General features: G+C 35.1%; 52 protein-coding genes and 1 riboswitch. Of the genes, 32 read left to right on the top strand and 20 right to left on the bottom strand.

Annotation, left to right across the window (positions count from 1 at the left end):
• Positions 1–353 precede the first annotated feature (353 nt).
• The gene (locus BAU23_RS15275; protein ID WP_071734767.1) at positions 354–1,922 is read left to right on the top strand and encodes a BCCT family transporter; all 1,569 of its coding nucleotides are present in this window, start codon (positions 354–356) and stop codon (positions 1,920–1,922) included.
• Between the two features lie 160 nt (positions 1,923–2,082).
• Here the strand turns inward: BAU23_RS15275 and BAU23_RS15270 are convergent, their stop codons facing one another.
• Positions 2,083–3,381 carry an MFS transporter gene (locus BAU23_RS15270; protein WP_071734766.1) on the bottom strand — a complete coding sequence of 433 codons (1,299 nt, stop codon included), beginning with the start codon at positions 3,379–3,381 and terminating at the stop codon, positions 2,083–2,085.
• A gap of 328 nt (positions 3,382–3,709) precedes the next feature.
• On the opposite strand from BAU23_RS15270, the gene lytS reads away from it, so the two are divergent.
• From lytS to msrB, 6 genes are all read left to right on the top strand, one after another.
• On the top strand, positions 3,710–5,479 hold the full coding sequence (lytS, locus tag BAU23_RS15265) for a two-component system sensor histidine kinase LytS (RefSeq protein WP_000933597.1): 1,770 nt from the start codon (positions 3,710–3,712) through the stop codon (positions 5,477–5,479).
• Positions 5,457–6,197 carry a LytR/AlgR family response regulator transcription factor gene (locus tag BAU23_RS15260; protein ID WP_000921820.1) on the top strand — a complete coding sequence of 247 codons (741 nt, stop codon included), beginning with the start codon at positions 5,457–5,459 and terminating at the stop codon, positions 6,195–6,197. Before lytS ends, BAU23_RS15260 begins: the two co-directional genes overlap by 23 nt.
• A 133-nt stretch (positions 6,198–6,330) precedes the next feature.
• Positions 6,331–6,762, top strand: a complete 432-nt coding sequence (gene lrgA, locus BAU23_RS15255) for an antiholin-like murein hydrolase modulator LrgA (RefSeq protein ID WP_000104910.1) — start codon at positions 6,331–6,333, stop codon at positions 6,760–6,762.
• A gap of 36 nt (positions 6,763–6,798) precedes the next feature.
• The gene (gene lrgB, locus BAU23_RS15250) at positions 6,799–7,491 is read left to right on the top strand and encodes an antiholin-like protein LrgB (RefSeq protein WP_000204773.1); all 693 of its coding nucleotides are present in this window, start codon (positions 6,799–6,801) and stop codon (positions 7,489–7,491) included.
• A gap of 335 nt (positions 7,492–7,826) precedes the next feature.
• Positions 7,827–8,861: an AI-2E family transporter gene (locus BAU23_RS15245; RefSeq protein ID WP_001166003.1), complete on the top strand. Its 1,035-nt coding sequence runs from the start codon at positions 7,827–7,829 to the stop codon at positions 8,859–8,861.
• Positions 8,862–8,957: 96 nt separating this feature from the next.
• Complete coding sequence (gene msrB, locus BAU23_RS15240) at positions 8,958–9,923, top strand: peptide-methionine (R)-S-oxide reductase MsrB (RefSeq protein WP_071734765.1); 966 nt, start codon at positions 8,958–8,960, stop codon at positions 9,921–9,923.
• Between the two features lie 25 nt (positions 9,924–9,948).
• On the opposite strand, the gene BAU23_RS15235 is transcribed toward msrB, so the two are convergent.
• Positions 9,949–13,065: an efflux RND transporter permease subunit gene (locus tag BAU23_RS15235; protein ID WP_071734764.1), complete on the bottom strand. Its 3,117-nt coding sequence runs from the start codon at positions 13,063–13,065 to the stop codon at positions 9,949–9,951.
• Between the two features lie 245 nt (positions 13,066–13,310).
• On the opposite strand from BAU23_RS15235, the gene BAU23_RS15230 reads away from it, so the two are divergent.
• Positions 13,311–14,183 carry a TetR/AcrR family transcriptional regulator gene (locus tag BAU23_RS15230; RefSeq protein ID WP_016131022.1) on the top strand — a complete coding sequence of 291 codons (873 nt, stop codon included), beginning with the start codon at positions 13,311–13,313 and terminating at the stop codon, positions 14,181–14,183.
• A 55-nt stretch (positions 14,184–14,238) separates the two neighbouring features.
• Here BAU23_RS15230 and BAU23_RS15225 read toward each other — a convergent pair whose 3' ends face one another.
• The 8 genes from BAU23_RS15225 to BAU23_RS15190 all read right to left on the bottom strand — a co-directional run bounded on the left by BAU23_RS15225 (position 14,239) and on the right by BAU23_RS15190 (position 23,302).
• Positions 14,239–15,309 (bottom strand): hypothetical protein, encoded by a 1,071-nt coding sequence (locus BAU23_RS15225; protein ID WP_016079161.1) that lies wholly within the window; start codon positions 15,307–15,309, stop codon positions 14,239–14,241.
• Positions 15,310–15,327: 18 nt separating this feature from the next.
• Entirely contained in the window at positions 15,328–16,812 is a 1,485-nt protein-coding gene (locus BAU23_RS15220; protein WP_071734763.1) for an MBOAT family O-acyltransferase, read from the bottom strand.
• 117 nt (positions 16,813–16,929) lie between these two features.
• A complete protein-coding gene (locus BAU23_RS15215) occupies positions 16,930–18,483 on the bottom strand; it encodes an ABC-F family ATP-binding cassette domain-containing protein (RefSeq protein ID WP_000055401.1) in 1,554 nt (517 codons plus the stop codon).
• Positions 18,484–18,765: 282 nt separating this feature from the next.
• Positions 18,766–20,187 carry an oligosaccharide flippase family protein gene (locus BAU23_RS15210; protein ID WP_000856140.1) on the bottom strand — a complete coding sequence of 474 codons (1,422 nt, stop codon included), beginning with the start codon at positions 20,185–20,187 and terminating at the stop codon, positions 18,766–18,768.
• A 92-nt stretch (positions 20,188–20,279) separates the two neighbouring features.
• Positions 20,280–21,260, bottom strand: a complete 981-nt coding sequence (locus BAU23_RS15205; RefSeq protein WP_000970535.1) for a glycosyltransferase family 2 protein — start codon at positions 21,258–21,260, stop codon at positions 20,280–20,282.
• Between the two features lie 231 nt (positions 21,261–21,491).
• Positions 21,492–21,836, bottom strand: coding sequence for a DUF2304 domain-containing protein (locus BAU23_RS15200; protein ID WP_000547571.1), 345 nt, complete (start codon positions 21,834–21,836; stop codon positions 21,492–21,494).
• 6 nt (positions 21,837–21,842) lie between these two features.
• Positions 21,843–22,571, bottom strand: coding sequence for a glycosyltransferase family 2 protein (locus BAU23_RS15195; RefSeq protein ID WP_000021472.1), 729 nt, complete (start codon positions 22,569–22,571; stop codon positions 21,843–21,845).
• Positions 22,572–22,789: 218 nt separating this feature from the next.
• Positions 22,790–23,302, bottom strand: coding sequence for an acyl-CoA thioesterase (locus tag BAU23_RS15190; RefSeq protein ID WP_000412118.1), 513 nt, complete (start codon positions 23,300–23,302; stop codon positions 22,790–22,792).
• Positions 23,303–23,666: 364 nt separating this feature from the next.
• Here BAU23_RS15190 and BAU23_RS15185 point away from each other — a divergent pair, with 364 nt between their 5' ends.
• Positions 23,667–24,980, top strand: a complete 1,314-nt coding sequence (locus BAU23_RS15185; protein ID WP_071734762.1) for an ArnT family glycosyltransferase — start codon at positions 23,667–23,669, stop codon at positions 24,978–24,980.
• A 213-nt stretch (positions 24,981–25,193) separates the two neighbouring features.
• Here the strand turns inward: BAU23_RS15185 and BAU23_RS15180 are convergent, their stop codons facing one another.
• Complete coding sequence (locus BAU23_RS15180; protein WP_000924379.1) at positions 25,194–25,826, bottom strand: trimeric intracellular cation channel family protein; 633 nt, start codon at positions 25,824–25,826, stop codon at positions 25,194–25,196.
• A 495-nt stretch (positions 25,827–26,321) separates the two neighbouring features.
• On the opposite strand from BAU23_RS15180, the gene BAU23_RS15175 reads away from it, so the two are divergent.
• The 8 genes from BAU23_RS15175 to BAU23_RS15140 all read left to right on the top strand — a co-directional run bounded on the left by BAU23_RS15175 (position 26,322) and on the right by BAU23_RS15140 (position 35,635).
• Entirely contained in the window at positions 26,322–27,794 is a 1,473-nt protein-coding gene (locus BAU23_RS15175) for an O-antigen ligase family protein (protein WP_071734761.1), read from the top strand.
• 95 nt (positions 27,795–27,889) lie between these two features.
• Positions 27,890–28,999, top strand: a complete 1,110-nt coding sequence (locus BAU23_RS15170; RefSeq protein ID WP_071734760.1) for a glycosyltransferase family 4 protein — start codon at positions 27,890–27,892, stop codon at positions 28,997–28,999.
• A 21-nt stretch (positions 29,000–29,020) separates the two neighbouring features.
• Entirely contained in the window at positions 29,021–29,761 is a 741-nt protein-coding gene (locus BAU23_RS15165) for a WecB/TagA/CpsF family glycosyltransferase (RefSeq protein ID WP_016131015.1), read from the top strand.
• 154 nt (positions 29,762–29,915) lie between these two features.
• Positions 29,916–31,115: an MFS transporter gene (locus BAU23_RS15160; protein ID WP_000048800.1), complete on the top strand. Its 1,200-nt coding sequence runs from the start codon at positions 29,916–29,918 to the stop codon at positions 31,113–31,115.
• A gap of 210 nt (positions 31,116–31,325) precedes the next feature.
• The gene (locus BAU23_RS15155; RefSeq protein ID WP_071734759.1) at positions 31,326–32,042 is read left to right on the top strand and encodes a LytR/AlgR family response regulator transcription factor; all 717 of its coding nucleotides are present in this window, start codon (positions 31,326–31,328) and stop codon (positions 32,040–32,042) included.
• Positions 32,043–32,164: 122 nt separating this feature from the next.
• Positions 32,165–34,240, top strand: coding sequence for a carbon starvation protein CstA (gene cstA, locus BAU23_RS15150; protein WP_071734758.1), 2,076 nt, complete (start codon positions 32,165–32,167; stop codon positions 34,238–34,240).
• Positions 34,233–34,436, top strand: coding sequence for a YbdD/YjiX family protein (locus BAU23_RS15145; protein ID WP_000920270.1), 204 nt, complete (start codon positions 34,233–34,235; stop codon positions 34,434–34,436). The genes cstA and BAU23_RS15145 overlap by 8 nt, the downstream gene beginning before the upstream one ends.
• Positions 34,437–34,579: 143 nt before the next feature.
• Positions 34,580–35,635 carry a diguanylate cyclase gene (locus tag BAU23_RS15140; RefSeq protein WP_071734757.1) on the top strand — a complete coding sequence of 352 codons (1,056 nt, stop codon included), beginning with the start codon at positions 34,580–34,582 and terminating at the stop codon, positions 35,633–35,635.
• Positions 35,636–35,732: 97 nt separating this feature from the next.
• On the opposite strand, the gene pdxK is transcribed toward BAU23_RS15140, so the two are convergent.
• A complete protein-coding gene (pdxK, locus tag BAU23_RS15135; RefSeq protein WP_071734756.1) occupies positions 35,733–36,557 on the bottom strand; it encodes a pyridoxine/pyridoxal/pyridoxamine kinase in 825 nt (274 codons plus the stop codon).
• A 134-nt stretch (positions 36,558–36,691) separates the two neighbouring features.
• Here pdxK and BAU23_RS15130 point away from each other — a divergent pair, with 134 nt between their 5' ends.
• The 3 genes from BAU23_RS15130 (at position 36,692) to BAU23_RS15120 (ending at position 39,752) form a co-directional block, all read left to right on the top strand.
• Positions 36,692–38,263, top strand: a complete 1,572-nt coding sequence (locus tag BAU23_RS15130) for a GAF domain-containing sensor histidine kinase (protein WP_071734755.1) — start codon at positions 36,692–36,694, stop codon at positions 38,261–38,263.
• Positions 38,264–38,284: 21 nt separating this feature from the next.
• Positions 38,285–38,932 carry a response regulator gene (locus BAU23_RS15125; RefSeq protein ID WP_000695780.1) on the top strand — a complete coding sequence of 216 codons (648 nt, stop codon included), beginning with the start codon at positions 38,285–38,287 and terminating at the stop codon, positions 38,930–38,932.
• Between the two features lie 193 nt (positions 38,933–39,125).
• Positions 39,126–39,752 (top strand): FMN-dependent NADH-azoreductase, encoded by a 627-nt coding sequence (locus tag BAU23_RS15120; protein WP_000246731.1) that lies wholly within the window; start codon positions 39,126–39,128, stop codon positions 39,750–39,752.
• Between the two features lie 57 nt (positions 39,753–39,809).
• On the opposite strand, the gene BAU23_RS15115 is transcribed toward BAU23_RS15120, so the two are convergent.
• Positions 39,810–40,481: a transcriptional regulator YeiL gene (locus tag BAU23_RS15115; RefSeq protein WP_000703330.1), complete on the bottom strand. Its 672-nt coding sequence runs from the start codon at positions 40,479–40,481 to the stop codon at positions 39,810–39,812.
• A gap of 107 nt (positions 40,482–40,588) precedes the next feature.
• Here BAU23_RS15115 and BAU23_RS15110 point away from each other — a divergent pair, with 107 nt between their 5' ends.
• Positions 40,589–41,284, top strand: coding sequence for a YjjG family noncanonical pyrimidine nucleotidase (locus tag BAU23_RS15110; protein WP_071734754.1), 696 nt, complete (start codon positions 40,589–40,591; stop codon positions 41,282–41,284).
• 40 nt (positions 41,285–41,324) lie between these two features.
• Here BAU23_RS15110 and BAU23_RS15105 read toward each other — a convergent pair whose 3' ends face one another.
• Complete coding sequence (locus tag BAU23_RS15105; protein WP_000182459.1) at positions 41,325–42,557, bottom strand: chloride channel protein; 1,233 nt, start codon at positions 42,555–42,557, stop codon at positions 41,325–41,327.
• A 318-nt stretch (positions 42,558–42,875) separates the two neighbouring features.
• A riboswitch (SAM riboswitch) is annotated at positions 42,876–42,980 on the top strand.
• Between the two features lie 92 nt (positions 42,981–43,072).
• On the opposite strand from BAU23_RS15105, the gene BAU23_RS15100 reads away from it, so the two are divergent.
• From BAU23_RS15100 to BAU23_RS15090, 3 genes are all read left to right on the top strand, one after another.
• Positions 43,073–44,371: a bifunctional O-acetylhomoserine aminocarboxypropyltransferase/cysteine synthase gene (locus BAU23_RS15100; protein ID WP_000504774.1), complete on the top strand. Its 1,299-nt coding sequence runs from the start codon at positions 43,073–43,075 to the stop codon at positions 44,369–44,371.
• A complete protein-coding gene (gene metA, locus BAU23_RS15095; protein ID WP_001121549.1) occupies positions 44,355–45,260 on the top strand; it encodes a homoserine O-acetyltransferase MetA in 906 nt (301 codons plus the stop codon). The genes BAU23_RS15100 and metA overlap by 17 nt, the downstream gene beginning before the upstream one ends.
• 139 nt (positions 45,261–45,399) lie before the next feature.
• The gene (locus BAU23_RS15090; RefSeq protein WP_000659116.1) at positions 45,400–46,695 is read left to right on the top strand and encodes a homoserine dehydrogenase; all 1,296 of its coding nucleotides are present in this window, start codon (positions 45,400–45,402) and stop codon (positions 46,693–46,695) included.
• A gap of 29 nt (positions 46,696–46,724) precedes the next feature.
• On the opposite strand, the gene BAU23_RS15085 is transcribed toward BAU23_RS15090, so the two are convergent.
• On the bottom strand, positions 46,725–47,351 hold the full coding sequence (locus BAU23_RS15085) for a YczE/YyaS/YitT family protein (protein ID WP_071734753.1): 627 nt from the start codon (positions 47,349–47,351) through the stop codon (positions 46,725–46,727).
• Positions 47,352–47,448: 97 nt separating this feature from the next.
• On the opposite strand from BAU23_RS15085, the gene BAU23_RS15080 reads away from it, so the two are divergent.
• From BAU23_RS15080 to BAU23_RS15060, 5 genes are read left to right on the top strand one after another with little or no spacing between them, the layout of a single operon-like run.
• Positions 47,449–48,426, top strand: a complete 978-nt coding sequence (locus tag BAU23_RS15080; RefSeq protein ID WP_071734752.1) for a LacI family DNA-binding transcriptional regulator — start codon at positions 47,449–47,451, stop codon at positions 48,424–48,426.
• A 10-nt stretch (positions 48,427–48,436) separates the two neighbouring features.
• Positions 48,437–49,318 carry an SGNH/GDSL hydrolase family protein gene (locus tag BAU23_RS15075; RefSeq protein WP_116733299.1) on the top strand — a complete coding sequence of 294 codons (882 nt, stop codon included), beginning with the start codon at positions 48,437–48,439 and terminating at the stop codon, positions 49,316–49,318.
• Positions 49,315–50,241: an ABC transporter ATP-binding protein gene (locus BAU23_RS15070; protein WP_071734750.1), complete on the top strand. Its 927-nt coding sequence runs from the start codon at positions 49,315–49,317 to the stop codon at positions 50,239–50,241. Before BAU23_RS15075 ends, BAU23_RS15070 begins: the two co-directional genes overlap by 4 nt.
• Positions 50,234–51,226, top strand: a complete 993-nt coding sequence (locus BAU23_RS15065) for an ABC transporter permease subunit (RefSeq protein WP_071734749.1) — start codon at positions 50,234–50,236, stop codon at positions 51,224–51,226. Before BAU23_RS15070 ends, BAU23_RS15065 begins: the two co-directional genes overlap by 8 nt.
• Positions 51,227–51,245: 19 nt before the next feature.
• Positions 51,246–51,923: a uracil-DNA glycosylase gene (locus BAU23_RS15060; RefSeq protein WP_071734748.1), complete on the top strand. Its 678-nt coding sequence runs from the start codon at positions 51,246–51,248 to the stop codon at positions 51,921–51,923.
• Positions 51,924–51,961: 38 nt separating this feature from the next.
• Here the strand turns inward: BAU23_RS15060 and BAU23_RS15055 are convergent, their stop codons facing one another.
• The 3 genes from BAU23_RS15055 to BAU23_RS15045 all read right to left on the bottom strand — a co-directional run bounded on the left by BAU23_RS15055 (position 51,962) and on the right by BAU23_RS15045 (position 54,779).
• Positions 51,962–52,255: a DUF3817 domain-containing protein gene (locus tag BAU23_RS15055; RefSeq protein ID WP_000953396.1), complete on the bottom strand. Its 294-nt coding sequence runs from the start codon at positions 52,253–52,255 to the stop codon at positions 51,962–51,964.
• Between the two features lie 211 nt (positions 52,256–52,466).
• Positions 52,467–53,288, bottom strand: a complete 822-nt coding sequence (locus BAU23_RS15050; protein ID WP_000221378.1) for a Cof-type HAD-IIB family hydrolase — start codon at positions 53,286–53,288, stop codon at positions 52,467–52,469.
• A gap of 207 nt (positions 53,289–53,495) precedes the next feature.
• Positions 53,496–54,779, bottom strand: coding sequence for a purine/pyrimidine permease (locus tag BAU23_RS15045; RefSeq protein WP_000688893.1), 1,284 nt, complete (start codon positions 54,777–54,779; stop codon positions 53,496–53,498).
• A gap of 95 nt (positions 54,780–54,874) precedes the next feature.
• On the opposite strand from BAU23_RS15045, the gene BAU23_RS15040 reads away from it, so the two are divergent.
• The 3 genes from BAU23_RS15040 to BAU23_RS15030 all read left to right on the top strand — a co-directional run bounded on the left by BAU23_RS15040 (position 54,875) and on the right by BAU23_RS15030 (position 56,593).
• Positions 54,875–55,867 carry a potassium channel family protein gene (locus tag BAU23_RS15040; RefSeq protein WP_071734747.1) on the top strand — a complete coding sequence of 331 codons (993 nt, stop codon included), beginning with the start codon at positions 54,875–54,877 and terminating at the stop codon, positions 55,865–55,867.
• 6 nt (positions 55,868–55,873) lie between these two features.
• Entirely contained in the window at positions 55,874–56,161 is a 288-nt protein-coding gene (locus BAU23_RS15035) for a YwdI family protein (RefSeq protein ID WP_001198367.1), read from the top strand.
• Between the two features lie 63 nt (positions 56,162–56,224).
• Positions 56,225–56,593, top strand: coding sequence for a DUF423 domain-containing protein (locus BAU23_RS15030; protein WP_000688314.1), 369 nt, complete (start codon positions 56,225–56,227; stop codon positions 56,591–56,593).
• A gap of 31 nt (positions 56,594–56,624) precedes the next feature.
• Here the strand turns inward: BAU23_RS15030 and gerQ are convergent, their stop codons facing one another.
• Both gerQ and cwlJ read right to left on the bottom strand, forming a co-directional pair.
• Positions 56,625–57,053 carry a spore coat protein GerQ gene (gerQ, locus tag BAU23_RS15025; protein ID WP_000068640.1) on the bottom strand — a complete coding sequence of 143 codons (429 nt, stop codon included), beginning with the start codon at positions 57,051–57,053 and terminating at the stop codon, positions 56,625–56,627.
• Between the two features lie 27 nt (positions 57,054–57,080).
• Positions 57,081–57,503: a cell wall hydrolase CwlJ gene (gene cwlJ, locus BAU23_RS15020; protein WP_000538152.1), complete on the bottom strand. Its 423-nt coding sequence runs from the start codon at positions 57,501–57,503 to the stop codon at positions 57,081–57,083.
• Between the last annotated feature and the right edge of the window lie 168 nt (positions 57,504–57,671).

Here is a 57,671-nt window from a genome sequence, read left to right as displayed (position 1 = left end):
AGGGTTTTTTTCTGCAAAATATAATTTTTTTTAATTACTGTTACGTAGCAAATGGAAGCCTTTACTCTCGATTATTTTTGGAAGGGGATTTTTGAACCAAGGAGTTCCTTATGTTATAATCAAATTTCTGTTTCGAAGACCTTATGGAAATATAAGGTCTTTTGTTTTGCTTTTTTATGTGATAGGAATAGAAATTTTCTTTTAAATAAAGGATTTAGCATATTTTTAGGGACAACATAAGTGTGTAGAAAATCGATGAATTATTATGCTTATATAATCATTGTGTTTTGGGTGTAAACAATAAAACATAATAAAGTTGTTTTTTTAGATTGCTGAGGAAGGAGGAAGTGTAAATGAGAATGAAGAGTCGAAAAACGGATTGGCCTGTATTTCTTATTAGTGGTGGCTTACTTTTATTATTTGTAATTGCAGTTTTTTTAAATAAAAGTTACGTAGAGGGAGTCATTAATAGCAGTTTTGCAGCTTCAATTAAATATTTTGGTGCCTTTTGGCAGGTTTTATTAATTGGTACATTTGTTGTTGCTATGTGTATGGCGTTCTCGAAATATGGGAGAGTTAAACTTGGGGGGCTAGAAAAACCTGAGATTAGTACGACAAAATGGCTCGCTATTATTATGTCTACATTACTTGCCGGAGGTGGCGTTTTTTGGGCAGCGGCAGAGCCGATGTACCACTTGATAACGGTGCCACCAATACATGAAGGTATATCTGCTGGAACGAAAGAAGCGGTAATGCCGGCTTTAGCACAAAGTTACATGCATTGGGGTTTCTTAGCTTGGACGATTTTAGGGACAATTAGTGCAGTAGTGATGATGTATGGGCATTATCATAAAGGGATGCCGTTAAAACCCCGTACACTTTTATATCCTATTTTTGGGGAGAAATTACGAAAGAGTATACTTGGAACAATGATCGATGCGTTTGCAATTATGGCGGTAGCTGCAGGGACAATTGGTCCAATCGGATTTTTAGGACTACAAGCAAGTTATGGGTTACAAGCATTGTTTAACATTCCTGATGTGTTTACTACTCAATTAGCCATTATTGTTTGTGTAGTAGCTGTTTCTACTATATCTGCGGTAACGGGAATTGATAAAGGGATTCAAATTATAAGTAATTTAAATGTTAGGTTAGCAGTTTTATTAATGGTATTCGTATTACTGTTTGGACCAGGTGGATTTATTATTGATTCATTTGTTTCTTCGTTTGGATTTTATATAAATGAATTTATTCCAATGAGCACATATCGTGGTGATACAGGTTGGTTAGGGTCGTGGACAATCTTTTTCTGGGGATGGTTTATTGGATATGGACCGATGATGGCAATTTTAGTGAGCCGTATTTCAAGAGGAAGAACAATCCGAGAAATCATCGTTGCAATTGGAATTATTGCACCTATTATTACAACGTTTTGGTTTACTATACTAGGGGGATCAGGTGTGTTTTATGAGTTAATGAATCCTGGTTCTATCTCGAACGCATTAAGTGAATCTGGTATGCCAGCAGCTATGATTGCAATTACACAACAATTGCCGCTCTCTAATATTATCGGACCAGCATTTCTTTTATTAACAATTTTATTTGTAGTGACAACAGGAGATTCAATGGCCTATTCAATTTCAATGGCAGTGACTGGAGATGGAGATCCTAGAATTAGTTTGCGAGTTTTTTGGTCGCTTATTATGGGCGCAGTTGCAGCGATTCTTTTATACATGGGTGAGGGAAGTATTAACGCCTTACAATCCTTCATTGTAGTGACAGCTGTTCCGGTATCACTTCTATTATTCCCAATGCCATGGTTAGCTCCTAAAGTTGCAGGGGAATTAGCATTGAAACAAGGTATTGTAAAAGAGCAAGATAAAACTGCTTTCTTATTCCAGAAGGCTAGTAAATCAAAATAAATAATAAACAAAATGGTTGTATGTTTTATTTTATAATAAAGCAGATTATTTTATATAAAAAGAGGAAGCATTTCATTTGAGATGCTTCCTCTTTACTATTTATTTAACTACTTTTCTTGAAGGGGCTAGTACTTGAACAATCATTTTGTACAGTTTCAATCTAGTCTAATACTTTATCTTTCGTCTCTGGGACACATAATAGCATCGTAACTAAACCGATTGGATAGATAATGAAGATGAGAGATAATGCGCTCATTAGATTACCGCCTGCAGCAAGTAATCCGATAATAACAGGTCCAAATCCAGCTAAACCACGTCCTGTACCGAAAATAAAGTTTTCTGCTGTAGAGCGAGCTTCAGCAGGATAGTTTTCAGCTAAAATTGCTCCGAATCCTCCCATCATTCCATTTGCAAAGAATCCAAGCAATGCACTTCCCCATAACAATAATGTTGAGTCTGTGAATAAGAAGAAGTAAATGAGACAGTATATAGTACCACCGACATAATAGATTGTAAAAGTTTTACGGCGACCAATTTTATCGGCTAGAATACCAAAAGTTGCAATTCCGATTAGCATGCCAATCGTAGAGATGAACATCCAACCGCTCGCTTTTGCTAATGTGTAGTTATATTTATTCGCTAAAATAGTTGGCATCCATGTGAAGATTCCATAATATCCTAAGTTCTGGATGAATGACATAATAATAAGACCAATTGTTGTTATTGTTACTTTTTTATTTGCAAATAACTTTCGAAGTGGGAACTTTTTCATTTGCTTTAGCTGTTCTGCCTCAGTAGTTGTTAAATTACCTTCAGCTTCTTTTTGTAACAATACTTTTTTGTATCGTTGTTTTTGTTCCCATATTTTCGGTTCACTTAAACTTTTGCGGACGTAAACAGCTAGTAGGGCTGGAATGAGTCCAAATAAGAAAACAGCTCTCCATCCGAAATGCGGGACGATAAATGCTGGAAGGAGTGAAGCGACTAGTACGCCAAATTGCCATCCAAGTGCAACAACGGATGTCGCCTTAGCGCGCATTTCTTTAGACCATGTTTCAGTTACGATGGCCATTCCAATCCCGAATTCACCACCAACTCCCATTCCAACTAAAAAGCGAAGAATTAATAATTGCCAATAATCCGTTGCGAAATAAATGAGTGCTGTTGCTAGTGAAAATAGTAAGATTGTGAAGGCCATCGTACGGATACGCCCAAATAAATCAGCGATAAATCCAAATAAATAAGACCCGATTAGCATTCCTATTGTGGTGGCTAATGTTAAGTTTCCACCTTCAACAGGGCTTAAATGAAATTCTTTTAAAATGTAGACGAGTACGAAAGATAAGAGCAACATGTCTAAACCTTCTGCTGCATATCCTAGCGCAGAACCAAATAATGTTTTATATCTTTTCTCTTTTGTCTCCTCTGTTGTTGATTGTACATCAGTAGTGACGTTCATCATTACTCCTCCTTATTTTCTTCTACAGTCGCTATGGAAGAATAACAAAAGGCCTTCTCACCTGATATGATGAGAAGGCCAAAAAAGCATACGTATCCCTAAAAAAGACCATACGTATAGTATATTCCGACTTCCTTCTCAACCTCACGGGGTTGGGTTAAAGGACTGTATTATATTACTTTATTTTTAGCACTCTTCTGTTAGATTGTCAAATAAAGAGGGAGTTGTTATGTGTAAAATATTTCAAAAGATATTTCATTCTTCTTGACGCACGCTTCATTATTTTCCCATAATAAAACTAACTAATATAAAAAGGAATGAATCACAGATGCTAAATTTAGTACTTATGATGATTGAACGTGTTGGACTTATTGTTATTTTAGGATTTTTACTTTCTCATATTAAAACGTTCAGGCGTCTTCTCCATAGGCAGGATGGGTATGTAGATAAGCTTAAGCTTATTTGTATTTTTTCAGTGTTTACAATTGTAAGCAATTACACAGGAATTGAAATTGCAGGGAATACAATTATGAAAGAAAATTGGCTACAGGGTGTTTCGTCATCTAGTACAATTGCGAATACACGTATTATGGGTGTTGGAATTAGTGGATTGCTTGGTGGTCCTATCGTCGGAATTGGAGTAGGATCGATTGCTGGTATTCACCGTTATATGCTTGGCGGGACGACAGCGCTAAGTTGTGCAATTTCGTCAATTTTAGCAGGAGTTATAACGGGTTATATTGGATACATTTTCAAAAAATATAATCGTACAATTACACCTAAATTTTCAGCGATTTTAAGTGTTTTTATCGTTTCTTTAGAAATGGTTATGATTCTATTAATTGTAGAGGATGGAATTAGTATTGTGAAAACAATTGCGATACCGATGATCCTTGTGAATAGTTTCGGGAGTTTTATTTTACTTTCTATGATACAAGCCATTTTACGTCAGGAAGAGAATGCAAAAGCTCTGCAAACACATAAAGTATTACGAATTGCCGATAAGACATTACCATATTTCCGCCAAGGCTTAACAGAAGAATCGTGTAAGCATGTGGCACAAATTATTCACCGCTTTACAGGAACAGATGCGGTATCCTTAACAGATACGGAGAAAATATTAGCTCATGTTGGATTAGCATCAGATCACCATATTCCTTCACATAGTTTAATAACTGGTTTATCGAAAGAAGTGTTGAACACAGGAAAAATAATGAAAGCGAAATCGCGTGAGGTTATTAATTGTCAACATGAAGGCTGCCCTTTGCAAGCGGCAGTTGTTATTCCATTAACTTCACATGGGAATACGATAGGAACATTAAAGCTTTATTTTAAAAACTCTAATCAATTAAGTCGTGTTGAAGAAGAGCTAGCGGAAGGGCTGGCGAAAATCTTCTCTACACAGCTTGAGTTAGGTGAAGCTGAGTTACAAAGTAAGTTATTGCAAGATGCTGAGATAAAAGCGCTGCAAGCACAAATCAATCCGCATTTTTTATTTAATGCAATTAATACAGTATCAGCTCTATGCCGAACGGATGTAGAGAAAGCGAGAAAATTATTATTGCAGCTTAGCGTTTATTTTCGCTGTAATTTGCAAGGGGCACGCCAATTACTTATTCCAGTAGAACAAGAGTTGAATCATGTACATGCATATTTATCGTTAGAACAAGCGAGATTTCCGAACAAGTATGAAGTGAAGATATACATTGAAGAAGCACTAAAGGTAACTTTAGTTCCACCATTTGTGCTTCAGCTATTAGTTGAAAATGCACTACGCCATGCTTTTCCAAAAAAGCAGCTAGTGTGCCAGGTTGAGGTACATGTGTTTGAAAAGGAGGGGATGGTTCACTTTGAAGTGAAGGATAATGGACAAGGGATTGAGAGTGAACGTCTAGAGCAATTAGGAAAAATGGTAGTTCCATCAAAGAAAGGGACTGGAACAGCTTTATACAATATTAATGAGCGACTTATCGGGTTGTTTGGGAAAGAGACAATGCTTCAAATTGAAAGTGAATTAGAGCAAGGGACAAAGATCCTCTTTGTAATTCCGAAAAAAGTAGGGGAGGAACAACGGAGTGTTAAAAGTATTAGTAGTTGATGATGAAATGTTAGCGCGCGATGAATTGAAATATTTATTAGAGCAAACGAAAGAAGTAGAGATAATAGGTGAGGCGGATTGTGTAGAGGATGCATTAGAAGAATTAATGAAAAACAAACCAGATATTGTTTTTCTAGATATTCAATTATCTGATGATAACGGATTTGAAATCGCAAATATATTAAAGAAGATGAAAAATCCCCCTGCAATTGTATTTGCTACTGCATACGATCAATACGCGCTGCAAGCGTTTGAGGTAGATGCGTTAGATTACATTTTAAAGCCATTTGATGAAGAACGTATCATACAGACATTAAAGAAATATAAAAAACAAAAGCAAATAAAATTAGAAACAAAGCAAGATGTAAAGAGTGTAGATGTAACGACCGAGATGCATAAATTAGCATTACCAATTGAGGAATCGATTGTACTTATTAATATTGAAGATATTGTTTATGTAGGGCTTGTAGATGGAAAAGTAGCTGTAAAAACAATGAAAGAAACATATGTAACACATGATACACTTGTGATTTTGGAAAAGAAATTACCGCAAACCATTTTTATGCGTGTTCACCGTAGTTTTATTACTAATATTAATCATATTTCTGAGGTACAGCCGTGGTTTAATTCCACTTATAACTTAATTATGAAAGAGGGGTCTAAAGTCCCGGTTAGCCGTACATATGCAAAAGAACTCAAAAAGCTGCTTCGTATTTAAGAAGCAGCTTTTTGTATTTCATCTGCCTATATTTGTAACTAATTTTGTATATTTGACGTTCTGTTATGTAAACGCTTACAGTTTTGTTTGTATCTTATACAATAAAGGTACCAAATCGAAAGAGGTGGCCAAAATGAGTACGAAAAAAGTATATAGTTTCTTATCACAAGCATTCATATTTTCAGCTATTATGTTAGTTTCTAATATTATCGCAACACATTTACCAATTCCGATGCCTTCATCGGTAATCGGGTTAGTTGTTTTATTTAGCCTATTATGTTTAAAAGTTATTAAATTGGAGCAAGTTGAATCACTCGGAACCGCTTTAACGGGGATTATCGGATTTCTTTTCGTCCCATCAGGTATTTCAGTTATTAATTCTCTTGGTGTAATGAGCCAATATTTCGTACAAATCTTAACTGTAATCGTTGTTGCAACAATTATTTTACTTGCTGTAACAGGTTTATTTGCACAATTGATTTTAGGTAAAGATGAAAAAGAAACAAAAGATACAAAAGAGTTGAAAGTTGTAAACAAAGGAAGCAAACACGGAAAAGTTGCGTAACTATTTTAGACCATACATGGTTAGGAGGTAATGAACATGACAAGCACAATGACTCCATATTTCGGAATCGTCGTTTCATTAATTGCATACGGAATCGGAACATTTTTATTCAAACACTCAAAAGGATTCTTCTTATTTACACCACTATTCGTAGCAATGGTATTAGGGATTGTATTTTTAAAGGTAGGTAACTTTACTTTTGAAGAATATAATACTGGTGGGAAGATGATTAGTTTCTTCTTAGAGCCAGCAACCATCGCCTTTGCAATTCCATTATATAAACAAGTTGATAAGTTGAAAAAATATTGGTGGCAAATTTTATCGGCTATCGTGGTTGGATCTATTTGTTCAGTGGTTGTCGTGTTCATTGTCGCAAAAGCAATTGGTTTAGATACAGCTGTTATGAACTCAATGTTACCGCAGGCAACAACAACAGCAATTGCATTACCAATATCTGAAAGTATAGGTGGTATTCCAGCAATTACATCATTTGCAGTTATTTTTAACGCAGTTATTGTATATGCATTAGGAGCTTTATTCTTAAAAACGTTTAGAGTTAAACATCCGATTGCTAAAGGTTTAGCGCTTGGGACAGCAGGGCATGCGTTAGGGGTTGCAGTAGGTATCGAAATGGGTGAAGTAGAAGCAGCTATGGCAAGTATCGCTGTGACAGTAGTTGGTGTCGTAACAGTGGTGGTTATTCCAATATCCATGCCATTTATTGGATGATAAAACTTACTTAAAAAAATATAAAAGCAAGCTATTTGTAGGACGGATTTCTACTGATAGCTTGTTTTTTATGTTACAGTAGTGGTAAGACCTATTGAAGAATAAAAGTTTCCTTAAATCTTCATTAATACTGTGCATAATGCGTTTTGAAATAGGTCATTGTATTGTAAAATAAGAAGTAACATAATATATTAGCACAATTAACGAGCGATTAGGCTGGAAGATAAATTGCTCGCAATGGCTTTAATATTAAAGGATAATTATAAGTAGAGAATAGAGAGAGATCTACTTGTTAACGTTTTACTTTATAGGACAGGAGAGAGTACTCGTCGATTATGCAAATAAAAAACCTGTTTCAAAGCAAAGGATTTCAGAGGTTAATCGTATTAGTATTACTTGCTCTCATATTGTATGGGATGCAAAGTATGTTAAATTTAATTTTAATTACGTTTATGTTGACGTATTTAATGGATCGATTCCAAAAGTTTATTTCTCGTAAATTAGATCATTTCATGCCAATTAATCGGAAAATTATTATAGCGCTTTTATATGTAATGTTAGTGGCGGGAATTGCCATTACGCTATTTAAATATTTACCGGTATTAACAATACAAATTTCACAATTGATTTATCAATTTAATGTATTTTTAAGAAATCCACCTGATAGTGAATTAATTAAGTATGCAGTTAATGCTGTTAATCATATGGAGCTTTCTAAATATGTGGGGCAAGGCGTAGACATTTTGTATAAATCTATTACGAATGTTGGGAAATTTGGCCTTCAAGTTTTACTTTCTGTAATTTTAAGCTTATTTTTCTTACTTGAAAAAGCACGTATCGTTGCTTTTACTTCGAAATTTAAAGAAAGTCGACTTGCAATTTTCTATAGCGAAATAGAGTATTTCGGAAAGAAATTTGCACGTTCATTCGGAAAAGTAATCGAAGCACAATTTTTAATCGCAATTGTTAACTGTGTTTTATCTGTTATCGCATTATGGATATTAGGATTCCCGCAATTACTAGGTTTAGCGTTAATGATTTTCTTGCTTGGTTTAATTCCAGTCGCAGGTGTTATCATTTCGTTATTCCCACTTTGTATGATTGCTTACAATATCGGCGGTATTATGTATGTCGTTTATATTTTAGTTATCGTAACAGTAATTCATGCGCTTGAGAGCTACGTGTTAAACCCGAAATTTATGTCGCAAAAAACAAATTTACCGATTTTCTACACGTTTATGGTACTAATTTTCTCTGAACACTTTTTAGGTGTATGGGGACTAATTATTGGTATTCCGATTTTCATTTTCTTATTAGATGTCTTAGATGTGACAAGTGATGAAAATGAGAAAGATATTTCTAAAAAATAAAGTAAAGAAAAAGCATCGATGTTCGATGCTTTTTCTTTTATAACATTATGTTTCTTATGCCATACTGTAAGGAGAATATAGAATAGGGGTGAAATAATGGCTGTAAATGAAAAGGTAGAGTTAGCTACATTTGCTGGAGGGTGCTTCTGGTGTATGGTTTCGCCATTTGAAGAGATGGAAGGGATTATACAGGTCGTTTCAGGTTATACAGGTGGTCATAAAGAGAATCCAACGTATAAAGAAGTGTGCGCGGAAACAACGGGACATTATGAAGCAGTACAGATTACATTTGATGCAAATAAAATGCCGTATGAGGAATTGTTAAATATATATTGGAAACAAATTGATCCGATCGATATTGGAGGCCAATTCCACGACCGCGGACAGTCTTATGAAACAGTGATTTTTTATCACGATGAAGAACAACATAGAAAAGCAGAAGCTTCAAAAGAAGAGCTCGAGAAGAGTGGGCGTTTTTCGAAGCCGATTGCTACAAAAATATTACCAGCTATTACGTTTTATCTTGCTGAAGAATATCACCAAGGATATCATAAGAAAAACACATTCCGTTATGAGTTATATCGTAAAGGTTCAGGGCGAGATGCCTTTATTAAGCAACATTGGCCAAAGGATAATGCTCATTTACAAGAAAAATTAAACGAGATGCAGTTTTATGTAACACAGGAAAATGGAACTGAACCACCTTTTCAAAATGAATATTGGAATCATAAAGAAGAAGGACTTTATGTAGATATTGTTTCAGGTGAGCCGTTGTTCACCTCTATGGATAAATTCGATAGTGGATGCGGATGGCCAAGTTTTACGAAACCAGTTATGTCAGCTAGTGTGAAAGAAAAAATGGATGTTAGTCATAATATGACGCGTACGGAAGTGAGAAGTAAAGAAGGAGATTCACATCTTGGGCATGTATTTCCAGACGGTCCAGGACCAAATGGTCTTCGTTACTGTATTAATTCAGCGGCGCTACGCTTTATTCAAAAAGAAGAGTTAGAAAAAGAAGGATATGGTGATTTTCTAATCCTTTTCGGAAATAAAAAATAACCTCGCAAGTAGCGAGGTTATTTTTTTATTTTACTTTTTTCTTTTGAAATTTGCTTAGTGCTTCGTAAACGATTGGAACAATAAGAAGTGTTAATAACGTTGAACTTGTTAATCCACCAATTACTGTTACACCAAGTCCTTTAGAAATTAAGCCGCTACCTTCAAATCCTAATGCAAGCGGGATAAGAGCACCGATTGTTGCGATTGCGGTCATTAAAATAGGACGCAGACGTGTTGCACCAGCTTCTAATAAAGCTTCACGCGTTGATAGACCTTCATTTTCCTTATGAATAACGCGGTCGATAAGTACGATAGCATTTGTTACAACGATACCGATTAACATAAGCGCACCAATCATTGCAGAGACACTTAACGTTTCACCAGAGATTAATAAGGCAACAAGAGCTCCGATAATTGTAAATGGTAGCGAGAATAAAATTGCGAATGGTGCAAGAGCACCGCCAAATGTAACGACAAGAACGAAGTATACAATGGCAATCGCAGCTAACATCGCTAAGCCAAGTTGCTTGAATGATTCTTCAATATCTTTTGAAACGCCGCCCATAGAAACATCTACGCCAGAAGGAAGATCCATTTTATCTACTTCTTTTTGAACAGAGGCAGATGCCTTTGAAACGTCATCAGATGTTAATTTCGCACTTACTTCTGCATAAACACGACCGTCGCGGTGTTTCACTGTATTCGAAGTTTCCCCTTCTTTTACAGTCATCACATCTTTTACAGCCACTTCATTACCAAGTGGTGTTGTAAGTTTTCGGTTTGTTAAGTCATCGATTGTTTCATAATTTTGTTTTTCAGCTTCTACATATACATTGACATCTTTACCGTCTTTTTTAATTGTTGTCAGAACAGGACGATCATGTTGATTAGAAAGTCCCATTCCAATTTGCGCAGCCGTTAGACCCATTTTACTTAGTTTTTCCTGGTCTGCGACTAAAGTGTATTCTGCATATGTTTTTGCAATACTAGAGTCTACATCTTTTAAGTCTTTATTTTTCTTCATGATATTTTGAATATCTTTTACGACAGGTTTAATGTCTTCCGAGTTATCTCCGTAAACGTATAGTTTAATTTCATTACTACCGCCACTCGCTCCGAAATCTTGGTTTTTCCATTCACCTTTTTCAGACATCTTTTGTAAATCTTTTACGACTTGTTCTTTCTCTTTTTCGAAGTTTTTCGTGTCGTTATCATATTGCACGAAGAACATTGCTTGATTTGATTGACCAGGACTCATTGGGTTTTCGCCACCTAATGAGAACTGAATTGTTTTGACGTCTTTATTATCTTGGAAGTGCTTCTCAGCTTTCGTTGCAATTTTTTCAACGTCTTCTAACGTTTGCCCGGGTTCAGGATTGTACGTTGTAATGATCATTTTTTCTTCTTCAGATGGTAAGAAACTTACACCGATAATCGGCACAAGTGCAAGACTACCAACTAATAGAAGGACAGCAATACTTGATGTGATGATTTTATGATTTAAAGCCCATTCAAGTATACGTTTATAACCGTTTGCTAATTTACTTGGTTTTTCTTCGTGATGTACTTCTTTTTCCCTCATGCTCTCTTTTTTAAATAAAGAGTGAGCTAGCATCGGTACGATTGTAACTGCTACTAGTAACGATGCTAATAATGCGAAGACGATAGTTAAGGCGAATGGTAAGAACATTTCACCAATCATACCCTTTACTAGTCCAAGAGGTAAGAATACAGCAATTGTTACAATGGTAGAAGACATAATTGGGATAAACATTTCTTTCGTAGCTTCACGAATTAAATCTTTCCCGCGCAGTTTCTCTTCTGATAACGACATACGTCGGTAAATATTTTCAATAACAACAATGGAATCATCGACGACGCGTCCGATAGCGACTGTCATTGCTCCGAGTGTCATAATGTTAAGCGTAATATCCATTTGTTTTATGACTAATACAGCAATCAATAAAGAAAGTGGGATGGAAACGACAGAGATCAATGTTGTTCGGATATTTCGTAAGAACAGCATAATAATAACAATCGCAAAGATAGCACCAAAAATGGCTTTGCTCAGCATTGTTTCTACTGATTTCTCAATAGGTGCACCTTGGTCGAATGTTGAAATAATCTCTAAGTCTTTATATTTTTTCTCAAGGTCTGTTACTTTATCTTTCACTGCATTTACAACATCAACTGTATTCGCATCAGCAGCTTTCACAATTTGAATTCCAATGGCTTCTTTTCCATTTGTTCGAGAAATAGATTCTGCTTTTCCGACTTCTTTAATGTCAGCAATTTCGTCTAATGTAACTGTCGGAATCCCGTTCATAGCGGCTGGATTCATTTGCGGCGTTTGTGCACCAGCTCCAGCATTTTGACTACCTTGACCGCTAGGTGATGAAGGTACAGCTGGGATTTTTAGCTCTTTTAATGTTTTAATTGTTGTAATATTTCCATCTACAACAACTGATTGTTCCGTGTCTTTAAATGTATATAAGCCAAGTGGTAAAGATACATCCGATCCTTTAATCACATTTTTTACCGTATCTTCACTTAAACCTAATTCTTTCATCTTATCTTTCTTGAAGACAAGTTGTACTTCATCTACTTGTTGACCTGAAATTTGAACAGATGCAACACCATCAAGTCCTTTTAATCCTGGAACAACATTTTTTTCTACATTTCCTGTTAACGTAGCTAAAGATTCATTTTTACTTGCTACGCTTAACGAAATAACAGGAAAAGCATTAAAGTTTACTCGAGAAACTTTCGGATCTTTTACGCCTTCCGGAAGTTTCACATTCGCAAGAGATTCTTTAATTTCTGTTTCGGCCTTTTCCATATTTTTATCAAAATCATACTCTACTTGAATAGAAGATGCGTTTTGAAAAGATGATGAACTAACAACGTTTACACCGCTTAAATTTTGCAGTTGCTCTTCCATCGGTTTTGAAACTTTGTCAGCGACCTCTTCTGGTGTAGCACCAGGATAAACCGTAGTTACTGTTACAACAGGTGTTGTAATATCAGGAATTGTTTCCAGCTTCATATTGAGCCCAGAATAAATCCCAGCAATCGTAACAATAATGGTTAGTAGCCAAACCGCGAACTTGTTTTTTAACGAAAAATTGATGACTTTGTTCATGTTTGCGCTCCCTTTTTATTTTATTGACCAACTGGTCAGTCTAATACATAATATAACTGACTGATTGGTCAGTCGTCAATGAAAAGAGATGGTATAATAAAGTGAAATTATAACCAGAGGGCTTTTACGGTCACCTAAAATTCTTTGCTTCCACAGAATTTTGAAGTGGTTGTCTCACCGTCCGTAAATAGCGGGATAAAATTAAATTTATAATATGATGCGAGATTAAATTTAGGAGAGAAGATATGAAAGAAAAAGAGCGTTTAATTATAGAATCGGCTATGAAGTTATTTGCGACTAAGGGTGTGAATGCAACGCCAGTACAGGAAATTGTCACAGCCTGTGGTATATCAAAAGGGGCTTTTTATTTATATTTTAAATCGAAAGATGAGTTGTTATTAGCGACACTTCGATATTATTATGACAAAATCCAAAAGAAAATGCTGGATATTGATAGAGAATCTTTATTGCCACGTGAAAAATTTGAAAAACAATTGTGTTGCCAGTTTACTGATGTACAGAAGCATAAGGAATTTATTATTATGCACGCGAGAGAAAATGCTATTCCATTTAATAAAGAAGTAGAAGAATTTATGATGAGGATGAAATTAGAGTCTCATGCATTTTATCGAAATAGCTTACTGTCCATTTATGGCGAGAAGGTTATTCCGTATTTGCTAGATTTAGTAATTATGGTAGAAGGGATATGCCGTGGGTATTTAGAATTAATTATTTTAAATGCGCCAGAAATTGATTTGTCCTATGTCTCAGCTTTTATTTTAAATAGGATAGACAATTTAGTAGAAGGGCTTCTAGAATCTTCGGAGGAACCTGTTCTGCATGAGGAGGTACTGGGAGAATTTCTTTGTAGTTCCAATCTTATTAAGGAACAGGTAAAGGAACATTTTTTAAGTGAAATTATTGTATTTAAACGAACATTAGCCGATCAATTAGAAAATGATGAGTTACTTGTTACTTTAGATGTTTTAGAGGCTGAAATGCGGTTGCCAAATCCAAGGATTCCAGTCATTAGAGGGATGTTAGCTAATTTAAAAGGTTACGACGAACTAACAGATTTTAGGTTAAGGTTGATTGAGTATTACAATGCGCCAAATTGAAATAGGAATAAATTTGTAAGATGAAAAGGGCACCATTTGTAAGGGGCCCTTTTCATTATTTAGGTCTTTCATCTGAATTTATTAGTTTAGAAGTATCGAAATTCTTTATTTCATTAGAGAAATCAATTAGCCTTTGGTCATAATCTTTTTTATTAGTAATAGGCTCAATTGTCGCTAATTGTTTTACAATCCAATCATTTATATATCTGTAATAGTGCGTTTGATCGGACATATAATTAGAAAGATTATATGTAACTTCTTTTTGATCTTGGAAATCATAAAGTTTTACATTTTTTAGTTCTTTTAATTTATTGTATACTTCTTTTTTAAATAACATATTTTCTTCTGTATGCTTTGGGTCGTTTTTATCCATAACTACGTGATACGTTACTGGATACGGTGCATAGAAAAATGTAAACTGTACTTCCGGGTTTTGTTTTACGAGTTCAATAATATTAGAATCAAAAGATTTAAGCATTTGTTCATGATACCAACCCTCACTGATTGATTGATGAGGTGTTCCATCGACAACCTTTTTAGCTATATCTACTGAGAATTTTGGCTCGTCATCTCCAAATTTATATAGCCAATGAGGATCCTGTGGAGATTTTGTTGGATCTAATTTTAATTTCATGTTCTGTAATGCCATTTTTCGAGAGTATGGACTAAGAAAATATTGGATATCATTCAATTTATTTGTATCATACATGTAAGTTGGGAACGGTGAAGCACCTTCTGATACCCATTCAGGTTTTCCAGAGAATGAATATAAATTAAGCTCCCAAATAATATTTTTAACAGTTTTTGAATGCGTAGCTAACTGAGCTGTCATATTTTGCTCCCTGGCTGTTGAACCTGGAAGAGAGCCGTTAAAGCTTGTAGTATGAAGTAATTTATCAGCATCAGGTTCAAGGAAATTTCTGCCCATAGAAGTCCCTACAAATAAAGTATCATAATCCATATTTTTAACAATTCCAGGCATTTGATAGCGTTCAGTAGCATAAAAATAATCGTTTTTCTTAAATTTATATACGTACAATGGATCAAGCTTATAGACAATAGAGCAAACTATTCCAGATAAAATGAATAGGAATATAATAAACCAACATATAAAACGCTTATACATATTTTTCACCTACGGTTATTAGAAATTAAAGTATAAGAATGAACTTACACGATTTAAATACATTAAAGACAGTATAAACATGCTAGCTAATGCAAGAGCATAAATCGGTTTTGGACGAAAAGATTCTAATTTTTCTATAGAATTCTTCGTAAATAATACAATAGCCATTCCAATCGCTAGGTATAAGATAGTTTGGAAGTTAAATTGACTACCAGTTACTTGGAATGGGAATAAATTAGCGACTGAATAAATTAAATTATCCAATGTAGAAACACCGGTTAATGTTTCTGGGCGGAATTGGATAAGTGCTGTTTGGATGTGCAAGTAATTTACATTGAACATGCGATTTAACATAGTTAATGCATCTTCTACTGAAGTTGCTCTGAAAAATACCCACGTTACATGCACAAATCCCATTGTTAAGATCCATGCGAATACTTTAGGCATTTTTCCACCTAAGTTTTTAAATAATCGGTGTATTACAATAGCCAATCCGTGTAAAACGCCCCAAATAACAAATGTCCATCCAGCGCCATGCCAAATACCACTAATAAGGAAGATTGTAAATAAATTTACATAAGTTCGAACTTGTCCCTTACGACTGCCGCCTAATGGAATATATACATATTGAGTGAAAAATCGCCCTAATGTCATATGCCAACGTCTCCAAAAATCTTGAATACTTAAAGATTTATAAGGAGAGAAGAAGTTAGTTGGTAATGTAATATTGAATAACAGCGCGGCACCTATTGCCATATCACAATATCCACTAAAATCAAAATACAGTTGTAATGTATATGCAAGCGATGAAATCCATGCATCAGTCGTAGATAGTTGATTTACGTTGCTAAAGCCAAAATCAGCCCATTGTGCTAGTGAGTCAGCAATTACTACTTTTTTAGTAAGACCGATTCCGAATATATAAATTCCTTTTGTAACATTCTCGATATTCAACTTTCTCTTGGATTCATCCTGGAATTGAGGTAGAACCTTACTATGATGGACAATTGGTCCTGCAATAAGTTGCGGGAAAAACGTTACGAATAAGCAAAAATCAATAAAGTTAAACTTGGTTAATTCTCTCTTATAACAATCTACTAAAAAACCTATCTTTTGGAAGGTGATAAAACTAATTCCTAAAGGCAATAACAGCTTTAATAAAGGTATATCAGTTCCAAATATAGTATTTATATTGTCTAAAAAGAAATCGGAATATTTGAAATATCCCAGTAATGAAATGTTAAATATTAAGCCAACTGTCAATAATATTTTTCGAGTTTTTTTATTCGTTTTTTGTATGATTTGTTGGCCTATAAAGGCGTTTGTAAATAATGAAACTCCTATTAGTAATAGATATTTCGCTTCAAAATATGCGTAGAAGTAGAGGGACATGCCCACTAAGAAAATTTTCGCAATGTTTCGATTTAATTTTTGCAATATAAAATATCCAATTACTGCTACAGGTAAGAAATAAAGCATGAATTCATAAGAATTAAAAAGCATATTATTGCCCCCAGCGTAAATAAAATCTTGTCTCTATAAAAAGCGTGACAACAGAACAAGGTGTTGTCACGCTTTTTATAGTATATCATAAAAACATGGTTAATTATCCCATGTATATTATTTTTTGTTTTGTGCCCATTCTTCTATGTTCCAAACTTTTGTTACCCAGTTTTCATAGAAGTCTGGTTCGTGACATACAAGAAGGATTGTTCCCTTATATGCTTTCAGGGCCTTTTGTAGTTCTTCTTTTGCCGTAACATCAAGGTGGTTTGTTGGCTCGTCGAATAGTAACCAGTTGCTTTCTTCACCCATTAGCTTACATAGACGAACCTTTGCTTGTTCGCCACCACTTAATTGATTTAGCGGGCGAGAGATATGCTCATTTTTTAATCCGCATTTCGCTAACATTGCACGAATTTGATGTTGGTCCATGCTAGGAAATGTGTTCCAGACGTCATCAATGGGCGTTATATTATCAGCCTTTACTTCTTGTTCAAAGTATGCGGGCTCTAAGAAGTCACCAAGGCTTGTTTTCCCGCCCAATGGTTTGATTTTTCCTAGAATTGTTTTTAGTAATGTGGATTTACCTACACCATTACATCCAACGATAGCAATTTTTTCACCGCGTTCAATTGTCATTGTTAGTTTTGGTAATAAGGGATGTGTATATCCGATTTCTACATTTTCACCTTCAAAGACGAAACGACTACTTGCGCGACATTCTTTAAATGAGAATTCTGGCTTAATTGCTGTTTCAGGACGATCAATACGCTCCATGCGATCAAGTTGTTTTTGACGACTCTTTGCACGACCTGTCGTTGAATAACGGGCCTTGTTCTTCGCAATAAAGTCTTCTTGTTTTTTAATAAATTCTTTCTGCTTTTCATAAGCATTTATATGTTGATTTTTATTAATTTCGGCTAACTCTAGGAATTTTTCGTATGTCGCTGTATAGCGCGTCATTTTTGTAAATTCTAGATGGAAAATAACATCAACACATTTGTTCATAAATTCCGTATCATGAGAAATTAATAAGAATGCATGTGGATATTCTTTTAAATAATTCGTTAACCAATGAATATGTTCAACGTCTAAATAGTTAGTAGGTTCATCAAGTAATAATACTTCTGGTTGCTCAAGTAATAGCTTTGCGAGCAATACTTTTGTACGTTGCCCACCACTTAGTGCTGAAACATCACGATCTAAACCGATTGCATCAATTCCAAGACCTCTCGCTGCCTCTTCAATTTTCATATCTAGTAAATAGAAACCACCTGCTTCGAGAGCATCTTGTATTTCCGCCATCTCCTCAAGAAGTGCCTCTAATTCTTCTGGTGTCGCGGTTCCCATTTTTTCTGCAACTTTATTTAAATCTTTTTCTTTTTCAAATAAAGGTAAAAACGCGTCAGCTAATACATCACGAATTGTGCGACCAGGTGTTAAAATTGTATGCTGGTCTAAGTAACCGTAATTTGTACCAGGTGTCCATTCTACACGCCCCTCATCATGGATAAGTTGACCAGTAATAATATTCATAAATGTTGATTTACCAACACCGTTTGCACCGACTAATCCAACATGTTCCCCTGCTAGTAAACGCATGGATACATCTTTAAATAATGTGCGATCGCCAAATGTGTGTCCTAATTTTTCGACTGTTAATAAGCTCATAGTGTCCCCCGTCCATTTCAAAATAGTGTCTTGAATCATGATACTAAATTCTTGAGTATAATGCTATCCTTTCAAAATGTATATTTTTGCAAGATTAACATTACATTGTTTCTGGGAAAATATAGAGTGTAATTGAAAGGTGTTTAATTACATTGTGGGATATGAAAAATGTCGTCGAGAAGAGCTGGTGTTATGAAGGAACAAAAGAAACGATTCTATATGTAGAGGGTAATAAATAAAAAGCCAAGTTCTTTTTCATAAAGATGAAAAAGAACTTGGCTTTTATGCTATTTTCTTACCTAGCTTTTTATTTATAAATCCTAAAATCAACCCGCGTATTTGTGGATCAATTGCAAGGCCAATAATACCGTACAATATACCAGTAAGTGTTAGAGCTACCAGTGGCGGTAAGTTAATTAATACTGTGCGGTATATTGCATAACTGATTATAAATGCTAGTGCATTGAATATTATTCCTTTGAACAGTAATGAAAAACCCTTACGAACAAATAAAGTAAATCCGATTAATAAAGTAACCTCAGTAATGATAGCAGCCACAGCAGCTCCCATCATTCCAAATTGGCTACCTAATACGATGTAACTTATGATGGCAACAGCCAATCCAATTCCCATCGTTGTCGCACGCTTCCATTGTTGACCAATTGTCGTTAAGTTATCAGCAAGTGGATAGTTGATGGATTGTAAAATGACCATAAATGCTAAAATTGCAAGAGCATCACCAGCTGGTGCATATTCTTCGCCTAATAAAGTAACAATCCAAAAGCTTGGATCAGCGATAAATGGGATAGAAATTCCCATTCCTAAGAAAGACATAAGCTTTAATTCAAACAGAGATAGTTTTCTATGTTCATCAATATTCTTCTCATTTCCAAAAGCAAATAACTTTGGATAAAAGGCTGCTGCAATTACACCGGGGATTTGATAAAGTACAGCGGGTATTTTCGATGCAGCTCCAAAGAATCCAACTTGCTCATGTGTTGAAACTTTTTCTAATATAATAGGACCTAACTGCGGTAAAAGCATAATGATAATGCCATTGATTGTGAAAATAAGCAGTTGATCTAAAATTCCTTTGTCCCAGCCTTTATGAACTTTTGTATGGCGGAGTACCATTAAGAAGGCGATAATCCCTGTTACAAGGCTGGATATCCCGTACATAGCAGCGACCATCATAAGTGACCATTTAAACGACATTCCTATTAGAAGCGCAGCAGCTGCTGTTATGCCTTGCAGTACAGAAATAATTGCTGTAAATTGCATACGTTCTGTTACTTGGAAATAAGCCATTCCAACGCCTTGTAAAGTTGCTCCAAACATTGTCGGTAGTACAACCCAATATACCATGGCACGTAAGTAGGCATCCGTATAGAAGAACTGAGCAAAAATAGCGAAGAGTACAGAAATTACGACAGCTAATACGAAACGAATACGTAAATAACTACTGATTAATACGCTAATGTTAGCGCCGCTTCTTGTTCCTTCACGCATAAATGTATGTGTCAAGCCTGCATCTGTAAAATAACAAATGACAGCGGAAACTGCTAATGCAACTGTAAACATCCCATACTCATCTGGTGAAACATATCTTGCAAAGAGAATCGTCGCAATAGCAAGTACAAATCGAACAGTAATATTTCCTACAAAGAGGTAGGAGGCATTTTTAAGGATTTTGTTTGTTTTCATGGAAAAAGACCTTTCTATTCTTCAGGACGGAATTCGTCTTATTTGTAAAGTTAATTTGTTTACGGAAAGAATGTTTAGAAGCGCATTTTTAGTTAAGAAAACATAAACTTGATTCTTACAAACCAAAGCATTGCGTATAACTTCTTACTTCGTTTTCCATTTTTCGAATAAATTTTGCGACAATATTTCTTTATATCGCTTTTGATTAGTTGAACTTGTGATTTATCTAATTTAGAGTTGCCCTTAATGTATATACAAGCGTTATTAATGACCGTATATGGGAATAGATAAGTTTCAAGAATTTCAAGAAGCTCTGTAGAATCATTCACGATTAAGTCTTTTGACTTATTATGAACCCAATCCTTCATTCGATTAAATACTTCTAATTCTTTTGCTGTTTTTAATTCATAATCTTTATACTTTGAAGAAAGGTTTCCTTCTGATAAGATTCGGTAATATGTCAAATATTCGTCTACATAGCATACGTTTGTTACACTCATTAATTTAAATAGAAATTCTAAGTCTTCTCCCCAACTACATCCTGGTGTGAAACGAATGTTATGATCCATCACGATAGATCTTTTGAAAATCCAAGTACTCGTTTGAGCAACAACCTGATGTGTCAAGAAAGCTTTTGTCATATCACCGTTAATAAATTTTGTCGTGTGCTCAACTTTTTCTCCGGTCTCTTCGTAAAAGTTCATATAGCCACAATAACAAGCGTTCATATTGTTTTTATGCATGCTTTCAACTTGTTTTTCGATTTTTGTTGGATGCCATAAATCATCACTATCAAGAAAAGCAACATATTCTCCGCTAGCATTTTCAATTCCTGTATTACGAGCAACAGAAACGCCTTGATTTTCTTGAGGGACGTATCTTATTTGTCCTGGATATTTTTGCTCAAGACTTTTTACGATAGAAGATGATTGATCTTTACTCCCGTCATCTACAATTACAATTTCAATGTTTTTATATGTTTGATTTAGTATTGATTGCATCGTCTCTTCAATATATTTTTCCGTATTATACAGAGGTATGACAACGGAAACGAGTTGTTTTTGTTCCATCATAGAGTTTTTATCTCCTCAAATTTTTTATGTTTTGTACCCTATATACAAGCCTTTTGAAAGGAAGAAGACTACAAGAACATCTGTATAAGTTTAACGCATATAAACTTTGTAAATCAACTTTCTATTGTGGTACCTCGTATAATTAGAAAGAAATAATTTGAAATGATAAAAGCTCCTGAATTTTTCAAGCAAAATTCAGGAGCTTTAATATATTAGTATTTAGTTAGAAAGTTATTCTTTATCTGTTATCTTCAATTTTTGTTTTAATAATGCATAATCTTGCGTTAATGTTACAAGTTGATGGTGTAATTTAGAGATTTTTCTCGTCAGGTCAAAAATTAAGATAAAACAGAATAATAGTCCGAATAAGAATAAAATGGACGGAGGATATTCTACTTTTAATAGTTTTCCAATCCAATTTATAATTTTATCCGTAGAACTTAAAACAGCCATTGTAATACAAACGAAAATCCATAAAATAGCATATTTTGTTTCTAAAGTCCCACGACGAATGGAATTAATAATTGAGAAGAATAGTAATAAAATAAAGATGAATGAAAAGGTAATTATATGCATTCATTATCAACCTTTCACAATTTTTTGCATCAATATAGCAAGACTTACCTTAACCATGTAATATGCAGATTTAAGGGGAGTGATGGAAGATTGTCCACCTTGTCGCTCTTGCATATTTACAGATATTTCATTAATGCGGAGTTTTTTCTTTTTTAAATGAATAAGGACTTCTGGTTCTGGATAATCTTTTGGATAATTGTGTGCAAAAATCTTAATTACTTCTCGATTGATAGCACGATACCCAGAAGTTGGATCCATAAATGTTTGTTTTGTTAGTACTTTCAATAGAGCGGTAAAATAAAAAATACCGATTCTTCGGGAAATACTACCTTTATATGCTGTTTTTTCTGTAAAACGTGAACCCAGCACCATATCGCATTGATCCTCGGCAATAGGCTGTATAATTTTGTATAAATCATCAGGATTATGTTGCCCATCAGCATCGAACTGAATCGCAATATCATATCCGTTCTCATAAGCGTATTTATATCCAGTTTGTACAGCTGAACCGATACCTAGATTATATGGTAAATTAACAAGATGAACAGGGAAATCTTTTACGATTTGAGCTGTTTTATCTTTTGATCCATCATTAATAACGCAAATGCTTAATGCTGTAAAATGCTGTTTTAGTTCTAATAATCTTGTTAATGTATCTGCAATTGCTTCTTCCTCGTTATACGCTGGAATAATAATAAGCGTTTTTGGTATTGAAATTGGTACCTCAATAGACATTACCGCACCATCCCTTATATACTTAATCATATTATGGTTATTTTTAAACGAACATTACTTAATATACCATTAATAGTATAACAAAATAAAGGAAAAGCTGATGGGTGATTTTAGGAAACAGGCATTGAATAAAAATGCTAAGGCGTAACACCTTACTATAATAAAAAATACATGCAAGGAAGAAAAAACCTGTGCATGTATAAGATAAAATCCTAATGTTACATATTCCAAGGCTTACTTAAAGTTAACACTTCAGCCATTTCTTTACTTTTCAAACGTCCTTTTTTTCTATTCTCTGCACGCTCTGAACCAGTTGTATGTAGCCAATGTTCTTCCTCTGTTTCAGGAATTACTTGTGGTACAGATGAAGGTTTTCCGTCTTTTAATGCGACAAATGTAATGAAACAAGTTGCGGCCATTCTACGCTCGCCTGCTAGTAAATCCTCTGCAATTACTTTTACGAAAACTTCCATTGAAGATTTTCCTGTATAACATACGAATGCTTCATAACAAACAGAATCTGCTTGGTGAATTGGAGTTAAAAAATCAACGGAATCGATAGATGCTGTTACGCAATGTTTGCGGCTATGTCTCGCAGCTGCAATTGAAGCGATACTATCAATTTCTGCTAATAATTTCCCCCCGAAAAGTGTTTGGTGATTATTTAAATCGTTAGGAAAAACACGTGTTGTTTTAATTGCTTTTGATTCTCGCATGAATTTCTTTTCCATATATTCATCCCCTATTTTCTGTTTTCAATCAGAGTGACATGTGTAAGTGGAGTACCCATATTAGATATTTAATGAAGTAAAGTGTTCCAAGAGGATTATCCCGCGAATAGCTGGCTAATAGTCAGTAGAAGATGAACAAAACCCCCGCGGATTAAAGTTTCACTTTATTGAAATTTCTGTATTTGTATTCATGTAACTGAAAGAAAATTTATCGTATATAAAATGTAGTGTAAAAGAGGATTCGCTTACATTGCAAGTGAAAAAATAATGACTGTGTATTTGTCATAGAAATGCCCTATTAACCTTGTGCCTATTCATGATAGAATCGTTTTGTTATAAATGGAAGTAGAGGTGCAATGGACATATGAATCATATACAAACAAATTTTTCGTCTTTCTTCAGTAAGATAACGATCGGTACGATGCTCGCATTTTTTGTTTATAGTTGTTGGTCGGCATTTGAAACAAGTAAGCAATTTTTTGGAGGAAGTACAACAAGTATAACGATCGTATTAGTGATTTTTGTTATTCTTATTTTGTTAGTGGCATCGATTTTGCAATATCGTTTTACAGATAAACAATTTCTTATCTTTCTTATAAGCATATCTATAGTTGTAAGACTTATCACAGTTCTATTTGTAGATGGTCCAATAATAGGTGATATGAAAGCTATGTATGAGTCTGCAAAGCAGATTGCAATTGGCAATAATATAGAGAATGTAGCGCAGTTACCTTTTATTATTTATGAATCGATCATCATTCGTATATTTGGTGATACGGTATTCGCTTTACAACTATTTAATATTTTATTTTGTACAGGAACTGCATTTTTCATTTATCGCATTGCGTCAATGGTCCTTGGAGAAGAGTGTGGTCGTATTGCATCAATGTTTTATGCTTTATATATTCCAAATATATTTATGAGTTCTGTATTAACGGCGGAATCACTTGCAATATTTTTATTTTATTGTGCTTGTTACATACTTTTATATAAAGGATTGGATCATCCTTATATCTGGGTAATTTCAGCCGTTTTATTTGCGCTTAGCAATATGATTTTCCCAATGGGTTTATTTTTACCTATTTTTATAGCTGTATATGTGCTGTTAACTGAATTATTCCAATCAGCAACGAAGCAAAAATTACTATTAAAAATGATAGGAATACTTATTCTATTTTATAGTACTCATTTTGGTGTGAGCTATGGTATCAAGATGATGGGAATGTCACAGTATACGATTTCTAATCAGACTTATGTTCAATCTGTTTTAATTGGAAAAAGTCAAAATGAAGAAAAAACATCCAAAAATCAAAGTGTAAAAGAGCACATTGATCAAGAGTTGAAAGAAATGGAAGTAGAAAGATTTAAACTGTTAAAACCAGTTATTAGCCAGTTTTCAGATGAGGGAATAAATTCTATTCTTTTTAAATGTGAAAAGCTTATATATATAGTGGTGACATTGTTTATGGCCATAGCTTTATTACATTTTCTAATTAAGAAACAGCAAAATGAAGGATATATGTTGTTTGTATTATTAATTACCGGATATGTATCGTTAAGGCTCTTTCAAGTGGATATGGCATACTATAATATTATTATGCCAGCTTTGTTTATTTTACAAAGCTTTGGTGTTTATATGAGTTATTTTTATTGCCAAAAAATATTTTTCAGAAAATAAAAGAATCCATTTCGGATTCTTTTTTTGTATCGATTCGCCTTATCGGTTTAGTTCTAGTTGTAAATTATCTGCTGTTAAGGCCACATTCGAGGAATCATCTTGAATACTCTTCATTACTTGTGGGATAGTTTCTAATTCATTTTCAATTTTATATAATTACTCTATAGTATGTAGAATTGTATATAAATTAAGAGAATTCTATGTGGAATTCTCTTAATGGCCCTTATTAATTTTTGCATGTGTTTTAAAGAAAACTGGGAAATGTACGTTATATATTACGGTGACTACACGAATAATGAATGTTATTAATAAACAAACATAGAAAGCTAAGACGTGTGCCCCCATTGCATGTGTAATTAGGAAACTAACTGCTCCTAAAATAGAAGCAATTGCATATATCTCTTTTCGGAATACATACGGGATATCTTGAGCGCAAATGTCGCGTAAAATACCGCCCCCAATACCTGTAATAACTCCCATTGAAACGACTAAAAATGAGGCGTCAACGTGATGTGACATTGCTGCATTTGCACCAATAGCTGTAAATACACCTAAACCAACAGCATCAGAAAGCATAATAACAACTTGAAGTTTATTGATGCGCTCAAAAAACATACATGTGAATAATGCTGATAGTACACTTACAAAAAAGTAAATGGGTTTTACAAATGCGACAGGAGGCAGGTTACCAATCATAATATCACGAATAATACCGCCGCCGAGCGCAGTAGCTACAGCTAAACAAAGGACACCAAATAAATCTAGATCTTTTTTCAAACCAACTAATGTACCAGAAATGGCAGCGGCGATAATGCCAAGAAACGTAAATATATCGATTAATAACATGGCTTTAATTCCTTCCTCTTAAAGATGTTCCAGAGAAAAAATATACACTAAAGTTTTGGAAATAACAATTACTTTTCGCTACATGTAGAAAAATGGATGAAATAGCTAAAGAAAGCGTTTGAAAATGCTTGATAAGTAGCGATAAAGTAAAGTGAAAAAGTGTGGGAAGATTCATTGCATCGTTTTTTGATGTAGCTTAGTTAGAGGGATGGTACAATAGGAGAAGTCCGTTTTGTACATTTATATAAAATGATAAAAAAATATTTTTGTACTGTCGAAAATAAGTGCATATGTGTTAGATAGTTTTTATAGGGATAGGGAAGGATAGCTAAAGGACAATGTTTTCGGTTACTAATAATGCTAGATTTGACTAGTTTCGGCATGAAAAATAGTTCTCAATTTAAATATGAGTTATGTTATAATTGCTAGGTATGTTTAAACAGTAGAAAACTATGATTAAAAGATAATGTGAAGATTTTGTATGGAGGTCTTGGAATGTTAGCAAATCAAGCTAGGGTTAGATTTGAGCATTTTTTGCTCTTTTTTATTATTTTACAGCCTGTTTTAGATTTATTAACGTCTCTTAGCATTGAGTTATTAAAAGTAAATGCGACAGTTGGAATTATGGTAAGATTCCTCATTATGGCAATAGGTGGTATTTATATTTTAATTCAGGCAAAAGAAAGAGAAAATAGGAAGTTTTTGATTTATCTTGTATTACTAGGAGCTATATTAGGAATAGGATTTATTAATAACAAGTTAATCAAGAGTCCTATTGTAATCGCAGAAGAAGTTAAATTCATTGGAAAAGCATTGTATATATATATTATGCTTGGTTCATACATTTTAGCTTTAAAATCACTGAAGAAGACAGTAAATATTAGCGATAAAGTTAGAAATAACATTGTGTATTCCACATTAATTATTAATGCTATTATGGTTATTTCTATTACAACTTCTACAGACTTTGGAAGTTATGAGTGGATGAAGGTTGGTTCCCGAGGATGGTTCTATGCAGGTAATGAACTAGGGTCAATCTTAGCTATTATTTTCCCTATTGTGGTATTATATTCTATTCAAAAAACAAAAAGCGTGAAGCACGTTTTATATTGGATTCCATCGCTTCTAATGATTTACTCTTTAATTCAAGTTGGTACGAAAGTAGGAATGGGCTCAATTGGTGCTACATTAGCGGCAGCAATCGGGATTATTGTACTACAATTATTATTTGATAGAAAAAATCCGAACAAAAAATCTCTTGCAATTAATGCATTAATTGCGATTGTCCTATTAGCTGGTGTAGTTGGAACATTTAAAATGACGCCATTAGCACAAAATATGGGCATTCATAATAACTATTTAGCAGAACAAAATGTAGCACAGCACGGTCAAAAAGAACAAGAAATTAAAGATAAACTGAAAAAAGAACAAGAAATTAAAGATAAAGAAGAAAAACAACATAAAGTTGAAAAGCCGGAAGAAAAGGCAAAGATAGAAGCGGAAGTTAAGAAAGAGCTTGAGAAAGAGCAAAAGAAAGAAAATCAAGAAAATCTTATTTTTAGCGGACGTCAAGTATATGAAGAAAGACATAAGCAGTTCTTTAAAGAAGCGCCAACGTCACAAAAACTATTCGGAATGGGTTACGCAGGTAACTTTAAGTATAATGAACAAAAGCAGCCAGATCCGAAGTTAATTGAAATGGACTTCCATGATTGGTTTTATGATTTCGGAATTATTGGTTTTGCGTTAATGATGATTCCATTTATTTATTACGGCTTAAGAATCTTGATAGCATTTGTTACAAGATTTAAGGAATTATTCAATGTGAAATATGGAATGATTTCAGCAAGCTTAGTATTAGCACTAGGTATTGCATACATTGCAGGACATATTTTGACAGCACCAGGAGTAGGGATTTACTTTGTAGTGGTGTTAGCTTGTCTAATTGTAGATTTAGAAATTGAATGATAAAAATAAAAGCTAACTTTTGTTAGCTTTTATTTTTTAGTACAGTAAAATAAAGATAGATGGAAATGTAGCGAGGATTTAAAGGAGGAAAAAATATGAGGATATTGCATATGAATGCAGGAGCAGAAGATGGTGGAGGAAAAACACATATTATTTCACTGCTCGATCAGTTTCCGGATGGTGAAGTAGAATTAGCAGTATTTGAAGATGGAATTGTTGCGAAAGAAGCAAGAGAGCTAGGGATAAAAGTTCATGTGTTTTCACAAAAATCTCGCTATGATTTATCCATTTTAAAAAACATAAGTGAATTCATTAATAAAGAAAAATTTGATGTAGTTCATACACACGGTCCTAGGGCAAATTTCTTTGTTTCTTTAATGAAAAAGAAATTCGCGGCAAAATGGGTAACGACAATTCATAGTGATCCATTTCAAGACTTTACTAAACAAGGCATAAAAGGTTGGATTTTTACTAAGTTAAATTTAAAAGCTTTAAAAAATATAGATTTATTTTTTGTTGTAACGAATCGGTTGAAAAAAAGCTTAGCGGCATTAGGGATTTCAAATGAAAAGATGCATGTTATTTATAACGGTATTGAATATGATCAGGAAAAAGCAGCTGGCTATAATAAAAAGGAAATGTTTAATATTGATGAAGATGTGTTTACGGCAATCCAAGTAGCACGTCTGCATCCTGTTAAAGGACATGAAGTTTTATTCGATGCGTTACAACAAACAAAATTGGAGAAGATTAAAGTATTATTAGTTGGTGACGGGCCGTTAGAAAGAGAGTTAAAGGCGTTAGCTACTGAAAAAGGAATTAATGATAAAGTTGAATTTTTAGGGCACCGTCAAGATGTGAAACAATTATTTGCTTCATCACATGTAAATTTATTAACTTCCCATAGCGAAGGATTTCCATTAGTTTTATTAGAAGCAGCAAATCAACGTGTACCATCAATTGTGACTAGAGCGGGAGAAATCGAGCCGTTAATCGCAGATGAAACTTACGGGTGGATTGTGCCAACTGGTGATGGAAAAGCGTTAGCATCGGCATTAGAAGAAGCGTATGATAAGTGGAAAACTGGAGAGTTAGCAGCGATGGGTAAACATATTTATGAGCATGCTACTATGAACTTCTCACTTCAAAAATTATATGAAGATACGAAAGAAACATATAAGCAATTAATAGCGAAAAACCTTTAATGATAGAGAGGATAGTTAAATATGGCAGTACAAACGGTTGATATTCTAGGTGTTCCTTTTTCTACAATGACAATGGATGAAACAATCCAATATTTAAAGAAACAACTAGAATTGGAGCAAACTCATACTTTTCAGGTAGTAACAGCGAATCCTGAAATTGTTATGTGCGCAAAAAAGGATGAAAAATTCCATAAAACATTATTAAATACAGATTTAATTACACCTGATGGTATCGGGGTTGTTAAAGCGAGTGGTATGCTTGGTACACCGTTAAAAGAGCGTGTGGCAGGTTTTGACTTAATGTGTAATTTACTTGCAAAGTTATCGGAAGATAATAGACCAGTATCTGTTTTCTTATTAGGTGCAAAACCACATGTTGTACAAGCTGCAGCTAATCATTTAACGAAGACATATTCGGCTGTATCTATTGTGGGTACACAAGATGGGTATTTTAAACAAGAAGAAGAAGAGAATATTGTTTCTCGTATTCAAGAAGCAAAACCAGATCTATTACTTGTTGCGCTGGGCTTCCCAAGACAAGAAAACTTTATCCAAAACAATAAGCATCGTTTAGAAACGAAAATGGCTGTTGGAGTAGGCGGTAGTTTAGATGTGTGGGCTGGAGAGGTAAAACGTGCGCCAAAATGGATCCAAGCTATTAACTTAGAGTGGTTTTACAGATTATGTAGTAATCCAACACGCTGGCGTCGTCAGTTAGTACTAGCTGAGTTTTTAAAAGAAGTAATGCGTTCAAAAAAGTAGCGGAACATCGCTACTTTTTTTATTTGTTTATTTTTGATAAACATTTTACTTTGGGGGAATGATGAAGGAGAATTTTTTACACGAAAGTATTTTACTTATACAATACACACATGTAAAATGATGTGTAAAGACAGCTGTGTAAGGAGGACTTCTTGTGAGCAAGGTAAAAGAAATTTCGAAGCGAAAGCTACTTGGTATAGCGGGGCTTGGATGGCTATTTGACGCAATGGATGTTGGAATGCTTTCATTTGTAATAGTGGCGTTGCAAAAAGATTGGGGATTAAGTACTCAAGAGATGGGTTGGATAGGTAGTATTAACTCAATTGGTATGGCTGTAGGAGCGCTTGTCTTTGGGGTACTATCAGATAAAATAGGACGGAAATCGGTCTTCATTATTACATTATTACTATTTTCTATTGGTAGTGGCTTAACAGCCTTAACGACGACACTTACAATGTTCCTCGTGTTACGCTTTTTAATTGGTATGGGACTCGGCGGAGAACTCCCAGTTGCATCTACCCTCGTATCAGAGAGTGTTGAAGCGCACGAACGTGGGAAAATAGTTGTACTATTAGAAAGCTTTTGGGCTGGTGGCTGGTTAATTGCAGCTCTTATCTCGTACTTTGTGATTCCTAAATACGGTTGGGAAGTTGCGATGGTATTAAGTGCCGTTCCGGCTTTATATGCTTTATATTTAAGATGGAATTTACCCGATTCCCCAAGGTTTCAAAAGGTTGAAAAAAGGCCATCTGTTATTGAGAATATAAAATCGGTTTGGTCTGGGAAGTATCGTAAAGCAACAATTATGTTATGGATTTTATGGTTTTGTGTGGTCTTTTCCTATTATGGAATGTTCCTTTGGTTACCTAGTGTAATGGTACTGAAAGGTTTTAGTTTAATAAAAAGTTTCCAGTACGTACTTATTATGACATTAGCTCAATTACCAGGATATTTTACAGCAGCATGGTTTATTGAACGTCTTGGTCGTAAATTTGTATTGGTTACGTATTTAATTGGTACAGCATGTAGTGCTTATGTGTTCGGAATCGCGGATTCATTAACAGCATTAATAGTTGCGGGTATGTTATTATCCTTCTTTAACTTAGGTGCTTGGGGTGCATTATACGCTTACACACCTGAACAGTATCCAACAGTTATTCGCGGTACAGGTGCAGGAATGGCAGCGGCATTTGGACGTATTGGTGGTATTCTTGGACCACTATTAGTAGGATATTTAGTTGCTTCACAAGCTTCGCTATCGCTAATATTTACGATTTTCTGTGTATCAATTTTAATTGGGGCACTTGCTGTGATTATACTTGGGAAAGAAACAAAGCAGCAGGAATTGGTATAAAGTGAAACTTTAATTAGTGGAGGTTTTGTCCATTCCCTGTTGATTATTAGCACGCACCAATCGAGGTAAAAGAAAAGGGGAGACCAAAGTGGTTTCCTTTTTTCTGTTTTTTTAGATAAATAATGGTATAGTAAGAAAAAGGGATTGTTTCTTACTAAAGCGAATGTATACAACAAGACATATGGACAAAGGAATTAGGTGGTTGGATAAATGAAAATTTTACTTATCATGGAAGAGACAGAAGAGCGAAGAAAATTAGTTGAGTACTTTACTGAGAACATTCGGAATGTAGAATGTTTTGAAGCGAGAGCCGGAACAGAATCTTTGCTAATAATGAAAAAACATACACCTGATTTTGTTTTTTTAAATTCGCAATTAGTAGACGGCACTGGTTTTGAATATTCGAGCTTGTTACGAGAAGTGAATTGTTATACAAAATTTATTTTTATTGGTGAGGATATAGAAGAGACAATTACAGCTTTTCGTTTCCAAGCATTTTATTATTTATTGCAACCATTTCGTGAAGAAGATTTACAATTCATTTTATATAAAATGGGGAAAGAAAAAAGTGAGAAAGCAAAGAGTCATTTGCGTAAACTGCCGATAGAAGGCCATGAGGGAATTAGATATATTTTTCCAGAGGATATTATATATGTAAGTAAAAATAAGGAAAATAAAACAGTTTCAATTTATACAACGAATAATCATCATATTTCAACATACACACTTCAGGAATTAGAAAATAAGCTTAATGCATATGATTTTTTACGTGTACATAAAAGTTATTTAATTAATATGTTATATGTACAAGAACTTAAACCTTATTATAATGGCACGTATAATTTGTATTTAGACGGGTACGATGAGCAACCGATTCCAGTAAGTCGTAATTATGTAAAACGACTTCGAAATAAAATTGAACTATGACAAGTAATGAGAGAATTTTAACATGATAAACTAGAAATCCTTCATGATAAGGAGGATTTAACTTAAATATTCAGAAAATTTAGTACAATCTCCACTAAGAAGTAGTAATGGGGGGATTGTATGTGAAAACGTTGAAGTCAATTTTACTTTGGGGAGTTATTGCAGCACTAGGAGCATCTGCTTTTGGTGTAATAGCCTTATCTCAAGGCGAAACAATTAATGCTGTATGGCTATTAGTTGCTGCTGTATCAGTGTATGCGATTGCTTATCGCTTTTATAGTAGATTTATAGCGAGGAAAGTTTTTGGACTAGATAATAATAGGCAAACACCTGCTCATACATTAAATGATGGGAAGGATTATGTTCCGACAAATAAATGGGTTTTATTCGGTCATCACTTTGCAGCGATTGCAGGGGCAGGTCCTTTAGTAGGTCCAATTTTGGCGGCACAGATGGGCTATTTACCCGGGACAATTTGGATTATTGTTGGAGTAGTTATTGCTGGAGCTGTACAAGATTTTGTAATTTTATTTGCTTCAATGAGACGTAACGGTAAATCATTAGGAGAAATGATTAAAGATGAGATTGGTCCTGTTACAGGATTAATTGCGATGATTGGTATTTTAGGTATTATGATAATTTTATTAGCGGTATTAGCTTTAGTAGTCGTGAAGGCGCTCGTTGGAAGTCCGTGGGGAATGTTTACAATCGCAGCAACGATTCCAATTGCTATTTTAATGGGAGTTTATATGCGTTACATTAGGCCAGGACGTGTAGGAGAAGGATCAGTAATTGGTATTATTCTACTAGTTTTATCTCTTGTTGGAGGACAATATGTAGCAGAAAATCCGACGCTTGCAAGTATGTTTACTTTTAGTGGTGAGACAATTGCTATTATGCTTATCGTATATGGATTTATTGCATCAGCATTACCAGTTTGGATGCTTCTTGCACCACGAGATTATTTAAGTACATTTTTAAAAATAGGAACGATACTTGGATTAGCAATTGGCATTTTAGTTGTAGCTCCAGATTTAAAGATGCCGGCAGTATCTCAATTTATTGATGGGACAGGTCCTGTTTTCTCTGGAAATTTATTTCCGTTCTTATTTATTACAATAGCTTGCGGTGCTGTGTCTGGATTCCACGCTCTCGTTTCATCAGGTACGACACCGAAAATGATTGAGCAAGAAGGCCATGCAAGGCCAATCGGTTATGGAGCGATGTTGATGGAGTCGTTTGTAGCGGCGATGGCTATGATTGCAGCTTGTGTATTAACACCAGGAACTTATTTTGCAATTAATAGCCCAGCAGCACTAATTGGAACTGATGTATCACAAGCAGCTCAAGTTATTTCCTCATGGGGATTTGCTATTACACCGAATGAATTAAAAGAACTTGCTGTTAATGTCGGAGAACAGACCATTTTATCACGTACAGGTGGCGCACCAACATTAGCAATCGGTATGGCGTATATATTTTCACAAGTAATGGGCGGAACGGCGATGATGGCATTTTGGTACCATTTTGCGATTCTTTTTGAAGCACTATTTATTTTAACGACGATTGATGCTGGAACACGTGTAGGGCGATTTATGATTCAAGACATTTTAGGTCATGTATATAAGCCATTTGCGAAAACAGATTCTACATTAGCAAATGTGATAGCTACAACACTATGTGTACTAGGGTGGGGGTACTTTTTATATCAAGGGGTGGTAGATCCTCTTGGCGGAATTAATACGCTATGGCCACTTTTTGGTATTGCAAACCAAATGCTAGCGGGGATTGCATTATTACTTGGAACGACAATTTTGTTCAAAATGGGGAAAAAAGCATATGTTTGGGTGACACTTATCCCAACTATCGGATTGCTTATTGTAACAATGACAGCTGGTTATCAAAAGCTATTTCATGAAAATCCTAAAATAGGATTTCTATCCCACGCAAAGGTGTTTCAGGGAGCATTAGATGAGGGGAAAGTGTTAGCGCCAGCTAAAAATGTCGCTCAGATGAAGCAAATTATTTTCAATGATTATATTGATGCAGCACTTTGTGGGATTTTTATGATAGTTGTAATAGCTGTATTAATTTCTGCACTTCGAATTTGGATTCAAGTATTAAGAAATAAGCCGATGCCGCTAAAAGAGGCGCCATATATTCCTAGAGATGAAAGTGAGTCGAGGAACTATGCTTAAAAGTTTACGGGACGTATGGGGAAAGAGAAAGCAATTTATTAGTTTACTTGTTGGAGTTCCAAGTTATGAAACGTATGTAAATCATATGAAAGCGCATCATCCAGAAGAGAAAATTCTATGTCAAAAGCAATTTTTTGCTGAGGCACAAGAGGCTAGATTTAATGCAAAAGGCGGAAAGATATCACGATGTTGCTAATGGAGGGGACGAAATTTCGTCTCCTTTTTTATTTTGCTGTTCCACGTGGAACAGTAAAAAAATATTGGGAATTATAGGGATTCCGTAATACAATAGCATATAGAAAGGGATAGATGGAAAAGAAAAAGTAGGGAGATCATTTTATGTTCAGAGATTTATTTGTAAATATGACAATCATTCTTTCCTTTATCTTTGTGGGTGCTCAGCTTGTAAGAGATAGGCCATTAAAAGAAGGATTCTCTTTTTGGCAGAAATGTTTGGTCGGTATTTTAACTGGAATATTGAGTATATTGTTGATGCACTTTGGTGTACATATTGAAGATATTATGTTGGATTTACGTTATTTAGCTGTTGTTTTGGCAATTATGATTGGTGGCCCAATAGCTAGTAGTATAACAGTTATAATCATTTTAATAACCCGGGTATTTTTTACTGAGTATTCTTTAGCCTCCGAATTGGCTTGCTATACTATCGTGGCAACGGGGATGGGCATTACCCTTATTTGGCGAATGAAAATTTCTATATTTGCAAAATGGATATGGTTTAATGTGTACAGTCTGTCTATTTTAATACTGCCACTTTATATTTTATTTAAGGATATGTATGTAGTTTCATTATATTTAGTTTGTTGTATTGTAGCGGCATACGTCACATTTGTAAGTGCAAGTTACGTATTGCAATCAAATGAATTATTTCAAACGATGAAGCATTATGCAACGATAGATGCATTAACGAATCTGGGGAATGTAAGGCAATTTGATTTAGAGATGAATCGTCATATTGATAACAAGTATATGAAAAATGATTCGCTCTGTTTATTACTTATCGATATTGATCACTTTAAGTATGTAAATGATACATACGGTCATCCTGCTGGGGATGAAGTGTTAAAACAAGTAGGGCGTATTTTGTTAGAGACTGGACCATTCTCTAATTTGGTTTTTCGAAAGGGTGGCGAAGAATTTGCCTTGTTGATACCGAAAAAGGGATTAGCATTTGGAACTCGTATAGGGGAACAAATTCGACTAGCTGTTGAAAAGCATTCATTCCAACTGAAAAACGGAACAAAAATTAAAATTACAGTTTCTGTTGGGATTTCAGAGTATAAAAAATCACCTGAGCAATTTATTCAAGCAGCGGATGATGCATTATATTATTCAAAAAGAAATGGTAGAAACCAAGTTAGTTCAGCATCATAGGAATTCGAGGAGTACTTTAAAACATTTTTGCAAAACATACTAAAACCGACAGAACAATGAATGCTCTGTCGGTTTTAGTATGTTTTTTAGTTTATTATTAGACAAGCTCTTTCTGTGCAACGAATTTGCGGTATGCACCGTGATGTGTTGGTCCTACATATTCATTAATTTTGAATGAATGACGAATTGCAGCTGTGATGAATTCTTTTGCAGTTTTTACCGCTTCTTTTACAGTTTTTCCTTTTGCAAGTTCTGCTGTAATTGCAGCAGAATATGTACAACCTGCACCGTGTGTATTTGTCGTATCAATCTTTTCTGATTCTAGAAGATCGAATGTTTCACCGTCATATAATACATCAATAGCAGTTTCTGTACCTAGTTTGCTACCACCTTTAATTAGTACGTATTTAGCACCTAAAGCATGGATTTTCTTTGCAGCTTCTTTCATGTCCTCAAGAGAATTAATTTTCACACCACTTAATTGATACGCTTCAAATAAGTTTGGCGTTACAACTAATGCCTTTGGAACAAGAACGTCACGTAAGCAGTCGTTTGTTTCAGGGTGTAATGCTTCATCGGCCCCTTTACATACCATAACAGGATCAACTACTACATTTTTGAAATTGTGCTTTTCAATTGTTTCTGCAACCATTTCGATAATTTCTACTGATCCAAGCATACCTGTTTTTAAAGCATCTACGCCAACACCTTCAACTGTCGTTTCTAATTGTGGTTTTAATGTAGAAGCCGCAATTGGGAATACGTTATGTGCCCAACCGTTATGTGGATCCATCGTTACGATTGTCGTAAGAGATGTCATTCCGTATACACCAAGTTCTTGGAATGTTTTTAAATCTGCTTGTATACCAGCACCGCCACTTGTGTCAGAACCAGCGATAGTAAGTGCCTTATTTAATGTCATTATGAAAGCCCCCTCAAGTGATATAATGAAAACTATGTTTTCACCATTATATCAATGTTACGAATAAGTACAAAGTGAAAAGTAGATGATTTACTTTAGGGGAGATTTAAAATCTTGTATGTAGGAGATTAAGTATGTTTCGAGATAATCGTACAAATGAATTAGTTATATTAAAAGAAATTGCAGAAACGCTAAATACATCAAATGATACATATCATGTATTGCAAGCAGTGCTAGAAAAATTACTTAGTGTAACAGGTTTAACGACAGGATGGATTTTTCTTGCGGATGAAAATGGGAGATATACGAAATTAATCGATTACCAGTTACCAGAGGCACTTACATATGAAAACAAACGCCCGATGTGTGAAGGGGAATGTTGGTGTTTACGTGGCTTTGTGGATGGAAAGTTAGAGCGAGCTGTTAATATTATTGAATGTAAAAGAATTAATAATGCAATTGAATATAATTGGGGAGATACAGAAGGAATTCTTCACCATGCTACGGTTCCTTTAAAGGCTGGAGGAGAAAAATTTGGTTTGTTAAATGTGGCAAGCCCAGGTAAAACACATTTTTCAGAAGAAGAATTAGTATTGCTTCAATCAGTTGCCTTCCAAATTGGAACGGCTTTAAAACGAGCAAAGTTATATGAAAATGAAAAGCGAAGAGCGCATTATTATGTGAAATTAGAACGGTTCATTCAAGTTTTAAGAACGATTCATCAATTTAATATATTGCCTGAAAAAGTTGTAAATCAATTAGGTGAAGTGTTTCAGTGGAATCAAGTCGCATTCTTTATTAGGGAAGAGAAAGAATTAGCCTTGCGGGCATCTTATTGCCAGGAAGAATTACAAGAGGATATAAAAGAAGCAGCGAAAGAAGCACTAGAAAAAGGTGAACCTATTTTATTAAACCATCAAATCAGTCATAAGATAGCCTCTAATAGGACGGTTATTGCCTCACCAATACAGATTCAAAGTCACATATTTGGTGTTTTATGTGTTAGTTCAAATAATGGTGAATTTGATGTGAATACGACAGATGTACTTCAAGCAATAACAAATCATATTTCTTTCGTGATAGAAAATTTAAGGTTAAATGAGCAACGACGCGAACTTGTACGAATGGAAGAAAGAAACCGGTTAGCAAGAGATTTACATGATTCTGTTTCACAAAAGTTGTTTTCATTAACGTTTATGACGAAAGGTGCTGAAGCTGTCTTAAAGGGTCAAAATGAAAAGGTAGATCAGTCTTTGTATGAGATGCGTGAATTAGCACAAGGTGCCTTAAAAGAAATGAGGACGTTAATTTGGCAACTACGTCCAGCGGGATTAGAGAAAGGACTATTACCAGCTTTAAAACAATATGGTGAAAGTTTGGGATTGAAAATTCGGGAACAAGTTACAGGTGTTCGTGATTTACCTCGCGTAGTAGAAGAAGCGCTCTGGAGAATTGGACAAGAAGCTTTAAATAACGTAAGTAAGCATGCAAATGTCAGGGAAGCGACGATTTATTTCAAAGTGACGGAGAAGAATGTATCATTAGAAATAGTCGATCAAGGAAACGGCTTTGTAGAAAAGGATATAAAAGAGAAGAAATCACTCGGTATGACTACGATGCGCGAAAGAGTAGAATTAGTTGGTGGGATGATTAAAATTACAAGCAGCGAGAAACGAACGAGTGTAAAAGTAAATGTACCATTATGATATGAAAAATGAGGGAAGTTTGTGAAAATAAAAGTATTGTTAGTTGATGATCATACAGTCGTTTTAAAAGGATTAGCGTTTTTTCTAAGTACACAGGAAGATTTTGAATTAGTTGGGGAAGCCAATAATGGAAAAGAGGCGTTAGTGAAAGTAGGCGAAACGAGTCCAGATGTCGTATTAATGGATTTATATATGCCTGAGATGGATGGAATTGAGGCAACAGCCTGCATTAAAAAAGAATACCCAAATGTGAAAGTAATTGTCTTAACTAGTTTTTCTGATCAGGCTCATGTATTGCCAGCATTGAAAGCTGGAGCAAGTGGTTATATTTTAAAAGATGTAGAACCAGATCAACTTGTTGAAGCTATTCGAAGCGCGTATAAGGGGAATATTCAATTACATCCCGATGTAGCAAATGCTCTTCTCTCTCAAACATTACCGGAGGAAGAGAAAGAAGAAGAGCCTTCCATTCAAGTGGATGTGCTAACTGCAAGAGAAAATGAAGTATTGCAGCTATTAGCGAAAGGGATGAGTAATAAAGAAATCGCCGCTGTTTTAGTTATTACAGAAAAAACGGTTAAAGCTCATGTGAGTAGTATTTTGAGTAAGTTACATTTATCCGATCGCACACAAGCAGCATTATATGCAGTAAAAAACGGAATTGTATAAGACAAAAGTCGTAAGACCTAGTTCGCCTTTAGAAGGTGGACTTTTTTTATGAAAAAATACGTCTATGTGAGGACGAAATTGTCTTGATATAAAGATAAAATGTATTTGTAAGCAACAACAATTACAAGGGAGTAATCCTTTTTCGTAAGTAATATATAACAACATAAGAGTGAGTAGTAGGAGGAAAAGAATCATGGCAACAGTTTTATTTGTAAAAGCAAACAACCGCCCAGCGGAACAAGCAGTAAGTGTGAAATTATACGAGGCATTTTTAGCAAATTATAAAGAAGCACATCCAAATGATACAGTAGTAGAACTTGATTTATATAAAGAAGAATTACCATATGTAGGCGTAGATATGATTAATGGTACATTCAAAGCAAGCAGAGGATTTGATTTAACAGAAGAAGAAGCAAAAGTAGTAGCAGTTGCTGATAAGTATTTAAATCAATTCTTAGAAGCTGATAAAGTTGTTTTCGGTTTCCCATTATGGAACTTAACGATTCCAGCCGTATTACACACGTATATTGATTATTTAAACCGTGCTGGTAAAACGTTTAAATATACACCAGAAGGTCCAGTCGGACTTATTGGAGATAAGAAAATTGCGTTATTAAATGCACGCGGCGGCGTATATTCTGAAGGACCAGCAGCTGAAGTAGAAATGGCTGTTAAATATGTAGCAAGCATGATGGGCTTCTTCGGTGCAACAAACATGGAAACGGTAGTTATCGAGGGACATAACCAATTCCCAGATAAAGCTGAAGAAATCATTACTGCAGGTCTTGAAGAAGCAGCTAAAGTAGCAAGCAAATTTTAATTAAAATTATAATCGTCACTCAAAAAACAGCATTAACTTTTATGTTAATGCTGTTTTTTATACTTTCAGCTCGTCAGCAAGTTTTTCTAATTGATTTCGATCTTGTATATAATATGTTCGGCCTTCTTTCTTTAAATAGTTTTGCTGGCAAAACTGGTTTAATACATATAAAAGATGGCGGTAACTGACGTTTAAGTATTCTGAGGCCTCAGTATGTTTTTCGGTATAGCAATTATTTTGTTCCGTTAATAGAATAAACGCAGCTAATCGGTTTTCAAACGAATAACTATAGTTTTTGGCGTAATTTTCTGTTCGGGTAATTGTTTTTTCTCCAATAAATTTGCATAGTTTCTGTAAAAAGGTAGCATCTTGCAATAAAAGATGCTGACAATCTTTAAGAGGAAGCGCTAAGCAAATACAATCTTCAATCACCTCAACCGCTTTTGTAACAGATTCTACGCCAATTAATCCTAATTCCCCAATGAATGAAGGTGCTTGAATAAAATTAATTAAAGAAACTTTCCCATTTTTATGGCTCATATATATTTTTGCTTTCCCGGAAATTAAGTAATAGAGATAGGGGAGGTCGATTCCCTCCTTACATATCATCTCTTTCTTTTGAAAAGAATGTAGTTCTACATATGGTAAGACATGAAAGGAAAAAAGAGTATGGAATTGATGAATTTGCATGTATTGATAAATTTCTTTCTCATTTTTACTAATTTTCATATTTTCACCCCTGTTTGTAGTATGAGATATCTCCTATTATTTTTACAAGGAAGAATGATACGATTTATGTAAATTTGTTTTTGTAGAAAAGAGAGTGTGAGGGGTTTATGAAAAAATATAAAACATTGCTATTTGATGTAGATGATACATTGTTAGATTTTCAGAAGGCGGAGAAAGTGGCGTTACGTATGCTCTTTGAAGAGAAAGGGATTCCTTTAACTAGCGAGGTAGAAGCGCAGTATAAAAAAATTAATAAAAGCCTTTGGGACGCTTTTGAAGAAGGTGAAATAAACCGTGATGAAGTCGTAAATACACGATTTTCGATTTTGTTTAAAGAGTACGGGGAAGAGGTAGATGGGATATTATTCGAAAATAATTATCGTAGCTACTTAGAAGAAGGAAACCAACTCATGCAAGGTGCATTTGAATTTATAAATCAAATTCAAAGTGAGTATGATTTATATGTAGTGACAAACGGTATTTCTAAGACGCAGGATAAACGTTTACGTAATGCAGGATTACATTCATTGTTTAAAGATATTTTTGTTTCTGAAGATACGGGATTCCAAAAGCCGATGAAAGAGTATTTTGATTATGTTTTTGAAAGGATTCCTAATTTTGCTTTTGAAGAAGGGCTCATTATTGGGGATTCGTTAAGTGCTGATATTAAAGGTGGATATGTAGCGGGAATTGATACTTGTTGGTTTAATCCAGAAAAGAAACCAAATAATAGCGAGATTGTGCCAACATATGAAGTGCATAGTTTTGAAGAGTTATACGCGCTATTAAAACAGCATGTGTAATAAAAATAGGCAGTGGAACTTTTGTCCCTACTGCCTATTTTTATTCGTTTGTAGCTTCGTTGTTTTTAGGAAGTGGAAATGCATTACCAATCGCTGCCGCCCCGAGCATTGGTAATAGTAAATTGAGCGGGAAAAACATAAGTAATAGCAAGGTTATAGCTATTGGCTTTCGTAACGCATAGCTTGAAATTGCTGTTGTTACGATGGCCACAGATGCGATTGGGTCTATAGGAAGAATAGAAGCTATAGCGTATCCGATACTTGATCCAGCAAATATAATTGGGAAAATATGTCCGCCGCGCCAACCCGTATTTAAACAAACGGCAGTAATACATAATTTTAAAACCCCGGAAAGAAGTAGTACCCAGAAGGATAAATGGCTCCATTCAACAACTAAATCTTTTAATTGATGTTCCCCTGAAAATAACGTGTACGGGAGAAAAGTTCCTGTAACCCCCAATAAAATACCGCCTATAATTCCAAGTGATACCTTGTATTCCTTGAAGGGATGGATTAATTTCTCTAATGTGAATTCTAATTTGAAATAAAAGAAACCAACTATAGCACCGATGCTAGCAAGTGGTAGAAAGGCGATCCATTCATTAAGAGAAAGGGAACCTTCCCCGAAATCAACAATAAAGGATCCACGATTATCGAGTTTACTAAGCAATAAATAAACGGAAAAACCAGCAAAAGTGGTAGCTAAATATACAATTGCTTTTTTTCCTTTAGAAAATTCGTTAATTTGTTCACCCTCATTTTCATTCGGGGCTAAGTAACCGAATAATGGTGCATTAAAAATTACACTTAAAGTAGCGCCAATTCCAACCTCTGTTAGTTCATTCATTCCCTTTAAAGCAAATTTAAAGCGATCTCCTACCCATGTACAAAGTCCACCGATAATTCCAACAAGTGCTGCTTCTGGACCTAAACTAGCTCCAAATATTAAAACGATAATCGCAGTTAAAGTAGCTTTATGTACAAAAGTGTATTCAATTCTACCTGTTTTTTTATATTCAGCCATTACTTCGGGCATGAGACGTGGATATGTACCGAAGTATTTTTGTGTTAAACCAACGAGGATACCACCGATAATTGTTACACAAATGGTGTAATAAGGGGGAGAAGAGAAAATAGTAGGTAAGTATCCCCAAATAAAGTGAATTCCGATATTTATCGTAACTAAAAATAACCAGACTGTAGCTCCTACTATAGAGCCTAAAAGAATGCCATATAGGACGAGTATATAGTGCATGTCCTTTTTATTTGTCATGTTATACCTCCGTTATGTAAGTTTTAATGTAGAAAGGATTAAATATGCTAGTGTGAAATGAATTGATATATATAGTATCTTTTTGAGAGGTTGGCTTATTCAATATATTGAATAAGCGTGAGAATCTTGAACCTATACGTCTAAACTACTTATTTAATTCTATATATTGATCGAGGTTTTTAAAAGGTCTTTTTTAAATGAATATGGAATATATTTCTTTTGTTGTTTATATTAAAGTTTTCGCATTTAATTTAGAACATTCAGAAAAACTGATTGACATCAGGAAATTATTGCTATAAAATCAACGGTAATTGCATAGTCTTATCAAGAAAAGGTGGAGGGACAGGCCCGATGAAACCTTGGCAACAGCCGTATAACGGAATTGTGCCAAATCCTGCAGGTAATAATCCTGAGAGATAAGAAAGAGCCTTTAGAGCGTGTTTTCAAACTGCTCCTTTCTTGTTTTCAGGAAAGGGGCAGTTTTTTATTTTGTATAAAAGAAAGGAGAATGAGAGATGGGAGAATCATGGGGAAAAGGAACAATTTGTGTGCAAGGTGGCTATACGCCAAAAAATGGTGAGCCGCGTGTTTTGCCACTTTATCAAAGTACAACGTATAAATACGATACTTCGGATGATTTAGCGGCACTATTTAATTTAGAGGCAGAAGGATATATATATACGCGTATTGGAAATCCTACTTTAGCTGCATTTGAGCAAAAGTTATCAGATTTAGAAGGCGGTGTAGGGGCTGTTGCGACAGCTTCTGGGCAGGCGGCTATTATGCTAGCAGTTTTAAATATTTGTAGTAGTGGAGATCACCTTCTTTGTTCTTCAACAGTTTACGGGGGAACATTTAATTTATTTGGAGTAAGTTTACGTAAGCTTGGCATTGATGTTACGTTCTTTAATCCCAATTTAACAGCAGATGAAATTGCGGCACTTGCTAACGATAAGACAAAACTCGTTTATGCAGAATCGCTAGGAAATCCAGCAATGAACGTTTTGAATTTCAAAGAACTTTCAGCGGCAGCAAAAGAATTAGAAGTACCTTTTATCGTTGACAATACATTAGCGACGCCTTATTTATGCCAGGCGTTTGAACATGGGGCAAACATTATCGTTCATTCAACGACGAAATATATCGATGGTCATGCAAGCTCTTTAGGCGGCATTGTTATTGACGGAGGGAACTTTGATTGGACAAATGGAAAATATCCTGAGCTTGTTGAACCTGATCCGAGTTATCACGGTGTGAGTTATGTTCAAAATTTTGGAGCAGCAGCTTATATTGTGAAAGCACGCGTTCAGTTATTAAGAGACTATGGAAACTGTATGAGCCCATTCAATGCATATATTAGCAACATTGGTCTGGAAACATTGCATTTACGAATGGAGCGTCATAGTGAAAATGCTCTTGCAGTTGCTAAGTGGCTTGCTAATCATGATCGTATTGAGTGGGTGAATTATCCGGGATTAGATAGTAATGAAAATTACTCGTTAGCACAAAAGTATTTGAAAAAAGGTGCTAGTGGAGTTTTAACTTTCGGTATTAAAGGCGGATTAGAAGCAGCAAAAGAATTTATCGCAAATGTAAAACTGGCAACTCTTGTAACGCATGTAGCTGATGCAAGAACTTGCGTCATACATCCTGCTAGTACGACGCACAGACAGTTAAGCGCAGAAAATCAGCGTTTAGCTGGCGTTACATCGGATTTAATCCGTTTATCGGTCGGTATAGAAGATGTTGCTGATATTATTGCAGATTTAGAAGCGGCGCTAGTCGGAGGCAAACAACATGCCGATCATAATTGATAAAGATTTACCAGCTCGCAAAGTATTGCAGAAGGAAAATATTTTTGTAATGACGAAGGAGCGAGCAGTAACACAAGATATACGTGCTTTGAAAATTGCTATATTAAATTTAATGCCTACAAAGCAAGAAACAGAGGCGCAATTACTTCGTTTAATTGGAAATACACCGTTGCAATTAGATGTTCATTTACTTCATATGGAATCGCATCTGTCTCGTAATGTAGCGCAGGACCATTTAACGAGCTTCTATAAAACATTCCGTGATATTGAGAATGAAAAATTTGATGGACTCATTATTACAGGGGCCCCAGTTGAAACTCTTTCTTTTGAAGAAGTAGATTATTGGGAAGAGCTTGGACGTATTATGGAGTACTCAAAAAGGAATGTAACATCTACGCTTCATATTTGCTGGGGGGCACAAGCGGGTTTGTATTATCACTATGGTGTGCCGAAGTATCCTCTTGCGGAAAAAATGTTTGGTGTATTTGAACATGAGGTTCGTGAGCAACATGTGAAATTGTTACAAGGGTTTGATGAAGTATTTTTTGCTCCGCATTCTCGTCATACAGAAGTACGAGAGAGCGATATTGAAACCGTAAAAGAATTAACGTTATTAGCCAATTCTGAAGAAGCGGGTGTTCATCTTGTTATTGGGCAAGAGGGACGGCAAGTTTTCGCACTCGGACATAGTGAATATAGTTGTGATACGTTAAAGCAAGAATACGAACGTGACCGTCAAAAAGGATTAAATATTGATGTGCCAAGAAATTACTTTAAACATAATAATCCAGATGAGAAGCCGCTTGTTAGGTGGAGAAGTCATGGGAATTTATTATTCTCTAATTGGTTGAATTATTACGTGTATCAAGAAACCCCTTATGTATTGTAAAGAAAGATTGTGTAACACGTGGTGGCGTTTTCCTTGTAAAGATTAACCTTTATTTTTCCGAATGTTCTAAATTCATTGTTTTTCAGATTTTTCGTCTATATAATTCATCTAAACACAATTTTGAGGGGTGGACAGTATTATGAAAGAAATTCAAGTGGGGTTATTAGGTCTTGGGACAGTTGGTAGCGGTGTAGTTCGTATTATTACAGATCATCAAGAACGACTTATACACCAAGTAGGTTGTCCAGTGAAAGTAACGAAAGTGTTAGTGCAAAACATTGAGAAGGAGAGGGAGGTCGAGGTATCTTCTACTCTATTAACACAAGATGTGAATGAAATTTTAGATAATCCTAATATTGATGTTGTCATCGAAGTAATGGGCGGCATTGATGATGCAAAAGCATATATTTTACAAGCTTTACAAAGTGGGAAGCACGTTGTGACTGCAAATAAAGATTTAATGGCGTTACACGGAGCGGAATTATTAGCGGTAGCAAAGGATAATAAGGCGGATCTGTTTTATGAAGCAAGTGTAGCCGGAGGAATTCCGATTTTACGAAGCATCGTAGAAGGACTTTCTTCAGATCTTATTACGAAAGTAATGGGAATTGTAAATGGAACGACAAATTTTATTTTGACGAAAATGTCAGACGAAGGGAGAGCATATAACGACGTGTTAAAAGAAGCTCAGCAGCTTGGATTTGCAGAAGCAGATCCAACATCAGACGTAGAAGGTTTAGATGCAGCAAGGAAAATGACGATTTTGGCTACTCTCGGTTTCTCTACAAATGTAGAGCTTGGAGATGTGAAGGTAAAAGGAATTACTTCTATTACAGCAGAAGATATTGAATATAGTAAGAGCTTAGGCTATACAATTAAATTAATTGGTCTTGCAAAGCGAGATGGTGAAAAATTAGAGGTTACAGTTGAACCAACTTTACTTCCAAATGCACATCCTCTTGCGGCAGTACAAAATGAATATAACGCTGTGTATGTGTATGGTGAAGCGGTAGGAGAAACGATGTTTTATGGACCGGGAGCAGGAAGCTTACCGACAGCGACAGCTGTTGTTTCGGATCTAGTTGCTGTAATGCAAAATATTAGGTTAGGTGTAAACGGAAATAGTGCGGTATCTCCTCAGTATAAAAAAGTATTAAAAGAGCCAGATGAAATTGTTGTGAAAAAGTTTTTAAGACTGCATGTGAAAGATGAAATTGGTGTGTTCGCAAAAATCACGTCATTGTTCTCAGAGCGCGGTGTTAGCTTTGAAAAGATTATTCAAATGCCGCTTGAAGAGAAAGGGAAAGCAGAAATCGTAATTGTAACGCATCGTGCTTCTCTTGCAGATTACGATTACATTCTACATACATTGCAATCGTATGAAGAAATAGATTGTTTGAAAGCAAACTATCGAATTGAAGGAGATGCTAAGTAGTATCTCTTCTAATAAAATGAAAAAACCTATTAAGCGGCTTGCTTAATAGGTTTTTTTCTATTTAAAATTTGCGTACCAATTTGAATAAATGCTTGAATAATCCAACCTGTTGTAAAGGATAAGATAATTGTTCCAAAATAGATTGGCCCATCCAATAAGAAGCTTAATGTTAAAAATAAAAAAGCTAATGAAATTTCTGTTCTTCTAAATGTCCATTTCTTTTTCTCAGCAACAGTTAAAACGAAAGCCTCTTGAGGTGCCGCGCAAAGGTTTGTAGAGACGTAAAGGCCGATTCCGGCTCCGATGAATAGATTTCCGCAAATAAGTGTTATATATTTTGGAAGAGAGCGGATAATGTTCATAATGGTCGTAATAGAACCAACCCAATCAACAAAAAGAGAAATAAGAATCATCGTTACAATTGTGCCGATTGTAATTTGTTTTTTGTCCCAAAAGAGTACGATAAGGGTAAAAACAAAGTTAATCATGAAAATCCAAAAACCAATACTTATGCCGAAATTTTGATATAGTGCAATAAAGAAGGAATCATAAGGGCTAAGTCCAAAGGAAGTAATTGTCGTCATCATATTAATACCGATGGCGAGAATGAGTAAACCGCCAATGAAAAATATATATTCTAATTTGAATCGAAGCATAGTTGTATATCCTTTCAAAATGTATTTGCTAGGATAGGATATATTGTGAAAAGCTTACCAGGTCAAGGGAGAATTTTTGTGAGAAGAGGAAAATGAGATGACGAATATAAGAAAGATTGCTGAACTCGCTGGGGTATCTGTTTCAACAGTTTCACGTGTACTTAATAATCATCCGTACGTAAATGAACAGAAACGAAAAGAAATTTTAGCAATTATAGAAGAATTAAATTATACGCAAAATGTAAATGCGATTCATTTAGTGAAAGGAAAAACAAATGTAATCGGTGTTTTATTGCCGCATGTAAATGATCAATATTATAGCGCTATTATTGAGGGAATATCAAAGGAAACGGCACAGAAAAATTATAATATGATGCTTTGTCAGACGAATTATAGTGAGGAAAGAGAATTAGAAATTCTGAATATGTTAAAAATGAAAAAGCTTGATGGGGTTATTATATGTTCCAGGGCAAATAGTAAGGAGAAGCTTGAAGAATATACGAAATTTGGTCCAATTGTTATGTGTGAAGAAATAGATTCAAAATACATTTCAGGTGTACATATTGATTACTATAAAGTTTTTTCGCGCGGTATGAAAAGCTTAATAGATACCGGCCATACACGCATTGGATATTGCATTGGAAGAAGTAATAGCATTAATAGTCAAAGAAGAAAACAGGCGTATGAGGATTCGCTTCAACAGATTGCCGTAAAACCGTTAGAAGCCTGGAAGTTTAAAGGCTGTTTTACAGTGGAAGATGGACGTAATGTAGTCAGAGAATGGGCTCGTATGTCTGTAAAACCGACGGCGTTTCTTGTATCCTGTAACCATATTGCTGCGGGAATGGTAACAGAAGCGAAAAAACAAGGAATTCGAATGCCAGAAGATATTACGGTTATCGGATGTGATGATCAAGAAGTGGCAGATATATTAGGTATAACAACGATTTCGCATCCTAGTAAAAATGTTGGGATAAAAGCGTTTGAATTATTATATGAAAAGATTAATGAAGAGAAATTAGATGTGAAGCATATAGAGTTATTACCAGAGTTAGTGGATAGAGAAACGACTTAATGGAGAAGGTGTGAAAATCGCTTTTCAAAATTGCGTTTGGTATAATTATGGACAATCTATGAGGGCTAAAAGGGGTTTTGATATGAGATCAAAAGTAGTAAAAGTAATTCTACTCATTACAATTGCATCTTTCTGTTTATTTGCATATGGCTTTGTTTCAGGTGTAAACGATGTATTAAATCCGAAAGCTTCAAATTTAATAAAAAAGACCGATGTAGTGGCAAAAGAGAAAAAGAAAACGGGAACATTACAAATAGTTAGTTTAGGTGATTCATTAACACGTGGTGTTGGTGATAAAGAAGGAATTGGCTATATTGGGCGTATGAAAGAGGATTTACAAAAAGATTATAAGCAAAAGGTTGCATTAACAAACTTAGCTGTTAGTGGTGCAAAGATGCCCGACTTATTAAAACAAATTGAGAGTAGTGGCGCTCAATATTCAATTAAGCAAGCAGATGTAATCGTTTTAACAATTGGAGGAAATGATTTATTTCCTGGCTGGGAATCGCTTGGAAAGATAGATTTAGAAACATACCGTCCTGATACAGCGACGTTCCAAAATGAAGCGAAGAAAATAATAGAAGAAATTCGTAAGTTAAATACAGATAGCCCTATTTTTTGGCTTGGTTTATACAATCCTTTTGAAGATGTAGAAGATTTAAAAGGTTCTTCAAACATCGTTGTAGACTGGAATGCATCTTTAGAAAAATTAGCGCTAAATGATAAAAATGTATATATTACACCGACATTTGATCTATTCCAAAATCGTGGGAAAGAATTATTATACTCCGATCATTTTCATCCGAATGAAGTAGGGTATACATATATGGCAGACCGATTAGTTCAAAATGTTGTGAGTAAATTAAAACTAGAACAAGGAGGGATAAAATGACGACGATACTTTCCGTACGAGACGTGAAGAAGGTAATTGGAAAGAAGACAATTGTAGAGAATATTTCCTTCGATGTAAAACAAGGGGAAGTGTTTGGCTTCCTAGGGCCGAATGGTGCCGGAAAAACGACTACAATTCGAATGTTAGTTGGATTGATTAAAGAAACAGAGGGTACGATTTCTATCGGTGGTTATTCGATTAAGGAAAATTTCAGAGAAGCGATGCGTCAAATAGGGAGTATCGTTGAAAACCCAGAACTGTATACATATTTAACTGGATGGGAAAATTTAAAACAATTTGCCCGTATGCTAGGTAATATATCAGATGAACGTATTCTTGAAATTGCTCAAATGGTTCATTTGGACGAAAGAATTCACGACAAGGTAAAGACATACTCACTCGGTATGAAGCAGCGCCTTGGAATTGCCCAGGCACTTCTTGGAAATCCCAAATTGCTCATATTAGATGAGCCAACAAATGGTTTAGACCCAGCTGGAATTAGAGAACTTAGGGAATTTATACATAAGCTTGTGAAAGAAGAAAATATGAGTGTGTTTATTTCAAGTCACTTGCTAAGTGAAGTACAAATGATATGCGATCGTGTTGCTATTATTCATAAAGGGAAAATGATAACAGTTGCCAAGGTTGAAGAGTTAATTAAAACAGCAAGTGATCGTGTAGAATGGATTGTTACACCGATCTCTAAGGCAAAAAATATGCTTGAAGATGCTGAGGAAGTAAGGGAAGTAAGGGAAGTAAGTATAGAAGGTGATCGATTACTATGCCGCATGGATATTGCATCTATAAGTAGTTGGAATAAACTCTTTGTAGAAAATGGGATAGATGTGCATAGCGTTAAGGAACTGGTATTTACGCTAGAAGATTTATTTATTGAACTCACAAGGGGTGAGCAGCATGCGTGAATTTGCGAATCTAGTTTTAAATGAATCGGAGAAAATCTATCGTAAAAAACGTATTTTTGTTGTCATGCTTATTTTAGCAATTTTGATCCCACTTTTTGTGTATGCTCAGTATCGTGAAATAGAAAGGACGCAAAAAAGACTCGGTACAACGGATTGGAAAGTTTCATTACAACAACAAATTGTTGATTCACAGAACCGTTTGAATAACTCTAGATTGCCAGAAGAATGGCGTGATTGGCTAAAGGTAAGAGTGGAACAACAACAATATTATTTAGATCATGATATTAACCCGATGGCGCCGGGCGCACCGACTTTTGTAAGGGCATTTATTGAGCAAGGAATTACATTATTTATTCCGCTTCTTGTAATGATTGTCGCTATTGATATTGTTTCAGGAGAACGAAGTGATGGGACGATGAAGATGTTACTTACGCGGCCAATCCGGCGCTGGAAAATACTTCTTAGTAAATACGTGACGATGTTATTTTTCATTTCACTCATACTGCTTCTTGTAGGTTTGTTTGCTTACGCATTATCTGGGCTTGTATTTGGATACTCTGGATGGAACTTGCCTGTTTTAACAGGATTCGTCATTGATAAGGAGACATTAAATACGAATTTTGTACATCTTATTCCGCAGTGGCAATACATCTTAATGGCGTATGGATTAGCTTGGTTTGTTGCTATCGTTGTCGGAACTATATCATTTATGGTCTCGGTTTTAATTCGTAATACACCAGCTGGTATGGGCGTTATGCTAGCCGCATTAATTGCAGGAGGCATTTTAAGCTCATTCGCAACATCTTGGGAAGGCGCGAAATATATTTTTAGTGTGAACTTAACGTTAACGGATTATTTATCAGGAAAATTACCTGCATTACAAGGTTTATCGATGGGATTTTCTTTAATGAATTTAACTGTTTGGGCAGTTGTTTCCCTTATTATTTCGTTTGTAGTATTTACAAGGCAGGATATGGTGAATTAATTGGACAGGAAGTGAAAGTATGGAAAACATTTTGCAGAATGATTGGGGACCATTACTGGGGCCAGAATTTGAGAAAGAATACTATCAAAATTTAGCTAACTTTTTAAAAGAAGAGTATGAGGAGCATGTGATTTATCCAAAGGTAGAAGATATTTTTAACGCTCTTCAGTATACAAGCTATGCAAATACAAAGGTTGTCATTTTAGGACAGGATCCATATCATGGGCCGAATCAAGCGCATGGTTTAAGTTTTTCTGTACAACCTGGTATTAAAACACCACCTTCATTGTTAAATATGTATAAAGAACTTCGAGATGAATATGGTTATGAAATTCCGAATAACGGTTATTTAGTAAAGTGGGCGGAGCAAGGAGTTTTATTATTAAATACTGTGTTAACGGTTCGTCAAGGTGAGGCGAATTCTCATAAGAGAAAAGGATGGGAGCATTTCACAGATCGCGTAATCGAGTTATTAAATGATCGTGAAAAACCAGTTATTTTCATATTGTGGGGACGTCATGCACAGGCGAAGAAGAAGTTAATTACGAATACAAATCATCATATTATCGAGTCTGTACACCCAAGTCCATTATCGGCAAGACGAGGTTTCTTTGGTAGTAAGCCGTACTCTAAAGTAAATACAATTTTAGCTAATATGGGCGAAAGAGAAATTGATTGGGAAATTCCAAATTTATAAATAGAAAAGGTAGTTAACAGTCGTTAACTACCTTTTTATTATTGTTGTTCGTTCTTTAGTTTTGCATCTAGTACAAAAGTACCGAATGGGATAACTGATGAAACGAATGCCCCAAGTGCCCATAAAATTGATTTGCGGTGTACGATTGTTACTTGAATTACTGCAAAGATGAATAGAATAAATAAAACGCCATGAGCCATGCCTGTAATTTTAACAGCTGTTGCAAATCCTGCGAAATATTTCAATGGCATTGCTACAAATAATAGTAGTAGGAAAGAAATCCCCTCAACGAGTCCAATTGCTCTTAATCGTCCGATTGGTGTAGATAACATGTAAAGTAGCCTCCTTTAACGTATGCTTGTTTATAGTAAATTTGTATTCTTTTTCAAAATAAAATAGTCTATTTTGTTTCATTATATACAAAAAGAAAGTTTACACTACGAGAATAGTGCAAAGTTCAAAATATAGTCACAAAAGCATGAGAATTTAAATAAAAACCTATTTGAAGTGTTTGACTTCAAATAGGTTTTATGAGTGAAAATATTAAACAAGTGCTTCTCTTTTTAGTACGAACTTCTCTACAACTTTTGCAACACCGTCGTTCATATTTGTATCTGTTACATAGTTTGCAATTTCTTTAATATCATCTGGCGCATTGCCCATTGCAACACCAAGACCAGCGAATTCGATCATTGCTTGGTCGTTATAGCTATCGCCCATTGCGATAACTTCCTCGCGCTTAATCCCAAGTTTTTGGATTAGTTGGTTTAGGCTTGTTCCTTTTGTAACACCATATTCAGTAAATTCTAAGAAGAATGGTTTAGAGCGCATAACGCTTAATTGTCCTTCTAGTTGTTTTTGTAGTTTCTTTTCTACTTCAACAAGGCGTTCAGCTTCTTTGTTCATTAATACTTTTACTACAGGTTCTGTTACAGCAGCTTTAAACTCATCTACTACAACAATTGGCATACCAGTAATATCGCCCTCAATTTCAGTATAAGGATTATTTTCTTCTGTTACGATATCATCGCCAATATAAGTATGAATCCATACGTCTTCAGTTTTACTAATTTCAAATAGGTTGTGAACGATTTCAGGAGATAGCGTACTACTAAAGATTTCTTCGTTTGTTTTACAGTTAATAATTTTTGCGCCATTAAAAGATAGAATGAAACTACCGTATTCTTCTAAACGAAGTTCTTTAGCTACATTGCGCATACCAAACGTTGGACGTCCAGAAGCCAGTACAACTTTAACCCCTTGCTCTTGTGCTGTCATTAAAGCCTCTTTCGTGCGAGGTGAAATAGTATGGTCATCACGTAATAAAGTATCATCTAAATCTAAAACAATCATTTTATAAGTCATATAGAAAATTCCTCTCTTTGTTGGAATAGAAATAAATTTTTATGAAGATATTGGGGAATATATATAGTAAGACATCGAACCTCTTTTCATGAAAATCAGAAAGGTTCTGCATTGTTAGTATAAATTATCATGAGCGTGTTGCCCATGATAATTTATCATTATCGTAACAACTCTAAAGGTAGAGTGCAATAATGGAAGTTTTCCAATTTACGATAGTTGCTTTTCGTTCGAACGAGAAAATAGTATTTCCAGCAAAATAGCCATTACGGATCCGAGAACAAGACCGTTACTTAAAAATGATGCTAAAAATGGTGGTAGCGTAGAAAATGCTCCTGCCGGAATGAACATAACTCCCACTCCTGTAAATATTGAAAGACCTGCTACTTTAAATAATTGTTCTTTATTTTGTACAGTGTTATATTCGCGAAAAGCGAGACCAATCATGCTTGCAAATACAGGATAAATCGCAGCATACCCAACTGCAACGGGGATTGCTGCAAAGAATGAAGTAATCTTTGGGAATATACTAACAAGAATGATAAAGCTTGACCCTAACATAAATGGAAGGCGTTTATAAATATTTGTCGTTGCGATAAATCCTGCTGATCCAGAAATGGCAACAGGACCAATGGCTGAAAATAGGCCGCCGAGTAATTGATTTATTCCTGTTATAATGCCAGCTTGTTTGAAGCGATCTGGAGCGGCATCTTTTTCATATTTAGAAACAACCTTTTGTACAACGCGAATACTTGCTAACATATTTGTTAGAAGTAATAGTGTGACGAAAACTACCGTAATTGCCATGTTCCATTCAATGCGAGGCATTCCGAAAACAAATAGAGATGGAAGACGAATTATATCTGTCACAGGTGTTACTGGATTAGATAATCCGAAGCACGCGAATAATATCCAGCCGCAGACGATACTGAAAAGAACAGAATATTGTCCAATAATAGGTAGCTTCATAATGAAAAAAGATAGTAAAATAACAATGAGTGAAAGAATAAATACGTTAGCCTGTACTTCTGTGTGTTGTCCATCAAGACCAAACATTCCTTTTAAGAAGGAGCCACTAAGTTGTGCGACAAGAAGGAATAAATATGTTCCAATTACTGTCGGTGTAAAGTAACGAACTAGTTTATCAATAAGTCCAAAAACACTAAGAATAATACAAATGATTCCGCTTAATAGGAAAGCGTATTGAAGGACCTTAAGTGTTTCATTGCTTGATCCAAATAATACGACGCCTAAACTTGCATAAAGGGAGAAAATTCCCCACCAAAGGCCTGCAGGACCTTCTTGAATGGGAAGTTTATGCCCAAATATAGCTTGCAAGAGACCAGCAAATCCGAGAACAAATAATGTTCTTTGTACAAACGCGATGGCTTCAGCGCCATCAAGACCGTAACTAGTTGCGACACTAATTGGTACAATAAGACTTCCAGCTAAAATAAATAGTGCCCATTGCAAGGCAGAAAGAAATATCTTCATTATATCGACCTCTTTCATAGATTCCGTTTCTAGTATATACGTATTTCATTTCCTCTGGCAAAGATTGTAGATAGAGAAAAGAGTTGAAACATAATATGAGTGCACGTAAGCAATTATGGATAGCAGTTGTATGTATGACTTTTGTTGTAATTCTAGGAACACTAGGATTTATGACAATTGAAGAGATTAGTTTATTTCAAGCATTTTGGATGACGATGATTACTGTGTTAACTGTTGGATATGGAGATGCGGTTCCTGTAACGCAGGCGGGAAAAGTTTTTGCTCTTCTTATTATACCTATTGGCGTCGGTATCGTTACGTATGCAATTGGGGTAGTAGCAGCTATGATTATTGAAGGGAATTTATTTCATGCAGTGCGGAGGAAGAAGATGGATAAACAAATAGCACAGTTAGAAAATCATATTATAGTGTGTGGATGCGGTAGAGTAGGGCTTCAAGTTGTACATGAATTGCAGGAAAAGAAAATTCCATTTGTAGTTGTGGATAAAGATGAAAGTATATTGGAGCAGGAAAAACTTTTATATGTACATGGGGATGCAACGGAAGATCAAGTATTACATAACGCTGGAATTTCGAAGGCAGCGGGTCTAGTTGCTATCGTAGCAAACGATGCTGAAAATGTATTTATTACATTAACAGCAAGAGGACTGAACGATGCAATTAAAATTGTAGCGAGAGCTGAAAAGCCAGAAACAGAAGAGAAATTACGACGCGCGGGTGCAAATAAGGTTATTAATCCATCTAGTATGGCAGGAATTCATATCGCAAAAGGTATTGCGAATCCGCTAACAGTTCATTATATTGATACAGTGTTATATGGAGTAGAACAGTCATTTGTCATTGAAGAAATTTTAGTTGGCAAAGATTCTATATTAATTGGTAAATCGTTATTAGAGAGCGATGTGAGAAATCAGTTTGATGTAACAATTTTGGCCATTTTAAGGGATGGGGATATTATCCATAATCCAACAGGGCAGGAAAACTTGCAAGAACATGATATGATAATAGTATTTGGTTCAGTGGAGAAACTGGGGCAATTTGAGAAAGAACTACAAAGTAAGAGGTGACAAGGAATGCAAGTATCTAGCGATAAGGTTTTAAATAAAATGGCGAGTGAAATTGCAAAGGCAAAAAGTAGTGAAGGACAAAAATCAAAAGAGCATTTATTAGTTGTGCGTGCATTATGTGATTTATTATTAGATGAACAAGTTGAGCCTTCTACGTATAGAGAACCACAAGTTCAATCACAAATAATCGGATCTCAGCCTATAACAACAGTTCAACCGGTTATGCCAGTTTCTGGAGAGCCTGTGTATATAAAAGAAGAAGGTGCAAATGGTAATTCTTTATTTGATTTTTAAGGATTAAATTGTTTGGATTATATGTGAAAATTGCTTATGATAAAAATAAAAAGGGGAATTAAGATGAAAATTTTCTTTTTACTAGGTTGTATTGCAGCGGGATTATCTGTTGCATTAGGGGCTTTTGGAGCACATGGTTTAGAAAATAAAATTTCTGCAAAAATGTTAGAAGTGTGGAAGACGGGCGTTACATATCAAATGTTTCATGCAGGTGGCTTATTTGTAGTCGCTCTATTAATGGACAAAATGCAATCATCACTTTTAAGCGCTGCGGGTTGGCTTATGGTAGCTGGGATTATTATGTTCTCAGGTAGTCTTTATGCATTAAGTACAACAGGTATTAAATTCTTTGGCCCAATTACACCTCTCGGTGGTGTAGCGTTTATTGTGGCGTGGATTTTAGTCGGAACTGCAGTTGTAAAAGGGTTATAAAAAACAAAAGCTGGCATTTGCCAGCTTTTTTTTATGGTCTTGGAGCATAAGTTGCTTGTTGGCCAGGTAAATACGTAATTTCTCCTGGGAATTCTACATAATCTAAGTAGATCATTAGTAGCAAATAGCGCTTTCCAGATTTTGGTTCACTAATTACGATATGATCACGGCCAGCTGCCTCGATGATCCCTGTATAAGATTGTGTACCAAGCGAACTACCACGTTCATAGGTCATTACAACTGTAGCCTGCTTACCTTTGTTTAAACGAAGGATGTTTTCAATATACGATTGCTCTAGTGGTAACATACCTTGAGAAACTGCCAATTGAGCCTGAGCAGCTTGTTGTTGCATCGCTTGCTGTTGTTGCTGTTGCTGCGCGGTCATTTGTTGCGGTTGTACATAAGTTCCAGATGGTTGATAAAAACCTGTTCCATAGTATGGATTTTGTTGCTGTGCCATTCAAAAATCCCTCCTCATTTTCATTCCTTAATATACGCTTGGACAATCCTCACCGGATGGTTGGAAGAAGCAGTGCTTTTTAAACCGTCCAGAGTTTTGCTGGTCATACCAAGTTGGTGGGCAAGGACCTTCAGGTCTGAAAAACCATAAAGCGAAATTTGCAGGCCAAAAACGTTGTCCTTGAATGGTCCGTCTTGCTAAGGCAATGTCTTGTTCGCGTGCTCGTTGATAAAAATACCCTTTTTGAGTAGCTTCAAAACCACCAGGATTTTGATAAACCATCTGACGTAAGTTCCGTACCTTTTTAAAATCTAAACAATTTCCTCGGACACGATTTACACCGACATTTCCAACCATTAGCATGCCTTGTTGGCCTTCTCCTTCAGCTTCAGCACGCATGAGTCTAGCTAATAACTTTACATCTTCTTCTGTATGTGCGATAACACCCATTATGTGTCACCTCTCTTTTTGGAATACCCTTTGGAAAGAGGTTTTTTCTAGATGAAGTGTGGAACAATTACTAGTTCATACGTATGAGAAAAAGGACTCGGATATGACAACCAAACGAAGTTTTACATTGAGAGAGGAAAATAAAAAAGCTAGCGTGTGCTAGCTTTT

It is taken from the genome of Bacillus nitratireducens, from assembly GCF_001884135.1.
In the GTDB taxonomy this organism is placed as follows: domain Bacteria; phylum Bacillota; class Bacilli; order Bacillales; family Bacillaceae_G; genus Bacillus_A; species Bacillus_A nitratireducens.
Note: the sequence above shows the minus strand (reverse complement) of the source record. Positions and strands in the feature narration are given on the sequence as shown.

Excerpts from the sequence above, each read along its gene's own strand:
- BAU23_RS15275 (WP_071734767.1), top strand. The coding sequence starts at position 354 with ATGAGAATGAAGAGTCGAAAAACGGATTGGCCTGTATTTCTTATTAGT.
- BAU23_RS15270 (WP_071734766.1), bottom strand. The coding sequence starts at position 3,381 with ATGAACGTCACTACTGATGTACAATCAACAACAGAGGAGACAAAAGAG.
- lytS (WP_000933597.1), top strand. The coding sequence starts at position 3,710 with ATGCTAAATTTAGTACTTATGATGATTGAACGTGTTGGACTTATTGTT.
- lrgA (WP_000104910.1), top strand. The coding sequence starts at position 6,331 with ATGAGTACGAAAAAAGTATATAGTTTCTTATCACAAGCATTCATATTT.
- lrgB (WP_000204773.1), top strand. The coding sequence starts at position 6,799 with ATGACAAGCACAATGACTCCATATTTCGGAATCGTCGTTTCATTAATT.
- BAU23_RS15245 (WP_001166003.1), top strand. The coding sequence starts at position 7,827 with ATGCAAATAAAAAACCTGTTTCAAAGCAAAGGATTTCAGAGGTTAATC.
- msrB (WP_071734765.1), top strand. The coding sequence starts at position 8,958 with ATGGCTGTAAATGAAAAGGTAGAGTTAGCTACATTTGCTGGAGGGTGC.
- BAU23_RS15235 (WP_071734764.1), bottom strand. The coding sequence starts at position 13,065 with ATGAACAAAGTCATCAATTTTTCGTTAAAAAACAAGTTCGCGGTTTGG.
- BAU23_RS15230 (WP_016131022.1), top strand. The coding sequence starts at position 13,311 with ATGAAAGAAAAAGAGCGTTTAATTATAGAATCGGCTATGAAGTTATTT.
- BAU23_RS15225 (WP_016079161.1), bottom strand. The coding sequence starts at position 15,309 with ATGTATAAGCGTTTTATATGTTGGTTTATTATATTCCTATTCATTTTA.
- BAU23_RS15220 (WP_071734763.1), bottom strand. The coding sequence starts at position 16,812 with ATGCTTTTTAATTCTTATGAATTCATGCTTTATTTCTTACCTGTAGCA.
- BAU23_RS15215 (WP_000055401.1), bottom strand. The coding sequence starts at position 18,483 with ATGAGCTTATTAACAGTCGAAAAATTAGGACACACATTTGGCGATCGC.
- BAU23_RS15210 (WP_000856140.1), bottom strand. The coding sequence starts at position 20,187 with ATGAAAACAAACAAAATCCTTAAAAATGCCTCCTACCTCTTTGTAGGA.
- BAU23_RS15205 (WP_000970535.1), bottom strand. The coding sequence starts at position 21,260 with ATGATGGAACAAAAACAACTCGTTTCCGTTGTCATACCTCTGTATAAT.
- BAU23_RS15200 (WP_000547571.1), bottom strand. The coding sequence starts at position 21,836 with ATGCATATAATTACCTTTTCATTCATCTTTATTTTATTACTATTCTTC.
- BAU23_RS15195 (WP_000021472.1), bottom strand. The coding sequence starts at position 22,571 with ATGTCTATTGAGGTACCAATTTCAATACCAAAAACGCTTATTATTATT.
- BAU23_RS15190 (WP_000412118.1), bottom strand. The coding sequence starts at position 23,302 with ATGGAAAAGAAATTCATGCGAGAATCAAAAGCAATTAAAACAACACGT.
- BAU23_RS15185 (WP_071734762.1), top strand. The coding sequence starts at position 23,667 with ATGAATCATATACAAACAAATTTTTCGTCTTTCTTCAGTAAGATAACG.
- BAU23_RS15180 (WP_000924379.1), bottom strand. The coding sequence starts at position 25,826 with ATGTTATTAATCGATATATTTACGTTTCTTGGCATTATCGCCGCTGCC.
- BAU23_RS15175 (WP_071734761.1), top strand. The coding sequence starts at position 26,322 with ATGTTAGCAAATCAAGCTAGGGTTAGATTTGAGCATTTTTTGCTCTTT.
- BAU23_RS15170 (WP_071734760.1), top strand. The coding sequence starts at position 27,890 with ATGAGGATATTGCATATGAATGCAGGAGCAGAAGATGGTGGAGGAAAA.
- BAU23_RS15165 (WP_016131015.1), top strand. The coding sequence starts at position 29,021 with ATGGCAGTACAAACGGTTGATATTCTAGGTGTTCCTTTTTCTACAATG.
- BAU23_RS15155 (WP_071734759.1), top strand. The coding sequence starts at position 31,326 with ATGAAAATTTTACTTATCATGGAAGAGACAGAAGAGCGAAGAAAATTA.
- BAU23_RS15145 (WP_000920270.1), top strand. The coding sequence starts at position 34,233 with ATGCTTAAAAGTTTACGGGACGTATGGGGAAAGAGAAAGCAATTTATT.
- BAU23_RS15140 (WP_071734757.1), top strand. The coding sequence starts at position 34,580 with ATGTTCAGAGATTTATTTGTAAATATGACAATCATTCTTTCCTTTATC.
- pdxK (WP_071734756.1), bottom strand. The coding sequence starts at position 36,557 with ATGACATTAAATAAGGCACTTACTATCGCTGGTTCTGACACAAGTGGC.
- BAU23_RS15130 (WP_071734755.1), top strand. The coding sequence starts at position 36,692 with ATGTTTCGAGATAATCGTACAAATGAATTAGTTATATTAAAAGAAATT.
- BAU23_RS15120 (WP_000246731.1), top strand. The coding sequence starts at position 39,126 with ATGGCAACAGTTTTATTTGTAAAAGCAAACAACCGCCCAGCGGAACAA.
- BAU23_RS15115 (WP_000703330.1), bottom strand. The coding sequence starts at position 40,481 with ATGAAAATTAGTAAAAATGAGAAAGAAATTTATCAATACATGCAAATT.
- BAU23_RS15110 (WP_071734754.1), top strand. The coding sequence starts at position 40,589 with ATGAAAAAATATAAAACATTGCTATTTGATGTAGATGATACATTGTTA.
- BAU23_RS15105 (WP_000182459.1), bottom strand. The coding sequence starts at position 42,557 with ATGACAAATAAAAAGGACATGCACTATATACTCGTCCTATATGGCATT.
- BAU23_RS15100 (WP_000504774.1), top strand. The coding sequence starts at position 43,073 with ATGGGAGAATCATGGGGAAAAGGAACAATTTGTGTGCAAGGTGGCTAT.
- metA (WP_001121549.1), top strand. The coding sequence starts at position 44,355 with ATGCCGATCATAATTGATAAAGATTTACCAGCTCGCAAAGTATTGCAG.
- BAU23_RS15090 (WP_000659116.1), top strand. The coding sequence starts at position 45,400 with ATGAAAGAAATTCAAGTGGGGTTATTAGGTCTTGGGACAGTTGGTAGC.
- BAU23_RS15085 (WP_071734753.1), bottom strand. The coding sequence starts at position 47,351 with ATGCTTCGATTCAAATTAGAATATATATTTTTCATTGGCGGTTTACTC.
- BAU23_RS15080 (WP_071734752.1), top strand. The coding sequence starts at position 47,449 with ATGACGAATATAAGAAAGATTGCTGAACTCGCTGGGGTATCTGTTTCA.
- BAU23_RS15070 (WP_071734750.1), top strand. The coding sequence starts at position 49,315 with ATGACGACGATACTTTCCGTACGAGACGTGAAGAAGGTAATTGGAAAG.
- BAU23_RS15065 (WP_071734749.1), top strand. The coding sequence starts at position 50,234 with ATGCGTGAATTTGCGAATCTAGTTTTAAATGAATCGGAGAAAATCTAT.
- BAU23_RS15060 (WP_071734748.1), top strand. The coding sequence starts at position 51,246 with ATGGAAAACATTTTGCAGAATGATTGGGGACCATTACTGGGGCCAGAA.
- BAU23_RS15055 (WP_000953396.1), bottom strand. The coding sequence starts at position 52,255 with ATGTTATCTACACCAATCGGACGATTAAGAGCAATTGGACTCGTTGAG.
- BAU23_RS15050 (WP_000221378.1), bottom strand. The coding sequence starts at position 53,288 with ATGACTTATAAAATGATTGTTTTAGATTTAGATGATACTTTATTACGT.
- BAU23_RS15045 (WP_000688893.1), bottom strand. The coding sequence starts at position 54,779 with ATGAAGATATTTCTTTCTGCCTTGCAATGGGCACTATTTATTTTAGCT.
- BAU23_RS15040 (WP_071734747.1), top strand. The coding sequence starts at position 54,875 with ATGAGTGCACGTAAGCAATTATGGATAGCAGTTGTATGTATGACTTTT.
- BAU23_RS15035 (WP_001198367.1), top strand. The coding sequence starts at position 55,874 with ATGCAAGTATCTAGCGATAAGGTTTTAAATAAAATGGCGAGTGAAATT.
- BAU23_RS15030 (WP_000688314.1), top strand. The coding sequence starts at position 56,225 with ATGAAAATTTTCTTTTTACTAGGTTGTATTGCAGCGGGATTATCTGTT.
- gerQ (WP_000068640.1), bottom strand. The coding sequence starts at position 57,053 with ATGGCACAGCAACAAAATCCATACTATGGAACAGGTTTTTATCAACCA.
- cwlJ (WP_000538152.1), bottom strand. The coding sequence starts at position 57,503 with ATGGGTGTTATCGCACATACAGAAGAAGATGTAAAGTTATTAGCTAGA.